Consider the following 57,671-nt stretch of genomic DNA (forward strand, 5'->3'; position numbering starts at 1 on the left):
CCAGGTCAACGCGATGCTGATGCTTCTCTTTCCACGCCTGGCGCTGCTCCGTCAGCTGCTGCGTTTGCTGCTGAATCTGCGTTTCCAGCGTCTGCAGCTCCTGCTGCTGCTGAGCATAACGCTGGCTGAGCGGGCGCAGCGTAGAGGAGGCGATGGCTAACTGCTGGCGCAGCGGGCGCTGCTGCTGTAGCTGTTCCAGCTGAAGACGTAGCCTGTTTTCCGGCTGCTGCTGAAGCAAAGTGAGCGCCTGCTCCGCTTGCTGCACCTGTTGGCGCGCCTGTTCCAGTTCGTTTTCCAGCGGGACGGCCTGCGTCATCAGCTGACTAAGCTGCTGCTGCTGTTCGTCGCACTGTTGCTGATGCTGGCGTTGTCGGGCCTGCAACGCGTTGAGGTTCTCCTGTGTTTGCCGCTGCTGCTGCAAACGCTCACGCCAGCCGCCGAGCAGGTCGCCCCAGTTCGCCACCTGCGCATGCGCGTGACGCCACTGCTGTTCCTGCTGCTGCTGCGTATGCAGCGTTTGATGCTCATTGCTCAGCTGCTGCTGACGCTGTTGGCGCTGCGCCAGCGCCTGCTGGCTTTCTTCTATGGTTTGCTGTTGCAGCGTGACCTGCTGCGCCAGCGTCTCGATTTGATGGTCAAGCGGGATCACCTGCTCGTTAATCAGGTTTTCCTGCTGACGCCATTGGGTCGTTACCTGCTGGTGCGCCTGTTGTGCCTGTTGCTGCTCGCGCTGCAAGGTTTGTAACTGCTCACTTGCTTGCTGAAGTGAGGCGGAAAGCTGGGCAAGCTGTTGGTTAAGCTGTTGCAGATCCTGCTGTAGCTGCTGGCGCTGCTGCCAGAGCGGACGTAGCTTTTCTGCCGGTTCTGCCCGCGCCAGTTTTTGGCGCTCCGCCTCTGCCTGCTGCCAGTGGTTTTCGGCCTGCTGCTGCGCATTGCGCGCCTGGTTCTTCTCCTGCTCCAGACGCTGCTGTTGACCCAGCCACTGCTGCTGCTGACGCAGACGGTTAAGCTGCTGATGCAGCTGTTTTTCCTGCTGCGCCAGCATATCCACCTCTTGTTCCAGCTGCTGGCGGGTTGCGGCATCCAGCAGCGCCATCCCGGCGGCACGCGCCCGCAGCTGCTCCAGCGCCGTGCGCGCCTGTTTATGCTGCTCATAAATACGCGCTGAAAGCTGGCCATAAATCTCCGTGCCGGTTAATTCCTCCAGCAGCTCGGCGCGATCGTTGGCGTCCGCGTTCAGAAAGGCGGCGAACTGCCCCTGCGACAGCATCATTGATTTGGTAAAACGGGCAAAATCGAGGCCGGTCAGCTGCGCAATCATCTCCAGCTTGTCTTTCACTTTGTCGGCGACGATGACGTTATCCGCACAGCGCGCCAGCTCTACGCGCGGCGCCTGTAAATTGCCATCCACCGCGCCGCGCGCCCGGTTCTGGCTCCAGAAGGCGCGCCAGGCCTCTCCTTTAACCTCAAATTCGACTTCAGCGAGGCATTCGGCGGTATCGCGGGTGATCAGCTCATTTTGTGACTGGGAGATTTTCCCCAGGCGTGAGGTTTCATGGTAGAGCGCAAGGCAAATCGCATCCAGCAGGGTGGTTTTACCGGCGCCGGTCGGGCCGGTAATGGCAAACAGCCCGCTGCTGGCAAAAGGTTCGCGGGTGAAATCAATTTTCCATTCGCCCTTGAGCGAATTGATGTTTTTAAACCGCAGGGACAAAATTTTCATGACTGGCTCTCCTCGCCCTGATACAGCGCCTCCAGCGTGCCGCTGAACAGCTGGCGCATACGCGCGCGTCGCGCCTCGTCCGTCTCTTCTTCCTGCTCCAACCGTCGCTCAAACACCTCTTCAACTTTCAGCTCGCTGAGCGTTTCGTTTTGCAGACGCGCCAGCGCCCGCTCTCGCTGCTCGCGGCTGCGGCGCATCAGCAGCACCTCCACCGGCAACCCTTCGGTTAGCGCCTGGATATGCTGCTGCATGTTATGCAAATATTCCTGGGTGGTGATTTCAATATCCAGCCACACCGGATGCGGCGGCGTCGCCCCGACAAAAGCTTGCAGCTGCTGTTCGATCTCCGCCAGCGTGCCCTTGATGGTTTGCATCGGCTGAAAGCCGGGTACCGGCAGCGGTTCCACACTTTCCAGTTTGCCGTCGGCGAAGCTCACCAAAAATACGCTTTTCTCACTGCCCAGCTCATCAAAGCTGAGCGGCAGCGGCGAGCCGCTATAGCGAATATGCTCGCTTCCGGCGATGCGCTGTGGACGATGTATATGACCAAGGGCGATATAGTCGGCGGCGGGAAAAGCCTGCGCCGGAAAGGCGTCCAGCGTGCCGATATAGATATCGCGTACCGCTTCGCTTTTCGTGACGCCCACGGTGGTGAGATGGCCGGTAGCGATCACCGGCAGCGGTTTTTCCGCCTGCTGGCTCAGCGTGCGCGCATGCTGGTAGCTGCGCTGATAGTGCTGCGTAATGGCGTTCAGCAGGCTGATCTGCTTTTGCTCGCCGGACTGGCCCGCCTGGCTGCGCATGATATCGCGTGGGCGCAGGAAGGGGATGGCGCACAGCACCGCGCCCGGTTCGCCCTGGCGAGTCATTAAGGTTAAAACCTGTTCTGCCGGATCGGCGCTGGCGGCGGCAATCACCTGGGTATTCAGACAGGCCAGCAGCTCGCGTGATTCATTGAGGGTGGCGACGGAATCGTGGTTGCCGCCCAGCACAATCAGCTGGCAGCCGGTGCGATGCAGATCCACCACAAAACGGTTATAGAGTTCACGCGCATAGCTCGGCGGCGAGCCGGTATCAAAAATATCGCCAGCGACAATCACCGCATCCACCTGATGCGCTTCAACCTGCGCAATCAGCCAGTGAAAAAAAGCCTGATGCTCAGCGGCACGGCTGCGGGTGTAAAAAAACTGACCGAGGTGCCAGTCTGAAGTGTGAATAATGCGCATAGAACTCCCAGCTAATAGCAGAACGCCGGAGGCGATTATAACCAGAGCTAAGCCGCAGAAGGGAACCGGATTGTGCAAACCGGCGCACGGGCGGTAAAAAAATGCTTTCCGATTGCTTCACAAAAGCGCTATTGAAGCGCCATGCAGCCCGTGCATTTTTCATAAATCTGTCATAAAACTGACGCATAATGACGCCGCAAACCCCCGTGACCAAGCGTCACATTCGCAGGAGCAATAATGGCTAAGCGCATTCTGGTTGTCGAAGATGAAGCCCCAATCAGGGAAATGTTATGTTTTGTGCTGGAACAGAATGATTATCAGCCTATCGAGGCGGATGATTATGATAGCGCCGTCAACCTGCTCATTGAACCCTGGCCCGACCTGATCCTGCTTGACTGGATGTTACCCGGCGGCAGCGGCATTCAATTTATTAAACACCTTAAGCGCGAAGCGATGACCCGTGATATTCCGGTGATGATGCTGACCGCACGCGGTGAAGAAGAAGATCGCGTTCGCGGGCTGGAAGTGGGCGCGGATGATTACATCACCAAACCGTTTTCGCCGAAAGAGTTGGTGGCGCGGATTAAAGCGGTAATGCGTCGCATTTCGCCGATGGCGGTAGAGGATGTGATTGAAATTCAGGGCCTGAGCCTCGATCCCTCTTCGCATCGTGTGATGTCTGATACCACGCCGCTGGAGATGGGGCCAACGGAATATAAACTGCTGCACTTTTTTATGACCCACCCGGAGCGCGTTTACAGTCGCGAACAGCTGCTGAACAATGTCTGGGGCACCAATGTTTACGTTGAGGATCGCACGGTAGATGTGCATATTCGACGGCTGCGTAAGGCGCTGGAGCTGACCGGTCACGATCGCATGGTGCAAACCGTACGTGGAACGGGTTATCGTTTCTCCGCTCGTTACTGATCGGAGTCTGCCTCGTGCTGGAACGCCTCTCCTGGAAGAGATTATTACTGGAACTGGTGCTGGTCTGCTTGCCTGCGCTGCTGGCCGGACTGGTTATCGGCTATTTGCCCTGGTTTCTGCTGTTTGCCGTGCTGCTGTTGCTGGGCTGGCACTTCTGGAACCTGCTGCGGCTGTCGCACTGGCTGTGGACCGACCGCTCCATGACGCCGCCCACCGGCCAGTGGAGCTGGGAGCCGCTGTTTTACGGGCTGTACCAGATGCAGCTACGCAACCGTCGCCGTCGTCGTGAACTGGGAAACCTGATCAAGCGCTTTCGCAGCGGGGCGGAATCGCTGCCTGATGCGGTGGTGCTGACCACCGATGAAGGCACTATTTTCTGGTGTAACGGCCTGGCGCAGCAGCATTTGGGCCTGCGCTGGCCGGAAGACAATGGGCAAAACATTCTTAACCTGCTGCGCTATCCTGAATTTTCCCGCTATCTACGCCAGCAGGATTTCGTGCGTCCGCTGACGCTGGTGATGAATAATCAGCTGCATATGGAATTTCGCGTGATGCCTTACAGCGAAGGCCAATGGCTGCTGGTGGCACGCGATGTTACGCAGATGCATCAGCTGGAGGGCGCGCGCCGCAACTTTTTCGCCAATGTCAGCCATGAGCTGCGCACGCCGCTTACGGTGTTGCAGGGCTATCTGGAAATGATGGGCGATGCGGTGCTGGAGGGTAAAACACGCGAAAAAGCGCTGCAAACCATGCAGGAGCAGACGCGACGCATGGACGGGCTGGTTAAACAACTGCTGACGCTGTCGCGTATCGAGGCCGCGCCCGCCATCGATCTGGCGGAGAAAGTGGATGTGCCGATGATGTTACGGCTGCTACAGCGCGAAGCGGAAACCCTGAGTAACGGCCGCCATCAGATTACCTTTCATACCGATGCGCAGCTAAAAGTTTTCGGCAACGAAGAGCAGCTACGCAGCGCCATCTCTAACCTGGTTTACAACGCGGTTAACCATACGCCGGACGGCACGCACCTTGAGGTGAGCTGGCAATTCTGCAAACAGGGCGCGCTGTTTGCGGTGAAAGATAACGGGCCGGGCATTGCGCAGGAGCATCTGCCGCGCCTGACCGAACGCTTTTATCGGGTAGATAAAGCGCGATCGCGCGCAACCGGCGGCAGCGGGCTGGGGCTGGCGATTGTTAAACATGCCCTGAGCCATCACGGCACACGTCTGATGATTACCAGTCAGCCGCATAAAGAGACCTGCTTTAGCTTTATCCTGCCAACAAGGTTGATTGTCAGCCAGCATCTGCCGGACAATGCGGCGCGTAAAGTCTGACGGATGCAAAGTATGAAAATTATTATGGTGCTGCTGCTGCTGTTTTCCGGCGCGCTGCAGGCGAAGCCGACGCTGTTGGCGGGCAATCTCAGCAGCGTCGGTTCAGACACGCTGGGAAATTTAATGGCGCTATGGGGCGAAAGTTTTAACCTACAGTATCCGGGGGTGAATGTGCAGGTGCAGGCCGCAGGCTCTTCCACTGCGCCTACCGCGCTGGCTGCGGGCGCGGCGCAGTTGGGCGCCATGAGCCGACCGATGCAGCCTTCGGAGCGTCAGCTTTTCCAACAGCGCTACGGCTATCCGCCGCTGGCGGTGCCGGTGGCGCTGGATGCGTTAGTGGTGGTGGTGAATCAGGATAATCCGCTGACCCAGCTTAACGCGCAGCAGCTGGACGCCATTTTTTCCGTAACGCGGCGCTGCGGCGCGACCCGTTCACCGCAAACCTGGGGCGACCTCGGCTTAACCCAGCCGGGCTGGCATGAGCGCGCGTTACAGCGGCTGGGACGCAACTCCGCCTCCGGCACCTGGGGGTTTTTCAAACAGCAGGCGCTGTGCAGCGGCGATTTTCGTCGTGACGTTGGCGAGTATCCCGGTTCCACGGCGGTAGTGCAGGCGGTGGCTGGCAACCTTAACGCCATCGGCTACGCCAGTTTTGGCTTCCACATCAGCGGCGTGAAAACGCTGGCGCTGGCGAAAGAGGGCGCGGCGGTGATGCCGGATGCCACCACGATTCGTAGCGGGCAATACCCTTACGCTCGTCCGCTTTATATCTATATCAACAAGCCGCCGGGTAACGCGCCCGAGCCACTTACCGCCGCCTTTTTACGTCATGTGCTTTCCCCGCAGGGGCAGGCGCAGGTGATCCAGGCGGGCTATCTGCCGCTTTCAGCGCAGCAGATAATCGAGGCGAAGAAGCTTCTGGGGTTATAAAAGCGTGTATAGTGCAAAAATAGGAATTATCCTGGCTTGCCGATGTGAGTAAATACATACATTGTTAATTGTACGTTTATTTGTAGTTTATTACTTAACCCCGGTTGTTATTTTGTTTCGCAATCTTATTTCTGGCAATTAGCGTTAAAAGAAAATAAAGAAATTAGGTTGCTAGTTTTTTATGATTTTGCCTTTAAGTCAGTAAATGGTAACAGCCCGGCTGAGGCTGCTTTTTCTTTAAACCAAAAAAGTATAAAATCTGTTGTGTATCTAATAAGAAAAGTCTTATCAGTATCTGGTCATGCCTATAATCAAATGTTATCTAGTAAACATAATTTAAAGCCTGCATTACATAGGGAGAGGTTATGTTTATATCAAAGGCGATGGAAGTGTTTATCACGTTAGCGCAAGAGAGAAACCTGAAGGGAGCTGCGCATAAATTATGTCTGACAGTGCCACCTGTATCCAGAATGTTAAAAAACACTGAAGATTGGGTTGGAGAAAAATTAGTTATTATAGAACGCAACAAGATATCGCTCACGCCTACCGGAGAAAAGATTTATCAGGATGTTTTACCCCTCTATTTAGCGTTAAAAAGTTTTACGCCGCGAAAATCCTCACGATTGTTAACTATTTCCTCACCAGATATTCACACTAATAGCATTACTAACTTAATTAATGAGGTTTGCAAAGATTTCGTTACACAAATATCAGTTAAGTGTTCTGATTATATACGGGATGATGACGACTTTTTTATTAGCTTCGATAAGATTTCTGCTCCGCTTCACTTTTCAATTTATGAGACGCATATCCGCTACAACCTGGTCAGTTTGCATCAGCTGGACGCCAGGCCGCTTAACCTGGAGATTGTGGCAGGAAAAGAGGTATTGTTGAGTAAGGATTTTCAACGAGAACTTCAGCAGTTAAGAACAGAGGGATTCAATAGTACACTAAAGCAAATTGATAATGGCAAGCTGAGGCGCACCCTGTATTACTCCGGGAAAAGCATGGAAGTGCTTGATGATTATGATCTGAAAGAGCTTCATGGCGACTATTTTACGCTCCGCTCTTATCACCAACCCGTATATATTTACGCTAATAATTTGAGTACACATAAAAGAAGTGCTGAACTGGTCGCAAATTTAGATGAGAGAATGAAAAGGCATCAGTGATGCTCTTTAAATAAGGTTAATCCTTCCTGGATGGTAGTTTCGGATATGGATTGTTTTGTATGCAACTTTAAACGATGGTTAATTTCGCTTTGTTTTTTTAGTGATTTGTTATACTGAAAAAAACCGGGAGTATAAGATTTGCGGGTAAAGTAAAAGCGTAGCGCGTGAAGTTTGACAGGCCCGCTGTTGCGCTTAATTTATCAGCTTCTGATTGCATTGCTCTGGGAATATGAAATCGGTACAAAAGGAATTAATAAATTATGGAATGGAGATACAAAAAATGGAAGTTATATCTACTATTATTAACGAAGGCGCTAACTGGGCAGTCAAGCATCTGACATCTATCTATGCGGGGCTTAGCGCGTGTTGTATCGCCGGGCTGATGGAGTTACGCGAAAGGTATCCTTGCCTTCGTTCATTGACCGATGCGCTGATATGCGGCATATTTGCTCTGTCAGTTTCCACTTTGCTTGAGTGGCTCCATCTGCCTAATAATTCGGAAGTGCTACTTGGCGCGCTGCTGGGTTTTATCGGTGCCGATCGTCTGAGTAAAATTACCGCTGCGCTTGCGCTGCGCTATCCCAAAGCTGATGGTGATTAAATTATCAAACAGTGAAGGTTCGGTTTTGCCTGTGCTACATTTTGTGCCTGCTTAATATTAACCTAATTTATACAGCAGAAAGAATATTCTCCCGCTGACGTAAAACATTTCAAACACTGCTGAATTTTTTATTTTTATTCAAAGGTTTAAGTGTCATTTTATTATCGATGTTTATTAGCTCCCGACAGAAGATATTTTCTTGATTTTTTTTGGTGCCATTCTGGCCTTTAGCTACCCCTGGATGAAAAATTACACTGCTATTAGCAGTATTGTTGATTTTTTTTGCTTTTTATCGTCGATTTTATTTTTTAAATAATTATTGTTTCGTTTACTTAATTTATTGATTTTTGAATGTCCGAATTTCTATTGTTTTTATTTTATCTATTTATTATTGTTCTTCTTGTGCAGTGAAATGCATATATATATTTAATGAAGAAATCTAACCTCAAGGAAAGAATGTTATGAATAAAGTTTCCGATATTAATTATATTTCACGCTTCACCATTTCTACGTTAAGCGGTTCCTCCGGTAAGGTCTATGCTAATGGTCGTCAACAGGTGCAGGTATACATTACGCTCAAATTTGCTGATGCAAACCATAATGTTGTTGTTCTCGATGGCGATGAGTTAAAAAAGATAAAAGATAGCATTACCCTTTGTGATTACATAACCGGTGAGCCGTTAGTAAATATCCCTTTATTGCTCCCCTTTTATCAGAAGTGGGCATTTACTGAAAATGATAATGGATATACACCTTTCTCGGTAGCGGCGTCTTTATCTACTGTTTATTCCAATAATGGTACTATAGTCATCCCTTATTATATTGCGTGCCCAGAGGCCCATGTTAGTCCGACAATAAATGTGGCGGCATCAATTAAACTTGAGCAGCTTGAAGTTGATACCCGCGGTGATGATGGTTTTGACAGCTATGTCACTATCCATGCAGTTAAACCTGCTAATTACAAGTTTTCTACAGGATCGCTTAAATTAATAGAGGAGAGTGTTTTTAACCGTCGTGGTGGGCAATACGATTATCATGAGTTTGGTAAAATTTATAAAGTTGTCGCACTGCTTAATAACCAAGAGGTCCGCCTTAATTTTATGAGTAAAACGGTTGAGACTGTTACAGTTCCAGCTGCGTTCAGTAAAATTTCTTGTGATGTAAATCATTCCCTTGGAGGTACGTGTGACAAGCACGATGCTTATTTTTCCTCTCTTATGAAACACTGCTTCAAGGATCGTGCGTATACGAGTAATTATCTTTCTTCATGGTATGTATCTAAGGACGGTGATTCAAGAAACTTATTTTATGATTTTAGCGGTAAGAATGTAAGTGGGTATTATACGCTTGGGGTTGGTGGTTACAATGATTATTTTCCTGTTTATAATACGAAAAATAGATTTTGTTTTGCCGTGACACGCCGCCAAACATGGGAGTGTGATGATAAATCCATGGATGATTACATCACCAAGAATAAATATAGTTTTGTTGATGAATATGGAAATAATGGAAGTTTTTTTGCTGTGATAGGTAATTATTATGACATGAACAACGATCATCACATCAACTCTGACTGGAAGTTTTACGACGCCTGATTAAATTATAAATCATTATTTCATCAGCCCCCATTTTCATTAAATAGGGGCTGTCTGAAAATTTTGCACTGGATATTATTTTTTTGCCTGGCTGATCCGTCATGGATATTAACTAACGATGCTTTAAAAAAGGAATATTTTATGGCTACGGAATTTACCTCACAGTCCGAGAATTTTATTAGCGCCCTTACTGGCGAAATTGATCCGCGTACCGGAGCTTATGGCTGTCGTTTTACCCTTGCACAGCTTGCCGGTAACGCTGGCCTGGGGCCGGAAATTCCGGTGATACTTAACTATTCTCCATTATCAACGGGAAATAGTGGTTTTGGTATCGGCGTCACCATGCCCTTGAGTAGTTATAACAAAAGCACCAGAACCCTCCAGCTCTCAAGCGGAGAACAATATAAAGTTACTGAAAACAGCAATAAACTGTATATTCTTCATGCCACGCCAATCAACTTTCGCGTGGAAAAGCGCAATGATGGTTATTATATTTTTTATAAAAATGGAACTACTGAAATTCTAACGGCGCCGGGTAAAGCGGGCGATATGAAAGTAGTGGAGACTATCCTTTCTCCGGCCGGACACAAGATGGCACTGGCGTGGGAAAATTTCGGCAGCAGCAAGCGCCTGATTTCTGTCAGAGATGAATCCTCTGTTTTGCTGAAAGTAAGCCGTAATAGTAACAACTCACAGATTACCTTCCATATTTTTCCTGACAGTAAAGAAGCGCATAGCGTGACGTTGTCGTTGAAAAATAATTACCTCACCTCCGTCACTAACGCATCGGTTTCGCCTGCCCAAAACTGGAAGCTGGAATATACTTCTGGGCGTTTAACCGCGATGACCGGGCCGACCGGGCTGGTTGAGCAGGTGACCTATTCCCAGAACGGCCATCGATTCCCCGCTGGCGGTCCGGCTACAAAACAGCCCTATGTCATTAGTTATCGCCAAATCGGCGGCGATGGCGCGCTGATTAGCAATCTGCGCTACCAGTTTTCTGACAAAAACTTCCTTGGCTATGGTGGCAGTAATCGTTTGGGCTGGAACAAAAATACCGATTTTCTCTATGGCGTATTGGGTGATTATGAATACAGCAGCACCGAAACTGCGCTGGATGAAAATAATACGGTACTCAGCACAACGGTTCGCACCTACAATAACCTTCACCTGCAAACAAAAGAGCTTTCCCGCCGTAATGGTACAACCTGTAGCTATAGCGCCGAGACAGAATACCATGCCGTTAAAGGCAAAGCTTTTGATGCTCAGCCTCCGCAGTTTCAAATGCCCCGCAGGCAAACGGCGACCTGGACCGATACTTCACTACCGGTCGGGGAACAGTTCCGTAGCGAAGTAACCCTGACGGAGTTCGATGAACATGGCAACCCGGTACGCCAGGAAAATCCCGATGGCAGCGTAACGGAATATGAGTTTTATCCTGCCGCAGGTGACGGCGCTAACTGCCCGCCGGAGCCTAATGGTTTTGTGCGCTTTATCAAACGTACCACGGTCACGCCGCCTCAAACAGACTACGCCGATACGCCGATTCAGGTTACGGAATTTCGCTACGCTACGCTGGGTAAGACGGATTGCATTGTACAAAGCAGCCGCGCTGATTTCAGCGACGGCGTACTGCTTTCCCGTCAGAGCGTTAGCTATAACACCGACAGCACAAGCAGCGAGTTCGGTCGTATCACTGCCATTACCGATGACAAATATCACCAGGGACGTTGCTTTACCAGCCAGCAGCGTTTTGACAGCGTCGTCAGGGACGGCATGCTTGAACAACGTGTCACCGTAACCGGCCATGACGGTATCACAGGCACTTACTATCGCACGCAATCGGCGCTTTCCGGGCTGTTGCTCAGCGAAACAAATATGCAGGGCGTAAAAAACACCTTTACCTACGATCGACTCGGGCGTCCATTAACCGCTACCTGCGCTGTGGGTTCCGCTTATGAAAAGAGTAAGTCATGGGAATATAGCGTAGAGAAGGGGGTAGCGATTACCACGGAAAAAGATGCGTCAGGCAATCAGGTGAAAAAATGTTTTGACAGTGCGGGTCGTAGCATCGGGAACCAGTTTTTCGATACGGATACCACCCGTCAGTGGTTTGAAATAAACAGTTGCCGCTATAACGCTCTGGGCGAGAGTCAGTATAGTTCAGGGAAAGACTGGCTTACCACCCAATCCACAGGAAGCCAATATTATCAGGTAGATGGGGAAGCGACCTATGATGGTTGGGGAGTGCAGACGCTGCAATCTTTTTCCGATGGTCTCCGTACTCATCGAAGTGAAGATCCGATCTCCCTGGTTCAGCAGCAGTATGCGCAGGGCGATAAAGATGGCGTTTTACTGTCCAGTGGTAAAAGCGTAACGGTACTCGACAGTAAAAGTAAGCTGCCGGTGCAGGAAGGGTTGTACGATGCCAGCGGTACTGAACAGGGTATGCGTAAACACCGTTACGACGGGCGTGGATTGCTCAGGGAAAGTACTGATGAACTGGGCAATACCACCCGTTATACCTGGGACGCATGGGGACGCGAGCTGACACGTATTTTGCCGGACAATACTCTGATTGAGCGCGAATACGCCCCGCATCTTAGCGGTAAAGAAGTCACCTGCATTCGTGTAACCGGCAAAAATGCCGCAGGTAAAAAACAGACCTGGGAGCTGGGAACGCGCGAGTATGACAGTGTAGGGCGCATCACCCAGGAAACCGTCGGCGGAAGAGTTACCACCTACCGTTACGACGGCGTTATGACGCAACCTGCCAGCGTTACTCTGCCGTCAGGAAAAACGTTAACCTACCGCTACCTTCCTGAACTCGGGCAGGTTGTCAGCAGCGTAACGGCTGACGGCATTACGCAATCTTTTGATTACGATGCCAAAACCGGCCGCCTGCTACAGGCAAAAGAAGGTGATGTCGTTAACCATAATCGTTGGTCACCCTCCGGTATGCTGCTGGAAGAGCAATTTATTCAGGATAAGGATGCCCGTCAGGCCGGATATGGCTGGTCGCTGGCTGGTGAACCGGTTTCTTATACCGATATTACCGGCGCCAGCTCGCAGTATGAACGTAATGAACATGGCCAGGTTGTGCGGGTCAATGACCGTGATATGACGGTGGTTCTCTCTTATGATGCGCTGCAGCGGTTGCAAAAAATGGAGTCCACTGACAACGTATCGGGCGCAAAGCTAACCACTATGCTGGTTTATGATGACTTAGATCGTGAAGTCAAACGTACATTGGTTGATAGCGCCGGTACTACGCTGATTGTTACGCAAAGCTGGCTGAAAAATGGACTGCTGAGTGGACGTATTACGCAGCAAAATGATCTGATATTGAAAGAGGAACAATATCAATATGACTGCCGTAACCGACTTATCGGTTACTACGCGTTTGGTAGCGTATTGCCGACAGACGCATACGGCTATGCCATGACGGCCCAGACGTATCGTTATGACGCACTGAATAACCTAACTCAGGTTGTCACCACTTTAGCTGATGGTAGCAGCGATACAGCCACCTTCCTTTATAACAATATTAACGATCCGACGCAGCTGTCGGGTGTCACCCATACGCATGCCGGTTATCCCGCCGCCATTCAGCTGGAATATGATGCAGAAGGGCGCATGACAAAAGATGAGGCAGGACGAACGCTGCGCTATGACGCGCTTGGCCGACTTTCGGGTGTAGCTACGCAAGACGCTGGGGCATGTACTTACCGCTATGATGCGCAGAACCGCCTGGTCAGCCAGCAGGGTTGATGGATAACGAACGAGTATTGATTTGAGCCGTGCAACGTCAATGACGTTGCCGGTATTACTAACAAATTACATCAAAAGAAAAGGATTTTATTATGAATACTGAATTTGCATTACAGAATACCAGCTCCGAACTTTCTTCCGTTATTCCACTCGGCCGTCGCTTTTATTACCGCGGCGCGGAGCGGGTGAATGAGCTGCTGGCGGAGCAGGGGCGGTTGCTGCGGTTGATTAAAAACGGCCACGCCACGCTGGGGGTGAGCAACGGTGCGGAGCTGACGCTGACGGCGGGCGACCATAATGACAGCCTGCTGTGGTCACGTAAAAGCGGGCAGCAGGAAGGGCAGCTGCACGGCTGGTCGCCTTATGGCAGTGGCGAAGATGCGGGCGAGCTGTCGGGCTTCAACGGCGAGCGGGCGGACCCGCTAAGCGGGGCTTATCATCTGGGAAACGGCTACCGCGCCTATAATCCGGTGCTAATGCGCTTTAACTGCCCGGACAGCCTGAGCCCGTTCGGGGCCGGTGGCATCAACCCTTATGCCTACTGTGCGGGCGACCCGGTGAACTTCACCGATCCGTCAGGGCATATCAGCTGGGTGGGCGGCCTGGGAATTGGGCTGGGCATTCTGGGCATCTTGGGTGCGGTGTTTACGGCCGGGCTGTCGGTGGTGGCGGCAGCGATAGGCACGGCGGTGACGGCGGGCATTGCGACCGGTGCGGCGTTGACGACGGCGGGCGCGGTGGCGGCGGCGATAGGCTCGGCGTCGGCGGTGTCGCTGGTTGCGGGTGTGGCAGGTGTGATTGCGGACGTAACGGGCATCGTCAGCGGCGCACTGGAGGACAGCAGTCCACAGGCGTCAGAGGTGCTGGGCTGGGTGTCGCTGGGCGCGGGCGTGGTGGGTATGGCGAGCGTTGGGCGCAGCATTTGGAAAGGCGCTCGCAGCGCAGCTAAAAAAGCGGTTCATAATGTTCAGGCTCAGGGTAAGGCTACAGCTTATATATGGACCACTGCAAAAGGTAGAATAGGGCATGCAGCCTTGAGTATACCAGGTAATGCTATGCACCAAAAAACATATATCAGCTGGTGGCCTGAGCTTGGCGAGCTATACGGGAAACGTATATTTAAAAAGGTCATGGGGCATGCCTCTACAGTAGGTAGAGATATAGCTAGTGAAAGCTCTGTTTTAAATTATGTGATTGAATTTAAAAATTTAAATACAAAGGCTATAGTTGATTGGTGGGAAGGTTTAACGCTAAGTGGTAGTTCAGGAAAACGCTTGACCATAAACGGGTTGCCGGTTCAGGGACCTACCCCGTCCTATAGTCTTCTGCATAATAATTGTGCTGATATGGTTGCGCAAGCTCTGATGATAGGCTACGAAGGCGCATATAATATCCCGCATGGTGTAGTGAGACATCCGTATAAAATATATTCATTTGCTCAGCGTCATCCGGAATTAGTACAAAGATCGTATAAGGAATTAAGTTTAAATTAGGCAAGTTGATATTTATTAATAATTGAATTGGTCGGGAGTTGAGTACTCCTGACCAATCATGAAAGTATATTTTTTGCCGTTTAACATGCTCTGTATAAAGCAGATTATGGCTGTAGGCACACTTCCTGAAATCGCACACGGCGAGCGTATAAGTAAAAATATTGATAATCAAGGTAGTACGTTAAGCCCCTCAAAGCGTAATGAAAATAAAGAACCGCGCGGCAAACTCGTCTCTTGCCGCACATATATAAACTTTCAACATATCTTCCGCTCAGCGGTAAACATGAATTTCCTTCATGCATCGTGAATTTTCCTCCCTTGCCGTTGAACAAAAGTCATGAGAATCTGCGCTCAGACATTTAGACGTCCAGAAGTCTTAAAATAAAAATCTGAAACTATTTCATCGGTAAATCAACGGGGCGGGATCGCCTCGTGACAGGAGTTGAACACCATGCAAAGAACAACCGCCCCTTTCCGTGCCGACGTAGTTGGCAGTTTCTTACGCCCTGCAGCCATCAAACAGGCGCGCGAGCAGTTTGCCGCAGGTGAAATTGATGCCGCCGCGCTGCGCCGTGTAGAAGATGAAGAAATTCGCCATGTGGTGGAGCAGCAGCTCGCCAGCGGCCTACAGGTGGTCACCGATGGCGAATTCCGTCGCGCCTGGTGGCACTTTGATTTCTTTGATGGTCTGCAGGGCGTGGAACGCTACGAGGCGGAGCAGGGCATTCAGTTCAACGGCATCCAGACCAAAGCACGCGGCGTACGCGTCACCGGCAAACTGGGCTTCGGCGATCATCCGATGCTGGAAGATTTTCGCTTCCTGAACAGCATCAGCGGCGATGCGGTGGCGAAAATGACCATCCCCAGCCCGAGCGTGCTGCATTTCCGCGGCGGCCGTAAAATGATCGATGCCGAGGTCTACCCCGACCTGGCGGACTATTTCGACGATCTGGCGCTGACTTACCGCGATGCGATCAAAGCCTTTTATGATGCAGGCTGCCGCTATCTGCAGCTGGACGACACCGTATGGGCCTACCTCTGTTCAGAAGATCAGAAACGTCAGATTCGTGAACGCGGCGATGACCCGGAAGAACTGGCGCAAACCTATGCGCGCGTGCTGAACAAAGCGCTGGAAGACAAGCCAGCCGACCTGACCGTTGGGCTGCATGTCTGCCGCGGTAACTTCCGCTCCACCTGGATCTCTGAAGGCGGCTATGAGCCGGTCGCTGAGATTCTGTTTGGCGGCGTAAATATCGATGCCTTCTTCCTGGAATATGACAATGCGCGTTCCGGCGGCTTCGAACCGCTGCGCTTTATTAAGCCAGGCCATCAGCAGGTGGTATTAGGGCTGATTACCACGAAAGAAGGGCAGCTGGAAGATCCGCAAAGCGTGCAGGCGCGTATTGAGGAAGCGACGCAGTATATCGATATCAATCAAATCTGCCTCAGTCCGCAGTGCGGCTTTGCCTCTACCGAGGAAGGCAACAACCTCACCGAACAGCAGCAGTGGGATAAACTGCGCCTGGTGGTCGATATCGCGAAAAACGTCTGGTAACTGGCGTAAATTTAGGCAAACAGGCGCGTAAAACGCGCCTGTTATCCGTTAAGTCTGCTTTTAATGAAGAAAATAACGCCGTGTCGGTGGAAAAAAAGTCACATCATGTAATGTGCTTGGGGCATAGTTTGAAGTGATTCTCTGGTCTGGCGCTTATATTCGTTATATCACTCTGCTTTTCCGATCCCGTATTGCCTTTCGCCGCTATAAACGTTTTACTTATGCCGCTTACCGCGGTTTTCCTTCGTGAAAAGAATAAAATCAGCTCATATCACTGCGTTTGCCGTCGAAAACCGGTTTTATTTCAACCATTGTTTATCTCGACAGCATGTTAGCGTAGAGGGGTGCAGTAGGCATTCACACAACATCCACCGCAACATCAGTAGCAGGCAATTCAGCTTTATGACACATCGTTTAACGTCGAAAGACATCATTGCGCTGGGCTTTATGACTTTTGCCCTGTTTGTTGGCGCAGGCAACATCATCTTCCCTCCCATGGTTGGTTTGCAGTCAGGCGAACATGTCTGGACAGCGGCGCTTGGGTTCCTGGTTACCGCAGTGGGTTTGCCGGTGATTACCGTGATTGCGCTGGCACGCGTCGGCGGCGGTATTGATGCGCTCAGCACGCCGATTGGCAAAGCAGCCGGTATTGTGCTGGCCACGGTTTGTTATCTTGCCGTGGGGCCGCTGTTCGCCACGCCGCGTACCGCCACCGTTTCCTTTGAAATCGGTATCGCGCCGCTGACGGGCGATGGCGCAATGCCGCTACTGGTGTATAGCCTGATCTATTTCGCGCTGGTGATCGGTATTTCCCTTTATCCGGGCAAACTGCTGGATACCGTGGGGCATATTCTGGCACCGCTGAAAATCGTGGCGCTGTTTATTCTGGGCGTGGCGGCGCTGCTGTGGCCCGCAGGCGGCCACATTCCGGCGACCGATGCTTACCAGAACGCCGCCTTCTCCAGCGGTTTTGTTAACGGCTATCTCACCATGGATACGCTGGGCGCACTGGTGTTCGGCATCGTTATCGTTAATGCTGCGCGTTCACGCGGCGTGGATGATGCGCGCCTGCTGACGCGTTATACCATTCTGGCGGGTTTGATTGCCGGTGTGGGCCTGACGCTGGTTTATCTGAGCCTGTTTAAACTGGGTTCCGGCAGCGGTGCGCTGGCCGATCAGAATGCCAATGGCGCGGCGATCCTGCACGCCTATGTACAGCATACCTTCGGCGGAATGGGCAGCCTGTTCCTGGCAGCGCTGATCTTTATCGCCTGTATGGTAACGGCGGTGGGTCTCACCTGCGCCTGCGCTGAGTTCTTTGCGCAATATCTGCCGTTTTCTTATAAAACGCTGGTATTTATTCTTGGCCTGTTCTCCATGGTGGTCTCCAACCTGGGTCTGAGCCATTTAATTCAGATCTCGATTCCGGTGCTGACAGCTATCTATCCGCCGTGTATCGTACTGATTGTGCTGAGCTTTACTCTCAACTGGTGGAATAAAAGCACGCGGATTGTTGCGCCAACCATGCTTGTTAGCCTGGTATTTGGTATCATCGACGCGATTAAAAGCACCGGCTTTAACGATGTGCTGCCCGCTTTCAGCCAGCACCTGCCGCTGGCTGAGCAAGGGCTTGCCTGGCTGCCGCCTTCGCTGGTTATGCTGATCATCACGGTAGTAGCCGACCGCATGATGGGGCAAGAGCGAGTCAGAGCGCATCATTAAACCTGATACAATTCGGTCTTAACCACGGGCATGCCCGTGGTTTTTCATTTCCACAGGTAAGATGTCATTATGCAAGAAACCAACAAGCTCAAACGGGGATTGAGCACACGCCATATTCGTTTTATGGCGCTGGGGTCGGCGATTGGGACCGGGCTGTTTTATGGCTCTGCCGATGCGATAAGAATGGCCGGGCCGAGCGTGCTGCTGGCCTATGTCATCGGCGGCGCCGTAGCCTACATTATTATGCGTGCGCTGGGCGAAATGTCCGTTAACAATCCGCAGTCCAGCTCTTTCTCGCGCTACGCGCAGGATTACCTCGGCCCAATGGCGGGCTACATCACCGGTTGGACCTACTGCTTTGAAATTCTGATTGTCGCCATTGCCGACGTGACCGCGTTTGGCATCTATATGGGCGTCTGGTTCCCCGACGTGCCGCACTGGATTTGGGTGCTGAGCGTGGTGCTGGTGATCGGCGCGGTCAACCTGATGAGCGTTAAAGTATTTGGCGAGGTCGAGTTCTGGTTCTCCTTTTTCAAGGTTGCCACCATCATTATTATGATCGCGGCGGGCCTCGGCATGATTATCTGGGGAATCGGCAACGGCGGTCAGCCAACCGGCATTCATAATCTGTGGACCAACGGCGGCTTCTTTGCGCACGGCATCGTCGGCATGCTGCTGTCGCTGCAGATGGTGATGTTCGCCTATGGCGGCATCGAAATTATCGGCATCACCGCCGGGGAAGCGGAAGATCCGGAAAAATCGATTCCGCGCGCGATTAACTCGGTGCCGTGGCGTATTCTGGTGTTCTACGTCGGCACGCTGTTTGTCATTATGTCCATCTATCCGTGGAACCAGGTGGGTACGCAGGGCAGCCCCTTTGTACTGACTTTCCAGCATCTGGGCATTGCCGCCGCGGCATCGATTCTGAACTTCGTGGTGCTGACGGCCTCGCTGTCGGCGATTAACAGCGATGTCTTCGGGGTAGGGCGCATGCTGCACGGTATGGCGCAGCAGGGTCACGCGCCGAAGATGTTTATGAAGGTTTCCGAGCGCGGCATTCCGTGGGTAACGGTAGTGGTGATGATGCTGGCGATGCTGATCGCGGTCTATCTGAACTATCTGATGCCGGAGAAAGTGTTCCTGGTCATCGCTTCGCTGGCGACGTTTGCCACCGTTTGGGTGTGGATTATGATCCTCTGCTCACAGATCGCTTTCCGCCGCACCCTGAGTAAGCAACAGGCGCAGGCGCTGAAATTTGCGTTGCCGGGCGGCAGCTATACCGCCATCGTTGGCGTGCTGTTCCTGGTCTTTATTATCGGCCTGATTGGTTATTTCCCGGATACCCGCGTTTCACTCTATGTCGGCGCTATCTGGATAGTGCTGCTGTTGGCGGGCTACAAGCTGGTACGTCGTCAGTAAGCAGCAAGTCAGCACCATGAAAAAAGCCGCAGTGATGCGGCTTTTTTATTGCGGTTACGGCAGGTAGCGCCGCCCTGACATTCAGCGGCGATCGCGTAGGTTAATGGCGGATGTCCTTGTCCGTATTCATCGCCAGCCCCCGTAAATCATGACCGGTCGGCGTTTGATGAACGCGCAGGCCAAAGGCGGGCAGCACCGCATAGATATAGTCGAAAATATCAGCCTGGATACGTTCATATTCCACCCATACCGTGGTGTTGGTGAAGACGTAAATCTCCAGCGGCAGCCCGTCGGAACCGGGCGCCAGCTGACGCACCATTAATGTCATGTTTTGATGAATCTGCGGATGGCTTTTCAGCCAGGCTTCCAGCCAGGCACGAAACGTGCCGATATTGGTCAGATGGCGACCGTTGAGCGGCGTGTCTAAATCGCAGCCTAAACGGGCATTATGCTGCTCCACTTCAACAATTTTCTGTTTGATATAGGGCGTTAATAGCTGCGCGCGCTGAAGCTGCGCCAGCTCATCGTGACTGAGAAAATGTACGCTGGTGGTATCGATATTAATGCTGCGTTTGATGCGGCGTCCGCCCGATTCCGACATGCCGCGCCAGTTTTTAAAGGAGTCAGCGATCAGCGCATAGGTTGGAATGGTGGTGATGGTGTTGTCCCAGTTGCGCACTTTCACCGTGGTCAGCCCGATATCAATCACCGCGCCATCTGCGCCATATTTAGGCATATCCAGCCAGTCGTTCAGTTTGAGCATGTCGTTTGCCGAGAGCTGAATGCCGGCCACCAGGCCCAGAATCGGATCTTTAAACACCAGCATCAGCACGGCGGTCATCGCGCCCAGGCCGGTAATCAATACCAGCGGCGATTTACCTAACAGCACGGAAATGATCATAATGGCGAACAGAATCGCCGCCACCAGCTTGATGCTTTGAAAAATACCACGCAGCGGCAGCTGGCGGGCGAGGGCGCTGTTAGCGGAGAGCTCCAGCAGAATATCCAACAGCGAAAAGAGCATCAGCAGCAGGAACAGCATCATCCAGACCTGCGACACCACCAGCAAAACGGCATGCAGCGGCTCGCTGTTGGCTAAAAACAGGTCGGTCTGGATATTCAGCAGCACGCCCTGTAGTAATAAAGCAAAGCGGTTAAAGAGATAATTATCGATTAACGATTTCGGCCATTGCTGATGTGACGCGTAGGCGCGGCGTTTCAGCATCGGCAATACGGCCCGATGCAGCAGCAGGTGAGCAATTAATGAAACCAGTAAAACAATGCCGATAACTATCGCCAGCGACAGCGGCGTGGCGTAAGGCACATCGAAACGATGAAGCCAAAAAAGAATCTGATGTTGCATGTAATCTCCCTGAGAGTAAGGCTTGTCCTGAAAAAATGAAATTCCGCAGCCGTGCGGAACGGGGCGGGCCGTCAGAAATACCATAACGGCCGCGAGAGGAAAGCGCTAGAGCTGTTGTGCGGCGGCGCGCGCCATTAATTGCGGATAAAACTGCCAGAAAAAGGTTTCCAGCGCCGCATAGTTATCATGAAAATCCTGCCAGGAATCGGCGAGCGCCGCCAGACGCGGACGCCGCGCCGCCATGCCGCGTAACACCTGCTGCAAATAATCAGCTTCCGCGTAGCGTTCCATCCAGCGCTCACGCCATAAATAGCTATTGAGGCGTTGGAAACCGTCTGGCGTCTGCGCCAGCATCGGTGCGATTTGCGCCTGCGCGCGTGCCAGAAACAGCGGCAGCGGCAGATCGGATTCAATACGCTGCCAGTGACGCGACAGGAAATGATCCCACACCACGTCCAGCGTAATAGGCGCCACCCGACGCGTTTCGGGACGAAACAACCGTTTGGCGCTCAGCACCTCGGGCAGGGAATCGGTAAGGGCATCAAGGCGGCGGTGCAGCGCGATACCGGCAGCGATATCGGCAGGCCACTGCAATAGCGGGTCGCCACGCACATAATCCGCCATCAGATTGCCTGTCAGCGAGCTATTGGCCAGCGTGGCCAGATGAAGGTGAGCAAGAAAGTTCATCCCGGCAGTATACGCTAACAGAATGGTTACCGGGTAACAGTTCAGAATTTCCCGCTTTTCCGCTAAACTAGGCCGCCTGTTTGTTAGCCGTAAGATATGTAGCATGCGCGTCGCTGATTTTACTTTTGAATTACCTGAATCATTAATTGCCCACTATCCGCAGCCACAGCGTAGCGGATGTCGGCTGCTGTCGTTGAACGGTCCCGATGGCGCATTAAGCCACGGCGTATTTACCGATGTGCTGGATAAGCTCAATCCCGGCGATCTGCTGGTGTTTAATAACACCCGCGTGATTCCGGCCCGCGTTTACGGGCGTAAAGCCAGCGGCGGTAAGATCGAAATGCTGGTCGAGCGCATGCTGGACGATAAGCGTGTGCTGGCGCACGTACGCGCCTCGAAAGCGCCGAAGCCGGGCGCAGCGCTGCTGTTTGGCGATGATGAGAGCGTACGCGCGACCATGACGGCGCGTCACGATGCGCTGTTTGAAATCGAATTCGACGATGCGCGTAGCGTGCTGGATATTCTCAACGCTATCGGCCATATGCCGCTGCCGCCCTATATCGATCGTCCCGACGAAGAGGCCGATCGCGAGCTTTATCAAACGGTTTACAGTCAGAAGCCGGGCGCGGTTGCCGCGCCGACCGCCGGTCTGCACTTCGACGAGCCGCTGCTGGCCGCGCTGCGCGAGAAAGGCGTCGAGATGGCCTTTGTCACGCTGCACGTGGGGGCGGGGACTTTCCAGCCGGTGCGCGTTGACAGCATTGAAGATCACATCATGCACTCCGAGTATGCGGAAGTACCGCAGGAAGTGGTGGATGCAGTGTTAGCCTGTAAGGCGCGCGGTAATCGCGTGGTTGCCGTGGGCACCACCTCGGTGCGATCGCTGGAGAGCGCAGCGCAGGCGGCACAGGATTCGCTGATTGCGCCCTTCTTCGACGATACCCAAATCTTTATCTATCCCGGCTATCGCTACCAGGTGATTGATGCGCTGATTACCAATTTCCATTTGCCGGAATCGACGCTGATTATGCTGGTTTCCGCTTTCGCCGGTTATCGCCATACCATGAACGCCTATCGCGAAGCGGTAGCCGAGCAGTATCGCTTTTTCAGCTATGGCGATGCGATGTTTATTACCCGCAATCCCCAGGCGCTGGACGAAAAAGTCGGCGCCTGATTAACCGGCGCCGCAGCTGCGGCGCCGTGATATTAACCCTGTATCCTTCTCCCGCTCGCTAACGTCTTCCGCGCCATTAACGCGTTCCATTTTATCTATGTCCGCTAACGCCTGCACGCACTCCCTTTTATTCTGTGAAGCACACCAATGTTAAGTGAGTAAATAAATTTTTTCTGCGTGGCGTAATTATTGGTGCTGATTTAAAAACGACTCATTGAATATATTGAGTGATTTTTAATTATTAGTTTCCATTTTCTATTTTGACAGGTGCCAAACGTTGACTTAATTGTTGTGATGATATTTACGGGGCATTTATAGTATTTAATCGACAAGGATTTCATCATGAGAATATTAAATGAAAAAGAATTACGACAGGTTACTGGGGCCAGCCGCAACGGCGGCTGGGAAGGGTATTGGGGGCATAGTGGGGGCGGTCGCAGTAACAGCGGGGGGGATTATGGCGCGCAATGTACCTGGTAATACAAAATATCACCTGCGAAATATTATTATCATTCCGGGTGTTTTTTTAGGATGGGCATTTCTCAGTTCCTCACACGTCACCCCGCAAAGCTGGTTAAGCGTAATACCCTGCGATATAGCCAGATTTTTTGTGATAATAATGACGGTTTTTGGTACGGTAGAATTATTAATGAAATTTGCGCGATGGTTTATTCCTGAAAGATAACTAATTTTTTATTCAGGCTCGCTCCGGCGGGTCTTTTTTACACCTGCTATTTAAGCGCTGCGCTTTTAGACAGAACGCGCAATGGCAGAGGTGCTGAGCAGGAGGAGCGACAAATTTGGCACATACAAGGGTTTGTGACCTTTACCAGGGCTTTGCATGTTAAAATGTGCCGCTGTGTCAGATTTGTGTCATGAGACTGGTACAGAAAGGCAAAAATCTGCAACGCGTGATAAACGCATGACGCGCTGGCTGGCTTGTATAGCGGCTTCCACGGTTGTTAGAATGCGCTCCTTTTCATCAATCATCAGACTGTTTCTCTGATGGAGGCAACGTGAAGTTTGAATTAGATAAAAAAGATGGCCGCGCGCGTCGTGGTCGTCTGGTTTTTGATCGTGGCGTAGTAGAGACCCCGGCCTTTATGCCGGTAGGCACGTACGGCACGGTAAAAGGCATGACCCCGGAAGAGGTCAAGGATACCGGCGCGCAGATCCTGCTGGGCAACACATTTCACCTTTGGCTGCGTCCGGGCCAGGAGATCATGAAGCTGCATGGCGATCTGCACGATTTTATGCAGTGGCATGGCCCGATTCTCACTGATTCCGGCGGTTTTCAGGTCTTCAGCCTTGGCGATATCCGTAAAATCACCGAAGCGGGCGTGCATTTCCGTAATCCGATCAACGGCGATGCGATCTTCCTTGATCCCGAAAAATCGATGGAGATCCAGTACGATCTCGGATCGGATATCGTGATGATCTTTGATGAATGTACCCCTTATCCGGCGGACTGGGATTATGCCAAACGCTCGATGGAGATGTCGCTGCGCTGGGCGCGACGCAGCCGCGACCACTTCGATAAGCTGGGCAACAAAAATGCGCTATTCGGCATTATTCAGGGCAGCGTTTACGAAGATTTACGAGATGTCTCTGTCAAAGGGCTGGTGGATATTGGCTTTGATGGTTACGCTGTGGGCGGCCTGGCGGTAGGTGAGCCAAAGGAAGATATGCACCGTATTCTGGAGCATGTTTGCCCGCAGATCCCGGAAGATAAGCCGCGCTATTTAATGGGCGTCGGCAAGCCGGAAGACCTGGTGGAAGGCGTACGTCGCGGCATCGATATGTTCGACTGCGTGATGCCGACGCGTAACGCGCGTAACGGCCATCTGTTTGTGACGGACGGCGTGGTTAAAATCCGCAACGCCAAACATAAAGATGATACGTCGCCGCTGGATGCCGAATGTGATTGCTACACCTGTCGCAATTACAGCCGCGCCTACTTGCATCATCTTGATCGTTGTAACGAAATACTCGGGGCGCGTCTGAATACCATTCATAACCTGCGTTACTACCAGCGCGTGATGGCGGGTTTACGTCAGGCTATTGAAGAAGGTAAATTAGCGAGCTTCGTCGATGAATTCTATACGCGGAAAGGCAAAGCGGTTCCGCCACTAAACGATTGATAATTAAACAATGAGGGAAAGTTAATGAGTTTTTTCATTTCTGACGCAGTGGCAGCAGCTGGCGCACCGTCGCAGGGAAGCCCCTACACGATGGTCATTATGTTAGCGGTCTTTGGCCTGATTTTCTATTTTATGATCCTGCGCCCGCAGCAAAAACGTGCGAAAGAGCATAAGAAGCTGATGGATTCCATCGGCAAAGGCGACGAAGTGCTGACCACCGGTGGTCTGGTAGGACGCGTCACTAAAGTCGCTGACACGGGCTATATTGCTATCGCGCTTAACGATAACAATGAAGTGGTTATCAAACGTGATTTCGTGGCTGCCGTCCTGCCGAAAGGTACGATGAAGGCGCTGTAATTATTTGTTTTCCCTAAGGGAACTGCCGTGTTAAACCGTTATCCTTTGTGGAAGTACATTATGCTGATCGTGGTGCTTGCCGTCGGTCTGCTGTATGCGCTTCCCAACCTGTATGGAGAGGATCCGGCTGTTCAAATCACTGGCGCGCGCGGAAGCGCCGCCAGTGAGCAAACGCTGGACCAGATCCAAAACGTATTAAAACAAGAGCATATTCAAAGCAAATCTATTGCGCTGGAGCAGGGTGCCATTCTGGCGCGTTTCGCCAATACGGATGTGCAGCTGCGCGCCCGTGAAGCGCTGATGAACACGCTGGGTGAAGATTATGTCGTCGCGCTTAACCTGGCACCCGCCACGCCTAAATGGCTGGAGATGCTGGCGGCGCAGCCGATGAAGCTGGGTCTGGATCTGCGCGGCGGCGTACACTTCCTGATGGAAGTGGATATGGATACCGCGCTCGGTAAGCTGCAGGAGCAGAACACCGACAGCCTGCGCAGCGATCTGCGTGATAAAGGCATCGCTTACACCAACGTCCGTAAAATCGAAAATTACGGCGTGGAAATCCGCTTCCGTGACGGCGATGCGCGTGACAATGCCGTTAGCTACCTGTCAACCCGTCATCGCGATCTGGTGATTAGCAGCCGTGGCGATAACCTGCTGCGTGCGGTTATGAGCGATGAGCGCCTGCGTGAAGCGCGCGAATATGCTGTTCAGCAGAACATTAATATCCTGCGTAACCGCGTTAACCAACTGGGTGTTGCTGAGCCATTGGTGCAGCGTCAGGGTGCCGACCGTATCGTGGTTGAGCTGCCGGGCATTCAGGATACCGCGCGCGCGAAAGAGATTTTGGGCGCTACGGCAACGCTGGAATTCCGTCTGGTTAACACAGTGGTCGATGCCAGCGCTGCGGCTAAAGGCCGCGTGCCGGGCGATTCGGAAGTGAAGCAAACGCGTGAAGGCCAGCCGGTTGTGCTGTACAAACGTGTGATCCTCACCGGTGACCATATCACCGACTCTACCTCCAGCACCGATGAGTATAATCAGCCGCAGGTAAATATTTCGCTCGATAGCGCGGGCGGCAATATGATGTCGACCTTTACCAAAGATAATATTGGTAAGCCGATGGCGACGCTGTTTGTTGAATATAAAGACAGCGGCAAGAAAGATGCTAACGGGCGCTCGATCCTGGTGAAACAGGAAGAGGTGATCAACGTAGCGAATATTCAGTCGCGTCTGGGCAACAGCTTCCGTATTACCGGTATCAACAATCCGAACGAAGCGCGTCAGCTTTCGCTGCTGCTGCGTGCCGGTGCATTGATTGCGCCGATTCAGATCGTTGAAGAGCGTACTATCGGTCCGACTATGGGGCAGCAGAACATTACTCAGGGTCTGGAAGCCTGCCTGTGGGGCCTGATCGCGTCGATCGTGTTTATGGTGGTTTACTATAAAAAGTTCGGCGTTATCGCTACCACCGCGCTGGTTGCCAACCTGATTTTGATTGTCGGCATTATGTCGTTGTTGCCGGGCGCCACCTTAACCATGCCGGGCATTGCCGGTATCGTGCTGACGCTGGCGGTCGCGGTGGATGCTAACGTGCTGATAAATGAGCGTATCAAAGAAGAGCTGAAGAATGGGCGCACCATTCAGCAGGCGATTCATGAAGGCTATAAAGGCGCGTTCTCCAGTATTATCGATGCCAACGTCACCACGCTTATCACCGCGATTATCCTGTATGCGGTTGGCACCGGCTCGATTAAGGGCTTTGCCATCACCACGGCCATTGGTGTGGGAACCTCGATGTTCACCGCCATTGTTGGTACGCGTGCCATTGTTAACCTGTTGTATGGCGGCAAACGCGTCAACAAGCTGTCTATCTGAGGAGTAGGTTGTGGCACAGGAATATAGTGTTGAACAATTAAACTACGGCCGTAAAGTCCATGACTTTATGCGCTGGGACAAGCTGGCCTTTACCCTTTCCGGGCTGCTGCTGATCGCCTCTGTGGTGATCATGGGCGTGCGTGGCTTTAACTGGGGGCTCGATTTTACCGGTGGTACGGTAATTGAAATTACCCTGGAAAAACCCGCCGAGCTGGATACGCTGCGCGGCGCGCTGGAAACATCAGGCTTCGTTGAACCGCAGGTACAGAATTTCGGCAGCAGTCGCGACGTTATGGTCCGTCTGTCGCCGAACGCTGGCAACGCGGGGCAAGAGCTGGGTAATAAAGTGGTTTCGGTGATTAACCAGGCCGCCGGTCAAAACGCCACCGTGAAGCGCATTGAGTTTGTCGGTCCCAGCGTCGGTAGCGATCTGGCGCAGGCGGGCGGCATGGCGCTGCTGGTGGCGCTGATCGCCATCCTGATCTACGTCGGCTTCCGTTTTGAGTGGCGTCTGGCGCTCGGCGCGGTGCTGGCGCTGGCGCATGACGTGGTCATTACGCTCGGCATTCTGGCGCTGTTTCACATTGAGATCGATCTCACCATCGTCGCTTCCCTGATGTCGGTGATCGGTTACTCACTGAACGACAGCATCGTGGTTTCCGACCGTATTCGCGAGAACTTCCGGAAGATCCGTCGCGGAACGCCTTATGAAATCGTCAACGTCTCGCTGACGCAGACGCTAAGCCGCACCATTATGACCTCAGCGACCACGCTGGTGGTGGTACTGATGTTGTTTATTTTCGGCGGCGCGCTGCTGGAAGGCTTCTCGTTAACGATGCTGATCGGCGTCTCGATTGGTACGGTCTCTTCTATCTACGTGGCTTCCGCGCTGGCGCTGAAGCTGGGCATGAAGCGTGAACATATGCTTCAGCAGAAAGTCGAGAAAGAAGGCGCTGACCAGCCTTCGATTCTGCCGTAAGGCAAGGGTAGTCAGCTAAACAAAGGCCGCGTCAGCGGCCTTTTTCACGTTTGCGATACCTCGGGCTTGCCCGTGACCGAGCGGTTAACGGGCTTCACCGGCTGCCGTTGGATCCAGCGGCGCGATCTCATGAACCCGCACGTAACCCAACTGCTGTGGCGACAGGCCGCTCAAACGCAGCGGAACCGGCTGCTCAGCTTTTGGCAGCAGCGTATTACGCACCTCGATGGTTTGCGACAGCGCACCCGCGCTTAGCGGTTTGCCGGTGGCGCTATCCAGTTCGCCCCATTCCACCTGCATACGCAGGTTTTGCAAAGGACGATCGTCCGCTGAACGCAGCGTCAGCAGGGCGCGCGAGCCGCTCGCTTCCGGCTCAATGCGCGTGAGCGTCAGCATCAGCGGCCCAACCTGGCTTTTTAGCTCAGCGCGCGTATTAGCCGCCGGTAGCAGCCATGCGCCCTGATTAGAGTGGCTGTTTAGCTGGTTCTGCCGCTCCAGCGCGCTGGCCTGCCGGGTCAACTGATTGACCTGCTGATTAAGCTGATTAATTTCGCCGTGCAGCGCCTGATTTTTTGCCGGGGAAGGGGCCGCGCAGCCATTAAGCAGCGTCGCGGTCAGTAACGGCAGTAGCAAAAGACCCTTTTTCATTTTCACTCTCCTTTTAATGCTTTATTAACAAGCTTAGGTGAAAGCGCGCAGGAGGGCGAAAAAGCGCGCGAGGCGCACAGAAAAATGCGTTGCCCGCCCGCTGAGGCTTTGGTTGTCAGGGGCTTCAGGGTACACTAAGGTTTAATTTCGTGAAGAATCAGGATATGTCATGCATTGCCCATTCTGTTCCGCCGTGGATACCAAAGTGATTGATTCCCGTCTGGTTGGCGAAGGCACGTCGGTGCGTCGTCGCCGTCAATGCCTGGACTGCCATGAGCGTTTTACCACTTTCGAAGTGGCGGAACTGGTGATGCCACGCGTGATTAAAAGCAACGATGTACGCGAGCCGTTCAATGAGGACAAGCTGCGCAGCGGGATGGTTAAGGCGCTGGAAAAGCGTCCGGTCAGCTCCGATGCCGTTGAAAACGCCATTAGTCATATCAAAACCCAGCTGCGCGCCACCGGCGAACGCGAAATCCCCAGCAAAATGATCGGCAACCTGGTGATGGATGAGCTGAAAAAGCTCGATAAGGTCGCCTATATCCGTTTCGCCTCCGTCTATCGCAGCTTTGAAGATATTCGTGAATTTGGCGAAGAGATCGCCCGTTTACAGGATTAAGCTATGCGTGATGAAGAGTATATGGCGCGAGCGCTGGAACTGGCGCGCCGCGGTCGTTTTACCACTACGCCTAATCCCAACGTCGGCTGCGTGATCGTACGTGATGGCGTTATCGTGGGCGAAGGCTGGCATCAGCGCGCCGGTGAGCCGCATGCGGAGGTGCATGCGTTGCGCATGGCGGGCGAGCGGGCACGCGGCGCGACCGCTTATGTCACCTTAGAGCCTTGCAGCCATTACGGGCGTACGCCGCCCTGCTGCGAGGCGCTGATTGCCGCTGGCATTAGCCGGGTGGTGGCCGCCATGCAGGATCCTAATCCTGAAGTCGCCGGACGCGGGCTTTATCGCCTGCAGCAGGCGGGCGTCGCGGTGAGCCACGGGCTGATGATGGCGGAAGCCGAAGCGCTGAATCGCGGTTTTTTGAAACGTATGCGTACCGGCTTTCCGTTTGTACAGTTAAAACTGGGCGCGTCGCTGGATGGTAAAACGGCGATGGCCAGCGGTGAAAGCCAGTGGATAACCTCGCCCGAGGCGCGCCGCGATGTGCAGCGCCTGCGCGCGCTGAGTTCAGCTATCCTCAGCAGCAGCGCGACCGTGCTGGCTGACGATCCGGCGCTAACGGTGCGCTGGGATGAGCTGGGCGCCGCCACGCAGGCGCACTATAGCGAGGAAAATTTACGCCAGCCGGTGCGGGTGATTATCGACAGCCAGAACCGGGTGACGCCACAGCATCGCCTGCTGCATCAGCCGGGGGAAACCTGGCTGGCGCGCCTGCAAACGGATGATCAGCAGCCCTGGCCGCAGGCGGTGCGGCAGCTACAGGTGCCGCCGCGTGATAACCAGCTCGATCTGGTGTCGCTGATGATGATGTTGGGTAAGCAGCAGATCAATCAGGTGTGGGTCGAAGCGGGCGCTCAGCTGGCTGGCGCGCTGTTAACCGCAGGCGTGGTGGATGAGCTGATTGTCTATCTGGCGCCTAAGCTGCTGGGCGATAGCGCCCGCGGGCTGTGCGCCTTACCGGGACTGAGCGCGCTGCATGATGCGCCGCTGTTTAGCTTCAGCGATGTACGTCAGGTTGGCCCGGATCTCCGCCTGACGCTCAGGCCGGTTTAACGCCCTGCGGAAAAGCGGAAGCAGAGTGCGAAAGAGTGTGATAGAATCCGCCCCCCTGCGGGGCCAATAAGAACCCTGAAAGGAAAATTATGAAAATTATCGAAGCTGCTGTTGCTACGCCGGACGCGAAAGTCGCGATTATCATTGCGCGTTTCAACAACTTCATCAATGAGAGCCTGCTGGATGGCGCGATCGATGCACTGAAACGCATTGGTCAGGTGAAAGAAGAAAATATCACCGTTATCTGGGTGCCGGGCGCCTATGAATTACCGATGACGGCTCGCGCCGTTGCTAATGCCGGAAAACACGATGCGGTTATTGCCCTGGGCACCGTTATTCGTGGCGGCACTGCACACTTTGAATATGTTGCCGGTGAGGCCAGTTCAGGTCTTGCCAGCGTCGCTATGAACAGCGACATCCCGGTCGCCTTTGGCGTCCTGACCACTGAAAATATCGAGCAGGCTATTGAACGCGCTGGTACCAAAGCGGGCAATAAAGGTGCGGAAGCCGCACTGACCGCGCTCGAAATGATTAACGTATTGAAAGCCATTAAAGCCTGATTTTTGTAAGGGGATTTTTGTGAAACCTGCTGCTCGTCGCCGCGCCCGTGAGTGTGCTGTCCAGGCGCTTTATTCCTGGCAGTTGTCCAATAATGACATTGCTGATATCGAATATCAGTTTCTCGCGGAACAGGATGTCAAAGACGTTGATATCAACTATTTCCGCGAGCTGCTGGCTGGCGTTGCGACCAACAGCGCGTACCTTGACGGTTTGATGAAGCCTTACCTGTCGCGTCAGCTGGAAGAGCTGGGCCAGGTAGAAAAAGCCATTCTGCGCGTCTCTCTGTATGAGCTGAGCAAGCGTAGCGATGTGCCTTATAAAGTGGCGATCAACGAAGGTATCGAGCTGGCGAAAGTATTCGGCGCTGAAGACAGCCATAAGTTTGTTAACGGCGTGCTGGATAAAGCCGCTCCGCAAATCCGCCCCAACAAAAAATAAGCAATCGAGGCCGGATGATTTCCGGCCTTTTCTCTTCTGGTACAGCGGAATTTCATTATGTCATGTGGCGAATTTGAACTGATCGCGCGTTATTTTAACCGCGTGACGAGCTCACGTCGCGATGTGGAAAAGGGTATTGGCGACGACTGCGCGTTACTGAACGTGCCGGAAAAGCAGACCCTGGCCATCAGTACCGATACGCTGGTGGAAGGCATCCACTTTCTGCGCGATATCCATCCTGCCGATCTCGGTTATAAGGCGCTGGCGGTCAATCTCAGCGACCTTGCCGCCATGGGTGCCGATCCCGCCTGGCTGACGCTGGCGCTTACGCTGCCGGACGTTGATGAAGCCTGGCTGAAAGCGTTTAGCGATAGCCTGTTTGAACTGCTCGATTATTACGATATGCAATTGATCGGCGGCGATACCACGCGCGGGCCGCGTAGCCTGACGCTGGGTATTCACGGCCTGGTGCCGGTTGGCCGCGCTTTACGCCGCAGCGGCGCGCGTCCAGGCGACTGGATTTATGTTACCGGTTCGCTGGGCGACAGCGCTGCCGGTCTGGCACTGTTGCAGCATCGGGTGCGTATTACCGATCCCGTGGTGCATGAGGCGCTGATTAAGCGCCATCTGCGTCCAATGCCGCGCATTTTGCAGGGGCAGGCGCTGCGTAACCTCGCCAGCGCCGCCATTGATATTTCTGACGGTCTGATTTCCGACCTGGGTCATATTTTGCAGGCCAGCGAATGCGGCGCACGCGTGAATCTCGATGCACTGCCGCTCTCTGCCGTGCTGCGCGATCATTTCGCGCCGGAACAGGCGCTGCGCTGGGCATTAAGCGGTGGCGAAGATTACGAGCTTTGCTTTACCGTGCCGGAAATCAACCGTGGCGCGCTGGATGTTGCGTTGGGCCGCCTGGGCGTGCCCTATACCTGTATCGGTCAGCTGGCGCCGGAATCGGAAGGGCTGGTGCTGTTGCAGGACGGTCAGCCAACGACATTTAATTTGAAAGGATTCGATCATTTTGACGCGCGATAAATACCTGGCGAAGAGCCGCCTACGCATGAGCAACCCGTGGCATCTGCTGGCGACCGGTTTCGGTAGCGGCCTGTTCCCGTGGATGCCAGGCACCATGGGATCGCTGGCCGCGATCCCTTTCTGGTGGTTGATGACCTTTTTACCGGCGGATATCTATTCGCTGCTGGTGATGTTCGGTATCTGTATCGGCGTTTATCTCTGCCACCGTACCGCTAAAGATATGGGCGTTCACGACCACGGCAGTATTGTCTGGGATGAGTTTATCGGCATGTGGATTACGCTGATGGCGATCCCGGTTAATAGCTGGCAATGGGTGCTGGCGGGGTTTGTGGTTTTCCGCGTGCTGGATATATGGAAACCCTGGCCGATCCGCTGGTTCGATCGCAACGTACAAGGCGGGATGGGCATCATGGTTGATGATATTGTCGCCGGGATCCTCTCCGCTGCGCTGCTCTGGTTTATTGGACATCACTGGCCGCTATTCTGATTTAGAAAATACGGCGAAGCTGGTTTTTCCGTATCCCGGATCACGAAACCCACTGCCGCATCGGGCTATAATAAAAAATGTAGACGACCGGTCTAATTGGGTGTAGGGTTAATCTATGAGCACAACATCAGCAGCAAAAAACAGCGGAACCCGACAGAGCATCCTTGATGCGGGTTACCGTACCATGGCGACAAAAGGGTTTTCAGCGGTAGGGTTGAACGAAATCCTGACAGCGGCTTCTGTGCCAAAAGGCTCATTTTATAATTATTTCAGTTCGAAAGAAGCTTACGGAAAAGCGCTGCTGGACTACTATTTTGACGATTATCTTACTGAGATGACCACGCTTTTTGCCCGGCAGGATCTGACGGTGCCGCAGCGGCTGCAAGAGTATTTTCGCCGGTGGCAGGATAATCAGTCATTCGAAAACTGCCAGGGGAAATGCCTGGCGGTGAAACTCGGGGCGGAAGTAGCCGATTTGTCGGAAGCGATGCGCGAATCGCTTAAGCGCGGCACCGCTGGCATTATCCGGCTTTTGTCCGGCGTCATTAAAGAAGGTGTGCAGAACGGTTCGCTACAGCCAGAAGGCGAGCCTGAGATGATGGCCCAGAGTCTGTATCAGCTCTGGCTGGGTTCAAGCGTCATGGTAAAAATTATGCGTGATACTCAACCCTTTGATACCGCCATGGCAACGACCAGACGTTTACTGAACATGACCGTTTAACCGGTTAGCACAATTAAAAAAGCGCCCACGCGGCGTTTTTTTAGGCGTGATTTCAAGACGACCGGTCTACTTTAAAAGAAGTTAATCTAATCAGGAGAGATACCATGAACGTATTAATCGTACTGACCTCACATGACCAACTGGGTAATACCGGCCGTAAAACCGGTTTCTGGCTGGAAGAGCTGGCTGCGCCTTATTACGCTTTTAAAGAGGCGGGCGCCAATATCACCCTGGCCTCGCCGCAGGGCGGTCAGCCGCCGCTGGATCCGAAAAGCAATGAACCTGAGTTTCAGACCGATCTGACCCGCCGCTTCGAAAACGATGCCCAGGCAAATGCCCAGCTTGCGGCCACGGTGCGTCTGGACAGCCTCTCCCAGAGTGATTTCGATACCGTATTCTATCCGGGCGGTCACGGACCGCTGTGGGATCTCGCCGAAGACCTGCACTCTATCTCCCTGATTGAAGCTTTTATCGCCGCCGGTAAACCCGTCGCGCTGGTTTGCCATGCGCCAGGCGTACTGCGTCACGTTAAAGCCGCCAACGGCCAGCCGCTTGTTGCAGGCAAAAAAGTAACGGGTTTTACTAATACAGAAGAAGAGGGCGTTCAGCTGACAGATATCGTGCCTTTCCTGGTGGAAGATGAGCTGAAAAAACTGGGCGGAGTTTACTCGCGTGGCGATGACTGGAGCTCGTACGTAGTACAGGATGGACTGCTGATCACCGGTCAGAATCCCGGTTCTTCAGCCGCAACGGCGGCTCTGCTTCTTAAGCAGTTTGCATAAGAGAAGATAAGCTCAGGGAGGTGACTCCCTGAGCTTAGCGTTAAGGGTAAGAATCGAAGCGCTTATTGCGCCAGCCAGCAGGCGATTTGCTGTTGGATACCTTCGGCATCCAGCTGGTAATCATGGCGAATTTCATCCTGCGTGCCTTGCGGGATAAACAGATCCGGCAGGCCGATATTCAGCACCGGGGCCGTAACGCGCTTCGCCATCAGCAGCTCGTTAACGCCGCTACCCGCACCGCCTTTGATAGCGCCTTCTTCCAGCGTCACCAGCGATTCATGGCTGGCTGCCAGCTCCAGCACCAGCGCCTCATCCAGCGGTTTAACAAAACGCATATCCACCAGCGTGGCGTTCAGCGCCTCGGCTGCCGCCTGCGCTTCCGGCAGCAGCGTACCGAAGTTGAGGATAGCCAGCTTTTCGCCGCGGCGCTTAATCACGCCTTTGCCCAGCGGCAACGAGGCCAGCGGCTGCATAGGCGCGCCGGTGCCGGTACCGCGTGGATAACGCACCGCGCTTGGCCCCGCCTGATAGTGATAGCCGGTATAAAGCATCTGACGGCATTCGTTCTCATCGCTGGGCGTCATGATGACCATGCCCGGAATAGTGCGCAGGAAAGCGAGGTCGAACGCGCCCTGATGCGTTTGTCCATCTGCGCCGACGATACCGCCGCGATCGATAGCAAACAGTACCGGCAGCTGCTGAATCGCCACGTCATGAATCAGCTGATCGTAAGCGCGTTGCAGGAAGGTAGAGTAAATCGCCACAACCGGCTTATAGCCGCCGATAGCCAGCCCGGCGGCAAAGGTCACTGCGTGCTGCTCGGCAATCGCGACATCAAAATATTGGCCGGGATACTGCCGCGAAAAGCCAACCATACCGGAGCCTTCACGCATCGCAGGCGTGACCGCCATCAGCTTGTTGTCGTCGGCTGCGGTTTCACATAGCCAGTCGCCGAAAATGGTGGAGTAAGTGGGTAATCCGCCGGAGCTTTTGGGCAGAGCGCCGCTGGCCGGATCGAATTTCGGCACCGCATGCCAGGCAATAGGATCGTTCTCTGCCGGGGCGTAGCCTTTGCCCTTTTTAGTCATGATATGCAGGAACTGCGGACCTTTCAGATCGCGCATATTGCTGAGCGTATGCACCAGCGTCAGCACGTCGTGGCCATCAACCGGGCCGATATAGTTAAAGCCCAGCTCCTCAAACAGCGTGCCCGGCACTACCATGCCTTTCAGGTGCTCTTCGGTACGCTTCACCAGCTCTTTGATCGGCGGCAGACCGGTCAGCACCTTTTTGCCGCCTTCACGCAGGCGTGCATAGGTTTTACCCGAGAGGATCTGCGCCAGGCGATTATTGAGCGCGCCAACGTTTTCTGAAATCGACATTTCGTTGTCGTTCAGAATCACCAGCAGATCCGCTTTGATATCGCCCGCGTGGTTCATCGCTTCAAAAGCCATACCAGCGGTAATCGCGCCGTCGCCGATAATACAGGCGGTACGTCGGCCCTGGCCCTCTTTGCCTGCGGCCACCGCCATACCCAGTCCGGCGCTGATCGAGGTAGAGGAGTGGCCGACGCTCAGCACGTCATATTCACTCTCTGCGCGCCAAGGAAAAGGATGCAGGCCATTTTTTTGCCGGATGGTGCCGATGCGGTCGCGGCGTCCGGTCAGGATTTTGTGCGGATAGGCCTGATGGCCGACATCCCACACCAGATGATCGAACGGCGTGTTATAGACGTAGTGAAGCGCGACGGTCAGTTCAACCACCCCGAGGCCCGAAGCAAAATGGCCGCTGGAGCGACTTACGCTATCCAGCAGGTACTGACGTAGCTCATCGCACAGTGCCGGCAGCTTCTCTTTCGGCAGTTTACGCAGTTCTTGCACGGTATCGGCAAGCGCCAGCGTCGGGTATTTTGCAGTATCAAAACTCATCAGAGACTCATTGTGGAAGTTATTTATCGCGTTCGATTATGAAGCCTGCCAGCGCATGCAGGGCGGAGGTGTCCAAAGAAAGCGCGGCCAGCTGCTCCAGCGCATCAAGCGCTTCCTGATAGAGGTCCTGCGCTTTCTGACGGGCACTGTCCAGTCCCATCAGGGCCGGGTAGGTGCTTTTGCCGAGATGCTGATCGGCACCCTGCTGTTTGCCTGTGACCGCGGTATCGCCCACCACATCCAGAATGTCATCCTGAACCTGAAAAGCGAGGCCGATGGCGTTGGCATAACGGTCGAGCAGCGGTAAAGCCGCGCGCCCGCGTTCGCCTGCGCTCAGGGCGCCGAGACGGACGGCGGCGCGAATCAGCGCACCGGTTTTGTGACGATGAATTTTTTCCAGCGCCGCCAGATCGATCTGTTGGCCTTCCGCCGCCAGATCCAGCGCCTGACCGCCGCACATGCCAGCCACGCCGCTGGCCTGCGCCAGCTCCGAGATCATCGCAATGCGATCCTGCGGCGTAACGTCGCGCATCGGCGCATCGGCAAGAATAGAAAAGGCCAGCGTTTGCAGCGCATCACCTGCCAGAATAGCGGTGTCTTCGCCAAATTTAATATGACAGGTTGGCTGCCCACGACGCAGGCTATCGTCATCCATGGCCGGAAGGTCGTCATGGATCAGTGAGTAGGCGTGGATGCATTCAACGGCGGCGGCGGGCGCGTCCAGACTATCGGCCTCAACGTGCAGCATATTGCCAACCACATAGACCAGAAACGGACGCAGCCGTTTACCGCCTAATAATGCCCCATATTGCATGGCATTAACCAGAGGAGAACTCTGAAAGGGCAGGGGAGCGATAAAACGCGCGAGCGCAAGGTTTACCCGCTGGTGATAGTGGGCCAGTAATTCAGCAAAATCCATTATTCAGCATCCGGCGTAAAGGGCGTCAGGGCGGCATCTTTATCATCGTTAAGCAGGATCTGGACGCGCTGTTCCGCCTGCTGCAGCGTTTTTTGCCCCACTTTTGCCAGCTGTACGCCGCGCTCAAACTCATTCAGCGCCTCTTCCAGCGGCAAATCGCCACTTTCCAGACGGGTAACGATCTGTTCCAGCTGCTGCAAGGACGTTTCAAAACTAATGGGCTGTTCGGCTTTTTTTGGCATAGTAATTATTGGCTCACAGGTTTTTTATCTATAGCAAGCGGACATGGTAGCCGACTCGAAATGATTAGCAAAATAATGATAGAGCATGACGGTAAAACAGGCAGCTCAAAGACAAAAGTGATATACTGCCGCGCCTCGGAAGCAAAGGACACCGGTTACTTTGCAATTCATTGATTTTATCAGTTAAGTGCCGCTCTTTTTAGCACTTAATTCTCTCAGAGCTGTGCTGCCATGAAGTTTATCATTAAATTATTTCCTGAAATCACCATCAAGAGTCAGTCGGTGCGCTTGCGCTTCATCAAAATCCTTACGGGTAATATTCGTAACGTGCTGAAGGATCTGGATGAAACGCTGGCAGTGGTGCGTCACTGGGATCATATCGAAGTACGCTCCAAAAATGAGAGCCTGCGCGATGTGTACGTTGATGAATTAACGCGTATCCCAGGTATTCATCATGTGCTGGCGGTTGAAGAGCGCACCTGGACCGATATGCACGATATTTTCGAGCAGACGCTGGCCATTAACCGCGAACGCGTTGAAGGGAAAACGTTCTGCGTACGCGTGAAGCGTCGTGGTCAGCATCCCTTTAGCTCGCAGGATGTCGAGCGTTACGTCGGCGGCGGCATTAATCAGCATGTTGCCAGCGCGCAGGTAAAACTGTCGCATCCGCAGGTGACGGTCAATCTGGAAATTGAAAACGATCGTCTGATTCTGGTGACCGGACGTCATGAAGGCCTGGGCGGTTTCCCTATCGGTACGCAGGAAGATGTGCTGTCGCTGATCTCCGGCGGCTTCGATTCCGGCGTCTCCAGCTATATGCTGCTGCGTCGCGGCTGTCGCGTCCATTACTGCTTCTTTAACCTTGGCGGCGCGGCGCATGAAATCGGCGTGCGTCAGGTTGCGCACTATCTGTGGAATCGTTTTGGCCGCTCGCATCGCGTGCGCTTTGTCGCCATTAACTTTGAGCCGGTGGTGGCTGAGATTCTGGAAAACGTGGACGACGGCCAGATGGGCGTGGTGCTGAAGCGTATGATGGTGCGTGCGGCGTCGCAAATCGCCGAGCGCTACGGCGTGCAGGCGCTGGTTACCGGCGAAGCGCTGGGACAGGTATCAAGCCAGACGTTGACCAACCTGCGCCTGATTGATAACGCTTCCGATACGTTGATTCTGCGTCCGCTGATTTCGCATGATAAAGAACATATCATTAATCTTGCGCGCCAGATCGGCACGGAAGATTTTGCCCGCACCATGCCGGAATATTGCGGCGTGATCTCGAAAAGCCCGACGGTCAAAGCGGTGAAGAGCAAGATCGAAGCGGAAGAAGCGAATTTCGATTTCAGCGTGCTGGAGCGCGCGGTGCAGGAAGCGACCAATGTCGATATCCGTACCATTGCGGAGCAGTCGCAAGAAGAGGTGGTTGAGGTTGAAACCGTTGCTTCTGTTTCTGCCAATGAAGCGCTGCTGGATATTCGCTCGCTGGATGAGCAGGAAGTGAAGCCGCTGAAGGTGGATGGCATTGATGTGACGTCGCTGCCGTTTTTCAAACTGGCGACGCAGTTTGGCGATCTCGACCAGAGCAAAACCTGGCTGTTGTATTGCGATCGCGGCGTGATGAGCCGTTTGCAGGCGCTCTATCTGCATGAGCAGGGCTTTAAGAACGTGAAGGTCTATCGCCCTTAATCATCGAAGCAGGCCAGCCGCCCGGCTGGCCTGCTAACGCTTAAAACGGTTCGCGGTAGTCGTAAATGCCCGCCGCCATCACCAGTTGGTCTCCTACCTCCCGCGCTTTTTCTCTGCCGATCAGCAGGTCGATAATCTTGAGTGCGAAATCGATCGCCGTGCCCGGCCCTTGGCTGGTAAGCAAATTAACGCGCGGATCCCAAACAACCCGTTTTTCTACCCATTTTTCCGCCGGGATCGTCTCTTTCAGTCCGGGGAAACCGGTCATGTTGCCTAAAGGAAACAGGTCGTGCGGCACCAGCACCGTGCCGGCCGCGGCGCAGATCGCGGCGACAATGCGGCCGGAGAGGTGAAACTGCCTTACCGTTTCCACCAGCAGCGGGCTATCGCGGAAAGCTTCCGCGCCTTTCAGGCCGCCCGGCAGTACGATAGCCGCAAAGTCCTGATCCGCTACCTCCACCAGCGGGGCATCCGCCAGCAGTCGGACGCCGCGCGAGCAGACGATTTCGCGATTGCCATCGCCGTTGACGCTGGCGGTAGTGACATTAATTCCAGCGCGCACCAGCAGATCGATGGTGGTGACGGCTTCGGTTTCTTCAGTGCCATGTGCCAGGCAGACCAGCACCGATACGTTCGCGTTCATAATCTTGTTCCTTACGCTTAATCAGTTCATAAAGCCGGGCATTTTCCGGCACGGCGATCCCTTGCGCCCGCGCGCGCTTCAGCAGATAACCGGTAATGTATTCAATCTCGGTGCGGCGCTGGGAGCGGATATCCTGCAGCATCGACGAGACGTTTTGCGCGGTGCTGGCAATCACCGAGTGGATATATTCCTGTAGCTGGTCGGCGCTGGTATGCAGGCCTTCGCGCGTCATGACCGCCGCCACTTCGTCACACAGCAGCGTGATTTGCTGCGGCCAGGCGGCCAGCTCGCCGTTTAAGCAGTCATGAATCGCGCTCAGGGGGTTGATAACGCAGTTAACCGCCAGCTTTTGCCAGCAGGCAGCGGAGACATCATTATGCCAGGCGACGTCCGGCAGCGCCTGGTGCAGCATCTCTGCCAGGTCGCTTAGCGCTGCGCTGTCGGCGGAACCGGGCCCGATATGCGTGGTGCCGCCCGCAACGTGCAGAATCACCGTGCCGTCATGTTTCGCCGCATGGGTGGTGACGCCGCGTAGTAACGGCTGCGTCAGGCCTTTTAGCTCTTCCAGCGTACCCATGCCGTTATGCAGCAGCAGTAGCGGGCAATCTGGCGGCAGCAGGCTTTGCAGGTTTTTTACCGCACCGGAAACCTGCCAGGCTTTTACCGTTACCAGCAGGAGATCGCACTGGCTAAGAAACAGCGGATCGTTGGCGATAAAGGTTTTATTTACCACCGAACCGTCGGTATCAATAACGTTTACCGAACACCAGGGCTGGGGAACGCGTAGCCAACCCTGCACTTCATGTCCCTGTCGATCGAGCGCCGCCAGCCAGAGCTGGCCGAGCGCGCCGCAACCCAGTACCGTAATTTTCATGCGTCCTCCCGCAGGCGTTTCGGAGCCTTACCGGCGAGTTAATGGAGTATGTTTAAGGGCTATTTTCCTTGCCCTGCACAAGCAGGTATTATGCCTGTCACTTTCGAGTCTGGAGAAAAAAATTATGCCATCTTTCGATATCGTTTCAGAAATCGACATGCAGGAAGTCAAAAACGCGGTGGAAAACGCCACGCGTGAGCTCTCTACCCGGTTTGACTTCCGTAACGTGAGCGCCAGCATTGAGCTGAATGAAAAAGCGCAGACGATTAAGATCACCACCGAGTCCGATTTTCAGGTGAAGCAGCTGGTGGATATTATGCGTGAAAAGTTGCTTAAGCGTGGTATTGAGGGTGCGGCGCTGGACGTGCCGGAGCAGATTGAGCATAGCGGTAAGAGCTGGAGTGTGGATGCCAAACTAAAGCAGGGCATTGAGAGCGATATGGCGAAGAAGATCGTTAAGCTGATTAAAGACAGTAAGCTGAAGGTGCAGCCGCAGATTCAGGGAGAAGAAGTGCGCGTGAACGGTAAGTCGCGTGACGATTTGCAAAGCGCGATGGCGCTGGTGCGCAGCGGTAATCTGGGGCAGCCGTTCCAGTTTAAAAATTTCCGCGATTAATCGGTGCCCTCCCGGAAAGGCCGGTCCGATCGTAAAGACGCAAAAGACGTCATCCCTGACGGCTCGGCCCGCGCCATCCCTGACGCGGGACGCTTTACTCTTTGGTCCGGCCTTTCCGTGCCTGAGCTTCGGTGATGTTTGCTACGGTGCCCACCCGGAAAGACCGGCCCGATCGTAAAGATGCAAAAACGTCATCCCTGACGGCTCGGCCCGCGCCATCCCAGGCCGCGGGACGTTTTACTCTTTGGTCCGGCCTTTCCGTGCCTGAGCTTCAGTGATGTTTGTAAGCCGTTAAGCCTGCGGTGAAGCGTTATGCGCTGGCGAGCAGGGCTTCCAGTTCAACCCGACTGGTAACCTTGCTGTCAATTTTGATATAAGCGCTGCGCTCTTCAGGTACGATAAACACGGAAGAGACGCCGCGCTGCGCTTTGAGTTTTTGCTCAAGGCGCGGGTCGTTCAGCGCATTTTCGCTCAGCACGATGCGCAGGCTGCTGACGTAAGGCGGCTCCTGCATGGTGCAGCTGAGTAATAGCCACAGCGTGGCGACAATCGCCCCCAACAAAAATACCGTCTGCGCATCAAACTGATCAAACACCCAGCCGCCCATGCTGCCGCCTATCGCCACCCCCAGGAACTGGCTGGTGGAATAGATGCCCATTGCGGTGCCTTTATAACCGGCCGGTGACTCTTTGCTGATTAACGAAGGCAAAATAGCCTCCATCAGGTTAAAGGCGAGGAAAAACAGCTGTACGCCAATCACCAGCGTCCAGAAATGATTGCCGGCACCCCAAAGCACCACTTCGGCAATAAGAATGAGTGCGACGCAGCAGATAAAAACGCGCTTCATGCGGCGTTTCACTTCGGCATAGATGATAAAGGGCACGACGGCCACGAAAGCGACCAGCATGGTAACCAGATAAATTTTCCAGTGCTGCTCCGCCGGGAAACCCGCCTGTTCAAACTGGCCCGGCAGGGCGACAAAGCTCGACATCAGCAGAACATGCAGGCAGAGAATGCCGATATTCAGCTTTAACAGGCGCGGCTGCATCAGCACTTCACGAATGCTGCTTTTAACCATCCCTGATTCACGGTTCAGCACATGATGCGGCGCAGCAGGCACCACCAGCAGCGTAATGATAATGCCACAGCTGGCCAGGATCGCGATCATCCAGAACAGCGCATGCAGGCCAAGCGCATGGGTAATAATCGGGCCCAGCACCATAGCGATAGCAAAGGTCACGCCGAAACTGATGCCGATAAAGGCCATCGCTTTGGTGCGGTTTTGCTCACGCGTCAGATCCGAAAGCAGCGCCATCACGGCGGCGGCAATCGCACCAGAGCCTTGCAGAGCACGACCAAGAATCACGCCCCAGATAGAGGTGGTGCTGGCGGCGATCACGCTGCCCAGGACAAATACCAGCAGCCCGCCGACAATTAACGGCTTACGCCCGATACGATCGGAAAGCAGGCCAAAGGGTATCTGGAAAATCGCCTGCGCCAGCCCATAAATACCAATCGCCAAACCAATAAGCGCTTCGCTGGCGCCCTGTAATGCCATGCCGTATGTGGTGAGCACTGGCAACACCATAAACATGCCCAACATACGTAAAGAAAATACGGTGCCTAAACCCCAGGTCGCGCGCAGCTCAACCGGTGTCATTTTGTTATCGTTCATTGCAACCTCAATATGATGACTGACGCTATTTTAAGGAGCAGGGCAGGGCGGGTAAAACGGAAGTTTTTAAACAGTCGTAACAAAAAGAAAGGGCGCAATATGCGCCCTTAGTGATGTTGCTTACGATTAGCGTACGTAAGTCAGCAGATTCTGCGACGTCGGTGCCATAAAGTCGACCGACATCATCACGCTTAGCGCCGTGATAGCGACGATAGAGAACACAAACAGTTTACGCGCCCAAACACGATCGTTTGAGGTTTTGTAACCTGAAAGCGCCATACCCAGCCACCAAACGCTTACTGCCGCCGCAACCACCAGATATTTGTAGCCAGCGTAGCCGCCCAGCGTCAGCATCAGCGTGGCAATCATAAACGCCAGGATATAGAGCGTAATATGGTTTTTCGCCACGGAAATGCCTTTCACTACCGGCAGAACCGGAATATTCGCTGCCTGGTAATCTTTAAAGCGGAAGATCGCAATCGCATAGGAGTGCGGCATCTGCCACAGGCTAAAGATCGCCAACAGGATCAGCGCGCCAGCATCAAACTCGTTAGTCACTGCGCAGTAGCCGATGACCGGCGGCGCAGCGCCGGACAGACTACCAATCAGCGTACCGTAGACTGATTTACGCTTCATATAGAGGCTGTAAATGCCGACGTATACCACGAAGCCCATGACCGCCAGCCACATGGCCAGCGGGTTTGCTCCGAAATACAGCAACGCAAAGCCAGCAATACCTAATGCGGTTGCATAAACCAGGGTTACTTTCGGAGAGATGAGGCCTTTTACCAGCACTCGATTCTTGGTTCTCTCCATTTTTCTGTCGATGTCGCGGTCGATAAAGTTGTTGTAAACACAACCTGATGCGACCACCAGCGAGACACCAACGAGGGCGGTGAGAAACAGGGTGTAATCAATACTGCCTTTCGAAGCCAGCAGAAAACCCCCGATAACAGAAATTAAATTCCCGAAAATAATTCCTGGTTTTGTTACTTGCAGGTATTGCTTAATCATCACGAGCGACTCTTTAGTGGGACATCATCATGTTGTAGTTGAGGTTCCACATGATCCACAGCGAGCCGACGACGACAATCAGGATAATTATGGCGGAGAAGACAATCGCCACAAAGTTCCAGCCGCCTTCAGATTTGGTATCTAAGTGCAGGAAGAAGATCAGGTGAACAACAACCTGAACGACCGCACACACCAGAACCACGCCAAGGATTGTGCCATGCGAAGCGCCGCCATCCATTACCATCCAGAACGGGATAGCCGTCAGGATGATAGAAAGGATGAAGCCAATCATGTACGACTTCACGCTACCGTGAGATGCGCCATGTTCGTTAACAGAATGACTCATTACATGGCTCCCATCAGATAGACAACGGTAAATACGCAGATCCAAACCACATCCAGGAAGTGCCAGAACAGGCTCAGACACATTACACGTGCACGGTTAGTTGCAGTCAGACCATTTTTAGCAATCTGGAACATCAGAACCAGCATCCAGATCAGACCAGAAGTCACGTGCAGACCGTGGGTACCCACCAGCGTAAAGAAGCCGGAGAGGAAGCCGCTGCGATCCGGGCCGAAGCCTTCTGCGATCAGATGATGGAATTCATAGATTTCCATCGCGATAAAGCCAAGACCGAACAGGAAGGTCAGCGCCAGCCAGCGGTTAACCGCGCCTTTGTGACCATTGTTCATGCCGATAACGGCCATACCATAAGTAATGGAGCTCAACAGCAGCAGGGCGGTTTCGACCAATACGAACGGCAGTTCGAAAATGTCTTTACCTGCCGGGCCACCGGCAGTGTTGTTGACCATAACTGCATAGGTCGCAAACAGCGTTGCGAAGATAATGCAGTCGCTCATCAGGTAGATCCAGAAGCCAAAAACCTTGTTGGCTCCTGCATCGTGATGCCCATGCTCCGCATGGGCGTCGTGCTGTTTAGAGAGTGTTTGTGCCATTATTTCAGACCTGCTTTGCTGATATCTTTGAAGTGCTGATTCTCAATTGCTTCGACCTCTTTGACCGGAACATAGTAATCAACGTCTTCATCGAAGCTTTTAACAATCCAGCTAACAATCATCGCCACGAAGGACAGACCCATCAGCCACCAGATATGCCAGATGGCAGCGAAACCAAACACCGTAGCGAACAGAGCGATAATCAGGCCCGCGCCGCTGTTTTTCGGCATGTGGATCTCTTCATAATGAGCAGGTTGCTTATACGCTTCGCCTTTTTCTTTCATTTCCCAGAAGGCATCACGCTCATTGATGTGCGGAACCACTGCGAAGTTATAGAACGGCGGCGGAGAAGAAGTAGACCACTCCAGCGTACGGCCACCCCACGGGTCACCGGTCAGGTCGCGGTTCAGATGACGATCGCGAACAGATACCCAGAACATGATGACCTGGCTAATAATACCCAGACCAATCAGCACCGCACCAACCGCTGCAATCACCAGCAGAGAGTGGAACTGCGGATCGATGTCCTGGCTCAGACGACGGGTCATACCCATAAAGCCCAGCACGTACAGCGGCATAAAGGCGGTGAAGAAGCCAATAATCCAGAACCAGAACGCGCGTTTACCCCAGGTTTCGTTCAGGGTGAAACCAAATGCTTTCGGGAACCAGTAGGTCACACCGGCCATACAACCGAACACCACACCACCGATAATTACGTTATGGAAGTGCGCGATCAGGAACAGACTGTTGTGCAGTACGAAGTCCGCACCCGGCACCGCCAGCAGAACACCGGTCATACCACCAACAGAGAAGGTGACCAGGAAGCCTACGGTCCACAGCATGGCAGAGTGCATCTGAATGCGGCCCTGGTACATGGTGAACAGCCAGTTAAAGATCTTAACGCCGGTCGGGATGGCGATAATCATCGTCATAATGCCGAAGAAGGCGTTAACGTTCGCGCCCGCACCCATGGTAAAGAAGTGGTGCAGCCAAACGATAAAGGAAAGTACGGTAATAACCACGGTTGCCCACACCAGCGAGGTGTAGCCAAACAGGCGTTTTTTCGAGAACGTCGCAACCACTTCTGAGAACACGCCGAATACCGGCAGAACCAGAATGTATACTTCCGGATGACCCCATACCCAGATCAGGTTGACATACATCATCATGTTGCCACCCATATCATTGGTAAAGAAATGGAAGCCCAGATAACGGTCAAGGGTCAACAGCGCCAGCGTAACGGTCAGTACCGGGAACGCCGCGATGATCAGCACGTTAGTACACAGCGATGCCCAGGTGAATACCGGCATTTTGAACATGGTCATGCCCGGCGCACGCATTTTCAGGATAGTAACGAAGAAGTTAATACCCGTTAATGTCGTACCGATACCGGAAAGCTGCAGGCTCCAAATCCAGTAATCTACCCCGACGCCCGGACTGTACTCCGCGCCTGACAGCGGCGGATAAGCCAGCCAACCGGTCTGAGCAAATTCACCTACGCCCAGAGACAGGTTAACCAGGATCACACCAACGGCGGTGAACCAGAAGCTCAGGTTATTAAGGAAAGGGAACGCCACGTCGCGCGCGCCGATCTGCAGAGGAACAGCGATGTTCATCAGACCAACCACGAACGGCATCGCTACGAAGAAGATCATGATAACGCCGTGGGCGGTAAAGATCTGATCGTAGTGGTGAGGCGGCAGGAAGCCCGCTTCCCCGGCAGAGGCCAACATCTGCTGGCCACGCATCATGATGGCGTCGGCAAAGCCACGCACCAGCATAACGAATGCCAGGATCACATACATGATACCCAGTTTTTTGTGGTCGACTGAGGTCAGCCATTCCGTCCACAGGTATTTCCACTTACCGAAGTAAGTCAGCGCAGCGACAAGCGCCAGACCACCAAGAATGATGGCGGCGACCGTAACCATGATAATCGGCTCATGATACGGCACTGCATCCAGTGTTAATTTTCCGAACATCGTATTATTCCTCGACTCCCGCGTGAGAGGCTTCACCCATGTCCATGCCTTCGTGACCTGACATGTCCATCTTCTCGTGCGTCATGAATTTGCCAATAACCTGCTTGAACAATTCAGGATTCGCATTACCGAAGTACTCAACCGGATGATTTTCGCTTGGCGCTGCCAGTTTCTCGAACTCATCCATGGTGGTTAAAGTGTTTGGTGCCTGCTTCGCTTTGGCTACCCATTGCTCGAAGCTTGCCTGATCGGGCGTAGCGATAGCGTTAAACTTCATTCCAGAGAAACCACGGCCGCTAAAGTTAGACGAGATGCCCTTAAAGGTACCCGGCTCATTAGCAATCAGATGCAGTTTGGTCTGCATACCCGCCATCGCATAGATCTGGCTGCCAAGGGTTGGAATGAAGAAAGAGTTCATAACGGAGTTTGAGGTGATTTTGAAGCTCACCGGCGTATTCGCTGGGAACGCAATCTCATTAACCGTTGCAATACCCTGCTCCGGATAGATAAACAACCATTTCCAGTCCAGTGCAATAACGTCGATCTCAACCGGTTTCACGTCAGAAACCAGCGGTTTGCCAGGTTCCAGCGCGTGGGTTGATTTCCAGGTCAACACGCCAAGGAAGACAATGATCAGGATCGGAACGGTCCAGACCACCGCTTCCACTTTATTGGAGTGGGACCAGTTAGGGCTATATTTTGCATTAGTGTTGGACGCACGATATTTCCATGCGAACACCACGGCCATCAGAATTGCGGGTATAACAACGATCAACATCAAGCCAAAGGCTGTCAGTATCAGCGAACGTTGCTCCATTGCAACCTGTCCTTTGGGATCTAACAACGCACTATCACAGCCACTTAACAATAAAGTGCCTGCAATTAATGACAAAATCCCCAAACTTTTATTGTATTTCCTGAGTCTCATTTAACGACCTCAATGACAAGGGCTCTATTGTCGTTTAAGTGTGGCGGCATTTTACGGGAAGGTTTATGCAGTGTAAACCAGCTTAAGAACGTGTCAGAACTGTGTTGACACCTTTTGCCAAGGGTGTCACATCTGTTGCAGAAAGTGACAGAATATTAATGTAGACGGCCGTTTGGGTTAATATAACGAAAAAGGATGACTCAAATGAGTTATAGGAAGGGTTGATTCTAAACAACGTAAGCAAGCCTCAATAGTTTAACAAATTTGCATCATTTGGGTGATAATTATTAAACATAAATAATTACGCACCGGTTTTTAATATTAGACACAGTTTGCTGAAGCAGGCCGATAATTTTTTTGCGAAAAAGAATGGAACGGAAATTTAACATCTGCAGCTATTTTAACGTCCGGACGGAAACTATTTTTACCGTCCGGAGCAATTACGCGGAAAACAGTTTGCGCTGTGCCAGATAGTCCAGCAGCGTACCGGTAAATATCCCGAGTAGCATCAACAAGCAGCCGAGGTTAAATAACGGCAGCAGTGAGGGCAAACTCAATATTCCGCCCGCTTCCAGCGCCAGCGCCAGCAGCCAAATCGCCAGCAGCGCGCCGCCTGCCGCTAACAGACGCAGCGCCCAGCGATAACCCACCGGCCAGTGCTGGCGCGGATTAAAGTGCTGGCTGGCCTGCGATTGCAACAGGCTCTGTTTGCTGGCCGCCAGCAGCAGCAGGCCGGGCAGGGCGGCAATCACGGAAAAGGCGTAAAAGGTAGGCCATCCCCACAGCTCTACCAGCCAGCCCGCCGCCGGACCGACATACACCCTTCCTACCGCCGACAGCGCCGACAGCAAAGCAAACTGCGTCGCGGAGAACGAACGGTTACACAGGCTCATCAACAGGGCGACGAAAGCGGCGGTGCCCATGCCGCCACACAGATTTTCAACAAATACCGCGCTGGCCATGCTCCACATATGGGGCGGCGTCACGGAAAGCAGCCAGTAAGCAAGGTTAGAGAAGGCTTGCAGCACGCCAAACAGCATCAAGGCGCGAAACAGGCTCAGGCGCTGCATCACTACACCGCCATACAGCGCGCCGATAATGGTTGCCAGCAGGCCAAGCGACTTATTCACCAGTCCGACGTCACCGGCGGAAAAGCCGACGCCGCGAATCAGAAAAGAGGTGGTCAGGCTGGCGGCAAAGGCATCCCCCAGCTTATAAAGCACAATCAGCGACAGCATCAGCCAGGCGTTATCGCGGTTGAAGAAATCACGCAGCGGCGCCATCACCGCTTCTTCCAGCGTATGCGGCCGGATTGCCACATCCGCTGGCTCGCGCGCCAACAGGGTGGCGATAAGCCCTGGCAACATCATTAATGCCATCAGCCAGTAGGTGGCCTGCCAGCCTAAGTAGCGATCCGCCAGCCACAGCGCCAGCCCGCCCGATACCAGCATCGCCAGGCGATAGCCGAGCACGGTGATCGCCGCGCCGCTACCGCGTTCTTCCGGCGGCAGGACATCGGTTTTCCACGCATCAAAGACAATATCCTGCGAGGCAGAGCAGAAGGCGACCAGCACCGCCAGCGCCGCCAGTAAGGTTAAATGACGCGACGGCTCTATGCTGCCCATCAACGCGATACCGCCAATCAGCAACAGCTGCGTAATCAATAGCCAACCGCGACGCCGTCCGAGGAAAGGCGGCGTATAGCGATCCATCAGGGGAGACCAGAGAAACTTAAAAACATAGGCTTGTCCAACCAGCGAAAAAAAGCCGATGGTTTTAAGATCCACGCCTTCTACCGTCATCCACGCCTGTAGCGTACCGGACGTCAGGGCAAGAGGAAGACCGGAAGCAAAGCCCAGCAGCAGCAAGATTGCGGCATTACGCTGGGTAAACATCCGCAGATAGTGATTATCCATAACGGCTCTTTTCCTGTTGGCATGCCCGGCGTCCTGCCGGGCAACCAAATATCATTAACGCGCGTTCTGCTTGATAAAGCTGTTTACACTGGTGTCCTGCGCCATATCGGAAATGACGTCGCTCAGGGTGGCGTTAACGGCCTTGGTGATTTTTTCATTGGTAGCGTTAAACGCCCCTTCGACACTATAGGTCTGGCGATAGTTTTTCACCTGCTTATTGCCGTTTTTCGCGTTGGCAATAATCGAAATGTCCGCTTTGGTGGTGATGCTGTAGCGCAGGTTGCCCTGGGTAACGTCGGCATACAGGTTGTTAACTACGATCTGCAAATCTACCGCGCCATTAGGGCCGATCATGTAACCGCGAGCGGTCATCTGTTTTTCCAGCACTTCCTGCAACAGGAAACGCAGGTCGCGGCTTGGCGTCAGCGTAACCAGCTGCGCATCGCGGGTCACTTTGGCCAGCGCCTGATCGGCACGCTGATCGGCGCCGTTAATGCTGACCGTCACGCCCATCAGGCTCGGATCTTGCGAAGGCAGTTGAATAGCGGGTTGTACATCGATGGTATTGCTGTTGTTTGCACAGCCAGCCAGAATAAAGGCAGCCAGCAGAGGGAAGAAAAGTTTTTTTAACATGCTTATTTTCTCATGAGTCTGAATGATATTGCTGACAAAACAGCGGGCATCATATCATTGCGTTGGTGTGAAGAAAGCCCCGGCGGCGTGTAAATTCATCAGGCCGCCTGTTTTTTCAACGTGCGAAAAGCGCATTTACTGTGAGCGGCCGCGCAATCGCGCGTGCTGTGATAACAAGCGGGACAGTTTTTTTCGCTTTAGCTGCGGGAAGAAATGAAAACCAGCTAATATTTAAAGGGATGGGGCGTAGCTCTCTGCCGTAGAGGAGTGGATGTCATGATTCGCGAACAAATAGAAGAAAAGTTAAGAACCGCCTTTCAACCGGCCCACCTGGAAGTTCATGATGAGAGTTATCGTCATAATGTCCCTGCGGGATCGGAGAGCCACTTCAAAGTGGTGATTGTCAGCGACAGCTTTACTGACCAGCGCTTTTTAACGCGTCATCGGGCTATTTACAGCACGCTGAGCGAAGAGCTGGCAGGCAGCGTTCATGCGCTGGCGCTGCATACCTATACGCTGAAGGAGTGGGAGGGATTGCAGGATACGGTGCTCTCTTCACCCAACTGTCGCGGCGCAGGCATGCTGGCCTGAGCATACAGAGGAATTAACCCAAACGGCCCACGGGCCGTTTTCTTTTGTCTGAATTTTACTCGCTTCGGTAGCGGGCACCGCGCATTTTCGTTTATTTTCCATCAAACTGCGAACCGGTGCCCGGTTTGCGTTCTCGACGTGGTAAAACGATGCCGCTATAATGCTGCGTCTATTTTTCCGGAATTGCTTCGGGACGCTTCTGGTAACAGGGAATGGTTCTTCATCAGAGGCCGTCCCGGTTGTTGGATAGTGCGGACTGCTGTCTGTGCTATCTGAAGTTGACCGAGCTCGTGATTTTTTGAGGTAACAAGATGCAAGTTTCAGTAGAAACCACTCAGGGCCTGGGCCGTCGCGTTACGATTACTGTCGCTGCTGACAGCATCGAGAGCGCTGTGAAAAAAGAGCTGGTCGATGTAGCGAAAAAAGTGCGTATCGACGGTTTCCGTAAAGGGAAAGTGCCGATGAACGTGGTGGCACAGCGTTACGGCGCCTCTGTTCGTCAGGATGTGCTGGGCGATCTGATGCAGCGCGGCTTTGTTGACGCCATCATCAAAGAGAAAATCAATCCGGCCGGCGCGCCGAACTACGTACCGGGCGAATACAAACAGGGTGAAGATTTCACTTACTCTGTTGAGTTTGAAGTCTATCCGGACGTTGAGCTGAAAGGTCTGGACGCAATCGAAGTTGAAAAACCGGTTGTCGAAGTGACTGACGAAGACGTCGACGCGATGCTGGACACCCTGCGTAAGCAGCAGGCGACCTGGAAAGACAAAGAAGGCGAAGCTGCTGCCGAAGATCGCGTTACCGTTGATTTTAGCGGTTCCGTAGACGGCGAAGAGTTTGAAGGCGGTAAAGCCTCTGACTTCGTACTGGCAATGGGCCAGGGCCGCATGATCCCGGGCTTTGAAGATGGCGTTGTGGGCCATAAAGCAGGCGACGAATTCACTATTGATGTGAAATTCCCGGAAGATTACCACGCGGAAAACCTGAAAGGGAAAGACGCGAAGTTCGCTATCGTGCTGAAGAAAGTTGAAGAGCGCGAACTGCCGGAGCTGACCGAAGAATTCATCAAGCGTTTCGGCGTGGAAGATGGTTCTGTTGCCGGTCTGCGTGCCGAAGTACGTAAAAACATGGAGCGCGAGCTGAAAGGCGCCGTGCGTAACCGTGTTAAAACTCAGGCGATCGACGGTCTGGTGAAAGCCAACGACATCGACGTGCCGTCTGCGCTGATCGACAGCGAAATCGACGTGCTGCGTCGTCAGGCTGCACAGCGTTTTGGCGGCAATGAGAACCAGGCGCTGGAGCTGCCGCGTGAACTGTTCGAAGAGCAGGCGAAGCGTCGCGTCGTGGTGGGTCTGCTGCTGGGCGAAGTGATTCGTACCAACGATCTGAAAGCGGATGAAGAGCGCGTGAAAACGCTGATCGAAGAAATGGCGTCTGCCTACGAAGATCCGCAGGAAGTGATCGAGTTCTACAGCAAAAATAATGAGCTGATGAACAACATGCGCAACGTTGCTCTGGAAGAGCAGGCCGTTGAAGCGGTACTGGAAAAAGCGAAAGTGACTGAGAAAGCCACTAAGTTCCAGGATCTGATGAACCAAACCTCAATGGCTTGATTTTTCAGGTGTTAGATACTGAAAGCCCGCTGCCGCAAGGTGCGGGCTTTTTGTTTATCCCTCTCAGAAAACTCTTTTTGTGTACCTTTTTGGCTAATTAAGCGCCAGGTTATTCGGTATGATGCTATTCCGGGTTAGCGATTGAAGAAAACGTTGTTATGCTTGAAACAGCGGGCGCATGCCCCCAGATAGTTTTCCGAATATCGTGAAAAGTGAAAAGCTGGCTGATTGACCGTCCGGATAGCGTCGGAGAGTGGCAATGTGAAGCATGGTTTTCATGTTCTCACTTCAGTAGAATCGGTACAGAATGTTGCCAATGAAATTTATCCAGGAGACGGTAATGTCATACAATGGCGAACGTGAATTTTCCGCACCTAACATGGCGCTGGTGCCTATGGTGGTCGAACAAACCTCGCGCGGCGAGCGTTCTTACGACATTTATTCCCGCCTGTTAAAAGAGCGCGTCATTTTCCTTACCGGTCAGGTTGAAGATCATATGGCGAACCTGATCGTGGCCCAGATGCTGTTTCTGGAAGCAGAAAACCCGGAAAAGGATATTTATCTGTATATCAACTCGCCGGGTGGCGTGATCACCTCAGGGATGTCGATTTACGATACCATGAAGTTTATTAAGCCGGATGTTAGCACCATCTGTATGGGACAGGCTTGCTCAATGGGCGCTTTCCTGCTGACCGCCGGTACTAAAGGCAAGCGTTACTGCCTGCCGAACTCCCGCGTCATGATCCACCAGCCGATGGGCGGCTATCAGGGCCAGGCGACGGATATTGAAATTCATGCGCGTGAAGTGCTTAAAGTTAAGCAGCGTATGAATGAACTGATGGCGGAGCATACCGGACAATCGCTGGAGCAAATTGAGCGTGATACCGAGCGTGACCGTTTCCTCTCGGCGAGTGAGGCGGTAGAGTATGGGTTAGTTGATTCCATACTGACACATCGCCAATAAGACTCCATCCCGCTGCATACGCTATAGTTACAGCAGATAACGGGTGAAGAGTGGCCACGAATGAGGGCAGTCAGTCTGACTGCCATCGCCGCATTTAACTGCGGACGAGATAAATGAAGAGGTTAGCTGATGACAGATAAGCGCAAAGACGGTTCAGGGAAGCTGCTGTACTGCTCTTTTTGCGGTAAAAGCCAGCATGAAGTGCGCAAGCTGATTGCCGGGCCGTCAGTGTATATCTGCGACGAATGTGTCGATTTATGTAATGACATTATTCGCGAAGAGATAAAAGAAGTCGCGCCGCATCGTGAGCGTAGCGCGTTACCGACTCCGCATGAAATTCGCCATCACCTTGATGATTATGTTATCGGTCAGGAAAGGGCGAAAAAAGTGCTGGCGGTGGCGGTCTATAACCACTACAAGCGCCTGCGCAACGGCGATACCAGCAACGGTATCGAGCTGGGCAAAAGTAATATTCTGTTGATTGGTCCAACCGGTAGCGGTAAAACGCTGTTGGCGGAAACGCTGGCGCGTCTGCTGGATGTGCCTTTCACCATGGCGGATGCCACTACGCTGACCGAAGCCGGTTACGTGGGTGAAGACGTTGAGAATATTATCCAGAAATTGCTGCAGAAATGTGACTACGATGTGCAGAAAGCACAGCGCGGCATCGTTTACATTGATGAAATTGATAAAATTTCCCGTAAGTCTGACAACCCGTCGATTACGCGCGATGTGTCCGGTGAAGGCGTGCAGCAGGCGCTGCTGAAACTGATTGAAGGCACGGTTGCCGCCGTACCGCCGCAGGGCGGACGCAAGCACCCGCAGCAGGAATTTTTGCAGGTTGATACCTCGAAAATCCTGTTTATCTGCGGTGGTGCTTTTGCGGGTCTGGATAAAGTCATTTCCCAGCGTGTGGAAACCGGCTCCGGCATCGGCTTTGGCGCAACGGTAAAAGGCAAATCGCAGAAGGCATCGGAAGGGCAGCTGCTGGAGCAGGTCGAGCCGGAAGATCTGATCAAATTTGGTCTGATTCCTGAGTTTATTGGTCGTTTGCCAGTCGTGGCGACGCTTAATGAGCTGAGCGAAGAAGCGCTGATTCAGATCCTGCGCGAGCCGAAAAACGCGCTGACCAAGCAGTATCAGGCGCTGTTTAACCTGGAAGGCGTTGAGCTGGAATTCCGTGATGAAGCGCTGACGGCGATTGCCCAGAAAGCGATGTCCCGTAAAACCGGCGCGCGTGGCCTGCGTTCTATCGTCGAAGCCGCGCTGCTGGATACGATGTACGATCTGCCTTCCATGGATGACGTAGAAAAAGTGGTGATTGACGAGTCGGTGATTGAAGGACAGTCAAAACCCATGCTGATCTATGGCACGCATGAAGCGCAGCAGGCATCTGGCGAATAATTCGTCAACACAACCAGCAAGTTAGTCATAAAAGGGGGAAATTGTCCCCCTTTTGCTTTTCTCACGTCTCGGACATTGAATGTCTGGCAAACATCCCCATATACTCAAATACCTGTGGGTTCCCCTGGCACATAGCCTGCACTATGCGGTACCCATCACCTGGCGGACTTTAAACTAAGAGAGAGCTCTATGAATCCTGAGCGTTCTGAACGCATTGAAATCCCTGTGTTGCCATTGCGCGACGTAGTGGTTTATCCGCACATGGTAATTCCGTTGTTTGTTGGTCGGGAAAAATCGATTCGGTGCCTCGAAGCCGCAATGGATCATGATAAAAAGATCATGCTGGTCGCACAGAAAGAGGCTTCAACGGATGAACCTGGCATTAACGATCTCTTCTCCGTAGGGACCGTTTCTTCTATTTTGCAAATGCTGAAACTGCCGGACGGCACGGTAAAAGTGCTGGTTGAAGGTTTACAGCGGGCACGTATTACCCAGCTTGCCGATAACGGCGAGCATTTCAGCGCCCAGGCGGAATACCTGGCTTCTCCTGAGATTGAAGAACGCGAGCAAGAAGTGCTGGTGCGCACCGCCATCAACCAGTTTGAAGGCTATATCAAGCTCAATAAAAAAATTCCGCCTGAAGTACTGACTTCGCTAAACAGTATTGACGATGCTGCGCGTCTGGCCGATACCGTCGCTGCGCATATGCCGCTGAAGCTGGCCGACAAGCAATCCGTGCTGGAAATGTCCGACGTCAATGAGCGTCTGGAATATTTAATGGCGATGATGGAGTCGGAAATCGACCTGTTGCAGGTGGAAAAACGCATTCGTAATCGCGTCAAAAAGCAGATGGAAAAAAGCCAGCGCGAGTACTATCTGAATGAGCAGATGAAGGCGATTCAGAAAGAGCTGGGCGAAATGGACGATGCGCCGGATGAATATGAAGCGCTGAAGCGCAAAATCGATGCCTCTAAAATGCCGAAAGAGGCGCGCGAAAAAGCGGAAGCCGAGTTGCAGAAGCTGAAGATGATGTCGCCGATGTCGGCGGAAGCGACGGTGGTGCGCGGTTATATCGAATGGATGGTTCAGGTTCCATGGAATGAGCGCAGCAAGGTGAAGAAAGACCTGCGTAAAGCCCAGGAAACGCTGGATACCGACCATTACGGCCTGGAGCGCGTGAAAGACCGCATCCTGGAATATCTGGCGGTACAGAGCCGCGTGAATAAAATCAAAGGGCCGATCCTCTGCCTGGTTGGACCGCCGGGCGTGGGTAAAACCTCGCTGGGCCAGTCGATCGCCAAAGCGACCGGACGTAAATATGTGCGTATGGCGCTGGGCGGCGTGCGCGATGAAGCGGAAATCCGCGGGCATCGTCGTACTTACATCGGTTCCATGCCGGGCAAACTGATCCAGAAAATGGCGAAAGTGGGGGTGAAAAACCCATTGTTCCTGCTGGATGAGATCGACAAAATGTCATCCGATATGCGCGGCGACCCGTCTTCCGCGCTGCTGGAAGTGCTGGACCCTGAGCAGAACGTCGCGTTTAACGATCACTATCTGGAAGTGGATTACGATCTCTCCGATGTGATGTTTGTCGCGACTTCGAACTCAATGAATATTCCGGCGCCGCTGCTGGACCGTATGGAAGTGATTCGTCTTTCCGGCTATACCGAAGATGAAAAACTAAACATCGCCAAACAACATCTGCTGCCGAAACAGATCGAGCGTAACGCGCTGAAAGCGAGTGAAATCAGCGTAGATGACAGCGCGATTGTCGGCATCATCCGTTATTACACGCGTGAAGCGGGCGTGCGTAGCCTTGAGCGTGAGCTTTCCAAGCTGTGCCGTAAAGCGGTGAAAGCGCTGCTGCTGGATAAAGATCTGAAGCATATCGAAATCAACGGCGATAACCTGAAAGATTTCCTGGGCGTGCAGCGCTTTGATTATGGCCGTGCCGATAACGAAAACCGCGTCGGCCAGGTCACCGGTCTGGCGTGGACGGAAGTCGGTGGCGATCTGCTGACCATCGAAACCGCCTGCGTACCGGGCAAAGGCAAGCTGACCTATACCGGCTCGCTGGGCGAAGTAATGCAGGAGTCGATTCAGGCGGCCTTAACCGTGGTACGCGCGCGCGCAGAGAAACTCGGCATCAATGGCGATTTCTACGAGAAGCGCGATATCCACGTGCATGTGCCGGAAGGCGCAACGCCGAAAGATGGTCCAAGCGCCGGTATTGCCATGTGTACCGCGCTGGTTTCCTGCCTGACGGGCAACCCGGTGCGCGCCGATGTCGCCATGACCGGCGAGATCACGCTGCGTGGCCAGGTACTGCCGATCGGCGGTCTCAAGGAAAAACTGCTGGCGGCGCATCGCGGCGGCATTAAAACGGTAGTTATCCCCGATGATAACAAGCGCGATCTGGAAGAGATCCCGGAAAATGTGCTGGCCGATCTGGATATTCATCCAGTGAAGCGCATCGAGGATGTGCTGGCGCTGGCGCTGCAAAATGCACCCTACGGGATGCAGGTTGCCACGGCGAAATAGTGACTGAAGACAAAATCAGTTAAAAAGCGCAGCTGGCAAGTCAAATCGGGCTTGCCAGCTTTTTTTTGTGCCGCTAATTTAGAGGGCTGTTGAAACAGCG

50 protein-coding genes (1 of these 50 cut by a window edge) are annotated in these 57,671 nt (G+C 53.3%); 32 read left to right on the top strand and 18 right to left on the bottom strand.

The features are described 5' to 3' along the window. Together J2X14_RS13350 and sbcD are read right to left on the bottom strand one after the other, a co-directional pair. Positions 1-1,723, bottom strand: partial view of an AAA family ATPase gene (locus J2X14_RS13350; protein ID WP_352411683.1) — the 5' portion only. Its footprint begins 1,952 nt before the window's first position; the window shows 1,723 of its 3,675 coding nt (coding positions 1-1,723); the start codon lies at positions 1,721-1,723; the stop codon falls past the left edge of the window. Further along, positions 1,720-2,949, bottom strand: coding sequence for an exonuclease subunit SbcD (gene sbcD, locus J2X14_RS13355; protein ID WP_352411684.1), 1,230 nt, complete (start codon positions 2,947-2,949; stop codon positions 1,720-1,722). The genes J2X14_RS13350 and sbcD overlap by 4 nt, the downstream gene beginning before the upstream one ends. Before the next feature lie 237 nt (positions 2,950-3,186). On the opposite strand from sbcD, the gene phoB reads away from it, so the two are divergent. The 11 genes from phoB to proY all read left to right on the top strand — a co-directional run bounded on the left by phoB (position 3,187) and on the right by proY (position 19,468). Beyond that, on the top strand, positions 3,187-3,876 hold the full coding sequence (gene phoB, locus J2X14_RS13360) for a phosphate response regulator transcription factor PhoB (protein WP_085067747.1): 690 nt from the start codon (positions 3,187-3,189) through the stop codon (positions 3,874-3,876). A gap of 14 nt (positions 3,877-3,890) precedes the next feature. Next, positions 3,891-5,210, top strand: a complete 1,320-nt coding sequence (gene phoR, locus J2X14_RS13365; RefSeq protein ID WP_352411685.1) for a phosphate regulon sensor histidine kinase PhoR — start codon at positions 3,891-3,893, stop codon at positions 5,208-5,210. A 12-nt stretch (positions 5,211-5,222) separates the two neighbouring features. Then, positions 5,223-6,140: a PstS family phosphate ABC transporter substrate-binding protein gene (locus tag J2X14_RS13370; RefSeq protein WP_352411686.1), complete on the top strand. Its 918-nt coding sequence runs from the start codon at positions 5,223-5,225 to the stop codon at positions 6,138-6,140. A 365-nt stretch (positions 6,141-6,505) separates the two neighbouring features. Next, a complete protein-coding gene (locus J2X14_RS13375; RefSeq protein WP_352411687.1) occupies positions 6,506-7,312 on the top strand; it encodes a LysR family transcriptional regulator in 807 nt (268 codons plus the stop codon). 229 nt (positions 7,313-7,541) lie between these two features. Next, entirely contained in the window at positions 7,542-7,913 is a 372-nt protein-coding gene (locus J2X14_RS13380) for a phage holin family protein (protein ID WP_352411688.1), read from the top strand. Positions 7,914-8,374: 461 nt separating this feature from the next. After that, entirely contained in the window at positions 8,375-9,508 is a 1,134-nt protein-coding gene (locus J2X14_RS13385) for a hypothetical protein (RefSeq protein WP_352411689.1), read from the top strand. 141 nt (positions 9,509-9,649) lie between these two features. Beyond that, on the top strand, positions 9,650-13,279 hold the full coding sequence (locus tag J2X14_RS13390) for an RHS repeat protein (protein WP_352411690.1): 3,630 nt from the start codon (positions 9,650-9,652) through the stop codon (positions 13,277-13,279). A 92-nt stretch (positions 13,280-13,371) separates the two neighbouring features. Next, on the top strand, positions 13,372-14,772 hold the full coding sequence (locus J2X14_RS13395) for an RHS repeat-associated core domain-containing protein (protein WP_352411691.1): 1,401 nt from the start codon (positions 13,372-13,374) through the stop codon (positions 14,770-14,772). Between the two features lie 451 nt (positions 14,773-15,223). Then, positions 15,224-16,327, top strand: a complete 1,104-nt coding sequence (locus J2X14_RS13400; RefSeq protein ID WP_352411692.1) for a cobalamin-independent methionine synthase II family protein — start codon at positions 15,224-15,226, stop codon at positions 16,325-16,327. 402 nt (positions 16,328-16,729) lie between these two features. Continuing rightward, the gene (brnQ, locus tag J2X14_RS13405; protein ID WP_352411693.1) at positions 16,730-18,049 is read left to right on the top strand and encodes a branched-chain amino acid transporter carrier protein BrnQ; all 1,320 of its coding nucleotides are present in this window, start codon (positions 16,730-16,732) and stop codon (positions 18,047-18,049) included. A gap of 69 nt (positions 18,050-18,118) precedes the next feature. Beyond that, a complete protein-coding gene (proY, locus tag J2X14_RS13410; RefSeq protein WP_352411694.1) occupies positions 18,119-19,468 on the top strand; it encodes a proline-specific permease ProY in 1,350 nt (449 codons plus the stop codon). 100 nt (positions 19,469-19,568) lie between these two features. On the opposite strand, the gene J2X14_RS13415 is transcribed toward proY, so the two are convergent. Both J2X14_RS13415 and J2X14_RS13420 read right to left on the bottom strand, forming a co-directional pair. Continuing rightward, positions 19,569-20,831, bottom strand: coding sequence for a mechanosensitive ion channel family protein (locus J2X14_RS13415; RefSeq protein WP_352411695.1), 1,263 nt, complete (start codon positions 20,829-20,831; stop codon positions 19,569-19,571). Between the two features lie 105 nt (positions 20,832-20,936). After that, a complete protein-coding gene (locus J2X14_RS13420) occupies positions 20,937-21,518 on the bottom strand; it encodes an ACP phosphodiesterase (protein ID WP_352411696.1) in 582 nt (193 codons plus the stop codon). 103 nt (positions 21,519-21,621) lie between these two features. Here J2X14_RS13420 and queA point away from each other — a divergent pair, with 103 nt between their 5' ends. The 6 genes from queA (at position 21,622) to secF (ending at position 28,044) form a co-directional block, all read left to right on the top strand. Next, positions 21,622-22,692 (top strand): tRNA preQ1(34) S-adenosylmethionine ribosyltransferase-isomerase QueA, encoded by a 1,071-nt coding sequence (gene queA / locus J2X14_RS13425; protein ID WP_352411697.1) that lies wholly within the window; start codon positions 21,622-21,624, stop codon positions 22,690-22,692. Positions 22,693-23,047: 355 nt separating this feature from the next. After that, the gene (locus tag J2X14_RS13430) at positions 23,048-23,377 is read left to right on the top strand and encodes a hypothetical protein (protein ID WP_352411698.1); all 330 of its coding nucleotides are present in this window, start codon (positions 23,048-23,050) and stop codon (positions 23,375-23,377) included. A gap of 331 nt (positions 23,378-23,708) precedes the next feature. Beyond that, positions 23,709-24,833 (top strand): tRNA guanosine(34) transglycosylase Tgt, encoded by a 1,125-nt coding sequence (gene tgt, locus J2X14_RS13435; RefSeq protein WP_352411699.1) that lies wholly within the window; start codon positions 23,709-23,711, stop codon positions 24,831-24,833. Between the two features lie 24 nt (positions 24,834-24,857). After that, positions 24,858-25,190 carry a preprotein translocase subunit YajC gene (gene yajC / locus J2X14_RS13440; protein ID WP_352411700.1) on the top strand — a complete coding sequence of 111 codons (333 nt, stop codon included), beginning with the start codon at positions 24,858-24,860 and terminating at the stop codon, positions 25,188-25,190. 27 nt (positions 25,191-25,217) lie between these two features. Next, a complete protein-coding gene (secD, locus tag J2X14_RS13445) occupies positions 25,218-27,065 on the top strand; it encodes a protein translocase subunit SecD (protein ID WP_352411701.1) in 1,848 nt (615 codons plus the stop codon). Between the two features lie 10 nt (positions 27,066-27,075). Continuing rightward, positions 27,076-28,044, top strand: coding sequence for a protein translocase subunit SecF (secF, locus tag J2X14_RS13450; RefSeq protein ID WP_352411702.1), 969 nt, complete (start codon positions 27,076-27,078; stop codon positions 28,042-28,044). A gap of 84 nt (positions 28,045-28,128) precedes the next feature. Here the strand turns inward: secF and J2X14_RS13455 are convergent, their stop codons facing one another. Further along, positions 28,129-28,692 (bottom strand): DUF3251 domain-containing protein, encoded by a 564-nt coding sequence (locus J2X14_RS13455; RefSeq protein ID WP_352411703.1) that lies wholly within the window; start codon positions 28,690-28,692, stop codon positions 28,129-28,131. A gap of 169 nt (positions 28,693-28,861) precedes the next feature. Here J2X14_RS13455 and nrdR point away from each other — a divergent pair, with 169 nt between their 5' ends. The 8 genes from nrdR (at position 28,862) to J2X14_RS13495 (ending at position 34,445) form a co-directional block, all read left to right on the top strand. Beyond that, entirely contained in the window at positions 28,862-29,311 is a 450-nt protein-coding gene (gene nrdR, locus J2X14_RS13460) for a transcriptional regulator NrdR (protein WP_038627640.1), read from the top strand. 3 nt (positions 29,312-29,314) lie between these two features. Then, positions 29,315-30,421, top strand: a complete 1,107-nt coding sequence (gene ribD, locus J2X14_RS13465) for a bifunctional diaminohydroxyphosphoribosylaminopyrimidine deaminase/5-amino-6-(5-phosphoribosylamino)uracil reductase RibD (RefSeq protein ID WP_352411704.1) — start codon at positions 29,315-29,317, stop codon at positions 30,419-30,421. Positions 30,422-30,510: 89 nt separating this feature from the next. Next, positions 30,511-30,981, top strand: coding sequence for a 6,7-dimethyl-8-ribityllumazine synthase (gene ribH / locus J2X14_RS13470; protein ID WP_352411705.1), 471 nt, complete (start codon positions 30,511-30,513; stop codon positions 30,979-30,981). A 19-nt stretch (positions 30,982-31,000) separates the two neighbouring features. After that, positions 31,001-31,420, top strand: a complete 420-nt coding sequence (nusB, locus tag J2X14_RS13475) for a transcription antitermination factor NusB (RefSeq protein ID WP_085067732.1) — start codon at positions 31,001-31,003, stop codon at positions 31,418-31,420. Between the two features lie 57 nt (positions 31,421-31,477). Continuing rightward, entirely contained in the window at positions 31,478-32,455 is a 978-nt protein-coding gene (gene thiL / locus J2X14_RS13480) for a thiamine-phosphate kinase (protein ID WP_352411706.1), read from the top strand. Continuing rightward, positions 32,436-32,942: a phosphatidylglycerophosphatase A gene (pgpA, locus tag J2X14_RS13485; RefSeq protein WP_352411883.1), complete on the top strand. Its 507-nt coding sequence runs from the start codon at positions 32,436-32,438 to the stop codon at positions 32,940-32,942. Before thiL ends, pgpA begins: the two co-directional genes overlap by 20 nt. 115 nt (positions 32,943-33,057) lie before the next feature. Next, on the top strand, positions 33,058-33,663 hold the full coding sequence (locus tag J2X14_RS13490) for a TetR/AcrR family transcriptional regulator (RefSeq protein WP_352411707.1): 606 nt from the start codon (positions 33,058-33,060) through the stop codon (positions 33,661-33,663). Between the two features lie 104 nt (positions 33,664-33,767). Next, on the top strand, positions 33,768-34,445 hold the full coding sequence (locus J2X14_RS13495; protein ID WP_352411708.1) for a type 1 glutamine amidotransferase domain-containing protein: 678 nt from the start codon (positions 33,768-33,770) through the stop codon (positions 34,443-34,445). Positions 34,446-34,507: 62 nt separating this feature from the next. On the opposite strand, the gene dxs is transcribed toward J2X14_RS13495, so the two are convergent. The 3 genes from dxs to xseB are packed head-to-tail and all read right to left on the bottom strand — an operon-like array spanning position 34,508 to position 37,534. Then, positions 34,508-36,373 (bottom strand): 1-deoxy-D-xylulose-5-phosphate synthase, encoded by a 1,866-nt coding sequence (dxs, locus tag J2X14_RS13500; RefSeq protein ID WP_352411709.1) that lies wholly within the window; start codon positions 36,371-36,373, stop codon positions 34,508-34,510. A gap of 19 nt (positions 36,374-36,392) precedes the next feature. After that, positions 36,393-37,292: a (2E,6E)-farnesyl diphosphate synthase gene (ispA, locus tag J2X14_RS13505; protein WP_352411710.1), complete on the bottom strand. Its 900-nt coding sequence runs from the start codon at positions 37,290-37,292 to the stop codon at positions 36,393-36,395. Further along, complete coding sequence (xseB, locus tag J2X14_RS13510; RefSeq protein ID WP_085067726.1) at positions 37,292-37,534, bottom strand: exodeoxyribonuclease VII small subunit; 243 nt, start codon at positions 37,532-37,534, stop codon at positions 37,292-37,294. Before xseB ends, ispA begins: the two co-directional genes overlap by 1 nt. A gap of 231 nt (positions 37,535-37,765) precedes the next feature. Here xseB and thiI point away from each other — a divergent pair, with 231 nt between their 5' ends. Next, positions 37,766-39,214, top strand: coding sequence for a tRNA uracil 4-sulfurtransferase ThiI (gene thiI, locus J2X14_RS13515; RefSeq protein WP_352411711.1), 1,449 nt, complete (start codon positions 37,766-37,768; stop codon positions 39,212-39,214). A gap of 40 nt (positions 39,215-39,254) precedes the next feature. Here the strand turns inward: thiI and yajL are convergent, their stop codons facing one another. Next, positions 39,255-39,857 carry a protein deglycase YajL gene (yajL, locus tag J2X14_RS13520; protein WP_352411712.1) on the bottom strand — a complete coding sequence of 201 codons (603 nt, stop codon included), beginning with the start codon at positions 39,855-39,857 and terminating at the stop codon, positions 39,255-39,257. Then, a complete protein-coding gene (gene panE / locus J2X14_RS13525; RefSeq protein ID WP_352411713.1) occupies positions 39,811-40,731 on the bottom strand; it encodes a 2-dehydropantoate 2-reductase in 921 nt (306 codons plus the stop codon). Before panE ends, yajL begins: the two co-directional genes overlap by 47 nt. A 124-nt stretch (positions 40,732-40,855) precedes the next feature. Between panE and J2X14_RS13530 the strand changes: the two genes are divergently transcribed. After that, positions 40,856-41,347 carry a YajQ family cyclic di-GMP-binding protein gene (locus tag J2X14_RS13530; protein WP_352411714.1) on the top strand — a complete coding sequence of 164 codons (492 nt, stop codon included), beginning with the start codon at positions 40,856-40,858 and terminating at the stop codon, positions 41,345-41,347. A gap of 310 nt (positions 41,348-41,657) precedes the next feature. On the opposite strand, the gene J2X14_RS13535 is transcribed toward J2X14_RS13530, so the two are convergent. The 8 genes from J2X14_RS13535 to J2X14_RS13570 form a co-directional block, all read right to left on the bottom strand. Next, complete coding sequence (locus J2X14_RS13535; RefSeq protein ID WP_352411715.1) at positions 41,658-43,022, bottom strand: MFS transporter; 1,365 nt, start codon at positions 43,020-43,022, stop codon at positions 41,658-41,660. A 126-nt stretch (positions 43,023-43,148) separates the two neighbouring features. Beyond that, positions 43,149-44,036: a heme o synthase gene (cyoE, locus tag J2X14_RS13540; protein ID WP_352411716.1), complete on the bottom strand. Its 888-nt coding sequence runs from the start codon at positions 44,034-44,036 to the stop codon at positions 43,149-43,151. 13 nt (positions 44,037-44,049) lie between these two features. Continuing rightward, the gene (locus J2X14_RS13545; protein WP_352411717.1) at positions 44,050-44,382 is read right to left on the bottom strand and encodes a cytochrome o ubiquinol oxidase subunit IV; all 333 of its coding nucleotides are present in this window, start codon (positions 44,380-44,382) and stop codon (positions 44,050-44,052) included. Beyond that, positions 44,382-44,993 (bottom strand): cytochrome o ubiquinol oxidase subunit III, encoded by a 612-nt coding sequence (locus J2X14_RS13550; protein ID WP_502890009.1) that lies wholly within the window; start codon positions 44,991-44,993, stop codon positions 44,382-44,384. Before J2X14_RS13550 ends, J2X14_RS13545 begins: the two co-directional genes overlap by 1 nt. Beyond that, positions 44,993-46,975: a cytochrome o ubiquinol oxidase subunit I gene (gene cyoB / locus J2X14_RS13555; protein ID WP_352411718.1), complete on the bottom strand. Its 1,983-nt coding sequence runs from the start codon at positions 46,973-46,975 to the stop codon at positions 44,993-44,995. The genes J2X14_RS13550 and cyoB overlap by 1 nt, the downstream gene beginning before the upstream one ends. 4 nt (positions 46,976-46,979) lie before the next feature. Then, the gene (cyoA, locus tag J2X14_RS13560; RefSeq protein WP_352411719.1) at positions 46,980-47,903 is read right to left on the bottom strand and encodes a cytochrome o ubiquinol oxidase subunit II; all 924 of its coding nucleotides are present in this window, start codon (positions 47,901-47,903) and stop codon (positions 46,980-46,982) included. A gap of 440 nt (positions 47,904-48,343) precedes the next feature. Further along, entirely contained in the window at positions 48,344-49,819 is a 1,476-nt protein-coding gene (ampG, locus tag J2X14_RS13565; protein WP_352411720.1) for a muropeptide MFS transporter AmpG, read from the bottom strand. Between the two features lie 54 nt (positions 49,820-49,873). Further along, positions 49,874-50,452, bottom strand: a complete 579-nt coding sequence (locus J2X14_RS13570) for a lipoprotein (protein ID WP_352411721.1) — start codon at positions 50,450-50,452, stop codon at positions 49,874-49,876. A 276-nt stretch (positions 50,453-50,728) separates the two neighbouring features. Here J2X14_RS13570 and bolA point away from each other — a divergent pair, with 276 nt between their 5' ends. The 5 genes from bolA (at position 50,729) to lon (ending at position 57,571) form a co-directional block, all read left to right on the top strand. Beyond that, entirely contained in the window at positions 50,729-51,043 is a 315-nt protein-coding gene (bolA, locus tag J2X14_RS13575) for a transcriptional regulator BolA (protein ID WP_352411722.1), read from the top strand. A 311-nt stretch (positions 51,044-51,354) separates the two neighbouring features. Next, the gene (gene tig, locus J2X14_RS13580; RefSeq protein ID WP_352411723.1) at positions 51,355-52,659 is read left to right on the top strand and encodes a trigger factor; all 1,305 of its coding nucleotides are present in this window, start codon (positions 51,355-51,357) and stop codon (positions 52,657-52,659) included. Positions 52,660-52,999: 340 nt separating this feature from the next. Then, positions 53,000-53,623: an ATP-dependent Clp endopeptidase proteolytic subunit ClpP gene (gene clpP, locus J2X14_RS13585; RefSeq protein ID WP_352411724.1), complete on the top strand. Its 624-nt coding sequence runs from the start codon at positions 53,000-53,002 to the stop codon at positions 53,621-53,623. A gap of 129 nt (positions 53,624-53,752) precedes the next feature. Further along, positions 53,753-55,027 (top strand): ATP-dependent protease ATP-binding subunit ClpX, encoded by a 1,275-nt coding sequence (gene clpX, locus J2X14_RS13590; protein WP_085067710.1) that lies wholly within the window; start codon positions 53,753-53,755, stop codon positions 55,025-55,027. A gap of 189 nt (positions 55,028-55,216) precedes the next feature. Further along, complete coding sequence (gene lon / locus J2X14_RS13595; protein ID WP_352411725.1) at positions 55,217-57,571, top strand: endopeptidase La; 2,355 nt, start codon at positions 55,217-55,219, stop codon at positions 57,569-57,571. The last annotated feature ends 100 nt before the right edge of the window (positions 57,572-57,671 follow it).

Origin of the sequence: Mixta sp. BE291 (genome assembly GCF_031457955.1) — a bacterium.
Lineage (GTDB): Bacteria > Pseudomonadota > Gammaproteobacteria > Enterobacterales > Enterobacteriaceae > Mixta.

What these genes read in the sequence shown, in the direction of transcription:
- sbcD (WP_352411684.1), bottom strand. Translation starts at nt 2,949, where the DNA reads ATGCGCATTATTCACACTTCAGACTGGCACCTCGGTCAGTTTTTTTAC.
- phoB (WP_085067747.1), top strand. Translation starts at nt 3,187, where the DNA reads ATGGCTAAGCGCATTCTGGTTGTCGAAGATGAAGCCCCAATCAGGGAA.
- J2X14_RS13370 (WP_352411686.1), top strand. Translation starts at nt 5,223, where the DNA reads ATGAAAATTATTATGGTGCTGCTGCTGCTGTTTTCCGGCGCGCTGCAG.
- J2X14_RS13375 (WP_352411687.1), top strand. Translation starts at nt 6,506, where the DNA reads ATGTTTATATCAAAGGCGATGGAAGTGTTTATCACGTTAGCGCAAGAG.
- J2X14_RS13380 (WP_352411688.1), top strand. Translation starts at nt 7,542, where the DNA reads ATGAAATCGGTACAAAAGGAATTAATAAATTATGGAATGGAGATACAA.
- J2X14_RS13385 (WP_352411689.1), top strand. Translation starts at nt 8,375, where the DNA reads ATGAATAAAGTTTCCGATATTAATTATATTTCACGCTTCACCATTTCT.
- J2X14_RS13390 (WP_352411690.1), top strand. Translation starts at nt 9,650, where the DNA reads ATGGCTACGGAATTTACCTCACAGTCCGAGAATTTTATTAGCGCCCTT.
- J2X14_RS13395 (WP_352411691.1), top strand. Translation starts at nt 13,372, where the DNA reads ATGAATACTGAATTTGCATTACAGAATACCAGCTCCGAACTTTCTTCC.
- J2X14_RS13400 (WP_352411692.1), top strand. Translation starts at nt 15,224, where the DNA reads ATGCAAAGAACAACCGCCCCTTTCCGTGCCGACGTAGTTGGCAGTTTC.
- brnQ (WP_352411693.1), top strand. Translation starts at nt 16,730, where the DNA reads ATGACACATCGTTTAACGTCGAAAGACATCATTGCGCTGGGCTTTATG.
- proY (WP_352411694.1), top strand. Translation starts at nt 18,119, where the DNA reads ATGCAAGAAACCAACAAGCTCAAACGGGGATTGAGCACACGCCATATT.
- J2X14_RS13415 (WP_352411695.1), bottom strand. Translation starts at nt 20,831, where the DNA reads ATGCAACATCAGATTCTTTTTTGGCTTCATCGTTTCGATGTGCCTTAC.
- J2X14_RS13420 (WP_352411696.1), bottom strand. Translation starts at nt 21,518, where the DNA reads ATGAACTTTCTTGCTCACCTTCATCTGGCCACGCTGGCCAATAGCTCG.
- queA (WP_352411697.1), top strand. Translation starts at nt 21,622, where the DNA reads ATGCGCGTCGCTGATTTTACTTTTGAATTACCTGAATCATTAATTGCC.
- J2X14_RS13430 (WP_352411698.1), top strand. Translation starts at nt 23,048, where the DNA reads ATGAAAAAGAATTACGACAGGTTACTGGGGCCAGCCGCAACGGCGGCT.
- yajC (WP_352411700.1), top strand. Translation starts at nt 24,858, where the DNA reads ATGAGTTTTTTCATTTCTGACGCAGTGGCAGCAGCTGGCGCACCGTCG.
- J2X14_RS13455 (WP_352411703.1), bottom strand. Translation starts at nt 28,692, where the DNA reads ATGAAAAAGGGTCTTTTGCTACTGCCGTTACTGACCGCGACGCTGCTT.
- nrdR (WP_038627640.1), top strand. Translation starts at nt 28,862, where the DNA reads ATGCATTGCCCATTCTGTTCCGCCGTGGATACCAAAGTGATTGATTCC.
- ribD (WP_352411704.1), top strand. Translation starts at nt 29,315, where the DNA reads ATGCGTGATGAAGAGTATATGGCGCGAGCGCTGGAACTGGCGCGCCGC.
- ribH (WP_352411705.1), top strand. Translation starts at nt 30,511, where the DNA reads ATGAAAATTATCGAAGCTGCTGTTGCTACGCCGGACGCGAAAGTCGCG.
- thiL (WP_352411706.1), top strand. Translation starts at nt 31,478, where the DNA reads ATGTCATGTGGCGAATTTGAACTGATCGCGCGTTATTTTAACCGCGTG.
- J2X14_RS13490 (WP_352411707.1), top strand. Translation starts at nt 33,058, where the DNA reads ATGAGCACAACATCAGCAGCAAAAAACAGCGGAACCCGACAGAGCATC.
- J2X14_RS13495 (WP_352411708.1), top strand. Translation starts at nt 33,768, where the DNA reads ATGAACGTATTAATCGTACTGACCTCACATGACCAACTGGGTAATACC.
- dxs (WP_352411709.1), bottom strand. Translation starts at nt 36,373, where the DNA reads ATGAGTTTTGATACTGCAAAATACCCGACGCTGGCGCTTGCCGATACC.
- ispA (WP_352411710.1), bottom strand. Translation starts at nt 37,292, where the DNA reads ATGGATTTTGCTGAATTACTGGCCCACTATCACCAGCGGGTAAACCTT.
- xseB (WP_085067726.1), bottom strand. Translation starts at nt 37,534, where the DNA reads ATGCCAAAAAAAGCCGAACAGCCCATTAGTTTTGAAACGTCCTTGCAG.
- thiI (WP_352411711.1), top strand. Translation starts at nt 37,766, where the DNA reads ATGAAGTTTATCATTAAATTATTTCCTGAAATCACCATCAAGAGTCAG.
- yajL (WP_352411712.1), bottom strand. Translation starts at nt 39,857, where the DNA reads ATGAACGCGAACGTATCGGTGCTGGTCTGCCTGGCACATGGCACTGAA.
- panE (WP_352411713.1), bottom strand. Translation starts at nt 40,731, where the DNA reads ATGAAAATTACGGTACTGGGTTGCGGCGCGCTCGGCCAGCTCTGGCTG.
- J2X14_RS13530 (WP_352411714.1), top strand. Translation starts at nt 40,856, where the DNA reads ATGCCATCTTTCGATATCGTTTCAGAAATCGACATGCAGGAAGTCAAA.
- J2X14_RS13535 (WP_352411715.1), bottom strand. Translation starts at nt 43,022, where the DNA reads ATGAACGATAACAAAATGACACCGGTTGAGCTGCGCGCGACCTGGGGT.
- cyoE (WP_352411716.1), bottom strand. Translation starts at nt 44,036, where the DNA reads ATGATTAAGCAATACCTGCAAGTAACAAAACCAGGAATTATTTTCGGG.
- J2X14_RS13545 (WP_352411717.1), bottom strand. Translation starts at nt 44,382, where the DNA reads ATGAGTCATTCTGTTAACGAACATGGCGCATCTCACGGTAGCGTGAAG.
- J2X14_RS13550 (WP_502890009.1), bottom strand. Translation starts at nt 44,993, where the DNA reads ATGGCACAAACACTCTCTAAACAGCACGACGCCCATGCGGAGCATGGG.
- cyoB (WP_352411718.1), bottom strand. Translation starts at nt 46,975, where the DNA reads ATGTTCGGAAAATTAACACTGGATGCAGTGCCGTATCATGAGCCGATT.
- cyoA (WP_352411719.1), bottom strand. Translation starts at nt 47,903, where the DNA reads ATGAGACTCAGGAAATACAATAAAAGTTTGGGGATTTTGTCATTAATT.
- ampG (WP_352411720.1), bottom strand. Translation starts at nt 49,819, where the DNA reads ATGGATAATCACTATCTGCGGATGTTTACCCAGCGTAATGCCGCAATC.
- J2X14_RS13570 (WP_352411721.1), bottom strand. Translation starts at nt 50,452, where the DNA reads ATGTTAAAAAAACTTTTCTTCCCTCTGCTGGCTGCCTTTATTCTGGCT.
- bolA (WP_352411722.1), top strand. Translation starts at nt 50,729, where the DNA reads ATGATTCGCGAACAAATAGAAGAAAAGTTAAGAACCGCCTTTCAACCG.
- tig (WP_352411723.1), top strand. Translation starts at nt 51,355, where the DNA reads ATGCAAGTTTCAGTAGAAACCACTCAGGGCCTGGGCCGTCGCGTTACG.
- clpP (WP_352411724.1), top strand. Translation starts at nt 53,000, where the DNA reads ATGTCATACAATGGCGAACGTGAATTTTCCGCACCTAACATGGCGCTG.
- clpX (WP_085067710.1), top strand. Translation starts at nt 53,753, where the DNA reads ATGACAGATAAGCGCAAAGACGGTTCAGGGAAGCTGCTGTACTGCTCT.
- lon (WP_352411725.1), top strand. Translation starts at nt 55,217, where the DNA reads ATGAATCCTGAGCGTTCTGAACGCATTGAAATCCCTGTGTTGCCATTG.